Raw genomic sequence first — 57671 nt, 5'->3', positions numbered from 1 at the left:
TTTGAATTTGGACCAATAAAGGCAATGCCTTGTGATTCACATAGATCACAAAATTCAGCATTTTCAGACAAGAAACCATAACCTGGATGAATCGCTTGTGCGCCGGTTTGTTTCGCCACCTGCAGAATTTTTTCAACGTTTAAATAGCTTTGGCTGGCTGGCGCTTCACCGATATACACCGCTTCATCCGCTAGTGTCACGTGTAGCGAGTCACGGTCTGCTTCTGAATAAACAGCTACAGACTGGATGCCTAATTTTTTTAGGGTCCGAATGACACGACAAGCGATTGCACCACGGTTGGCGATGAGAACTTTGTTAAACATGGCTTATTCCTCACCTTCACGGATGATCAGTTGAATTTTGGTCGGGTTATAGGCATTACATGGGTTATTCAGTTGTGGGCAATTGGAGATCAGTACGATCAAGTCCATCTCGGCTTTGACTTCTACAAATTTACCCGGCGCAGAAATACCATCATCAAACTTCAGATGGCCATCACGGGTCACAGGTACATTCATAAAGAAGTTAATGTTTGGACCAATATGACGCACATTTAAACCATGCTTTTTCGCAATCTGATGCTGAGACAGCGCTATCATGAAATTATTACGGCAACTGTGCATCGGGAATGTGTCATGCGCATAACGCACCGTGTTGCTCTCACATGAGCAGGCACCACCTAAGGTGTCATGGCGACCACAGTTGTCATCATGGATGGTGGCAATTTTATTGCCGAAGTTGGTGTATAGCGCTGTGCCTTTTTCCAAATAAATTTGACGGTTGATTGCCAAAGTATCGGTTGCGCTATAACGCTCCTCAGGATTTGTTGCGGAGATAAATAGCGTATCGACCGCCTGGTTGCCTTCTAGGTCGACAATACGGAAATACTGTCCTTTTTTGACCTCACACATCCACGCCTCACCGGCAGGACAGACTTCACTCAGTACTGATTTTTCTAGATCTTGTTTTAAATGGACTAATGCAGACATGATGATTCCCCTTAAGCAGTCAAAGCGTAGTAGCGATTGTTGTTTTGGAAGGCACGCTGATTTTGCGGGCATGAATCACGGCAGACATCGGTCTCGTCTAAAGGCAGAGCTTTAAACAGTGAGAGTTGAATATCGGCAGGTGCATATTCAGAACTGTTGTCGAGTGCATGTGGTGCACTTGATAAAAACACCAAACAGTCCATTTCAAAGCGCAGTTCAATCACTTGATCGTTATTGTCAGATGCAATATAAGTGAGGTTGCCGTTGTCGTCAGGGGCAACTTTAGAGAATAGATTTACAGTACTGCTGAGATCAGTTGCAGATAAACCAAACTTGGTCATCTCTAATAGCAAACTGTCTTTGCCGTTACGGTACATGTCGTTACGGGCATCCTGGAAAGTTTGAGTGCCAAATTGTTTTTCGATTTGCTGTGCAGTACTCGGTGCACAGAAGGCATCATTCCAGCCATGGTCATCTTTCACAATCGACACCATGGCACGACCTAAATCAGACGCTAAAATATGGCCTGTACTTAAAAATGCAGTGTGCTGTCCTTTTAGACTGTCTGGCATGTTATAGCGTTCAAGTTTGTCCTCAGAATTCACGCAGTACAGCGACACATTGGCATTTCCCCCCAATGCTTTGAGTTGTAATACTGCACCACGCTGAATACGTGCTGACCAGTGATGCCCACCCGGTAAACGTTCAGTCCATAAGACTTGATCTTCGTGATAAGTTGTTGTGCTCATATGCATCCATCCCAATCTTTTACGGTTTACCTCCCGGGCTTTTATCCCTCCGTGTAGCTCAAAAGAGCCGTGAACTCTCGGTCTCAGACACAGCTTTTAAATATGCTGCCGGAACCCTAGATCACTTTACTAATAAGGATAGAAATGCAAATGACGTGCCAATCTAGTATTACGATTTTTCAGCTTAGTAATATTTATTTTGATCAGAAGTGAACGATTCAGGTGCAAATATCACTAATTCAGCATAAAGATGCACCAAAACAAAAAAATCCCAGACTCGTCTGGGACTAAAATATAAAGATTAGTATTGAGTTGATGCCTGTGGGCTTTCGGTTATTTGCTTAAAATTTCATGCAGCATATTGCGTAACCATTGATGACTGGTTTTATGATGACAGGACATATGCCAGTACTGTTTCACGGAATATGTTGGGAACTCAATTGGCGCATTAAAAATCTTGAGATTGCCACGTGATAATAAGACTTCACTTAAATAATAAGGCACAGTCGCAATCGCCTCGGTTTCCTGCACCACCAGTCCCACACCTAAATAACTCGGCAATCGCATCAGGATATCGCGCTTGAGTTCCAGATTCAGCAGTTCATTTTCAATATGGTAATGCCCCATGCCGGCATCAATATCAATATGGGTTTCACGCAAATAGTCTTCAGTGGTCATCGTGTCGCCAGTTAAGCGTGGATGATCTTTGGCTGCAATCACCACATAATACTGTTCAAACAGTTTCTGCTGATAAAAACCATTTTCCAGATTTGGTAAAAATCCCAAAGCCAAATCAATCTCGCCATTGGCCATCTGATAGCTGGTTTCTGAGGTAATCGGACGCACATTCAAGCGGATATGCGAGGCATGCTGCTTTAGATACTGTGAAATTTTTGGTAATAACACCAGATGCGATACATCGGTCATAGCCAGTGTAAAACGTTGCTGTGAAGTCACCTGATCAAAATTGATGGTGAAATTATTAATCACCTCAACTTTACTTAGTGCTTCGCTGACCAACGGAAACAGCTGCTTGGACAGGTCTGTTGGCAGCATTTCATTGCCAATGCGCAAAAATAAAGGATCACTATAATGCTGGCGGATTTTATTCAGCAGATTGCTCACCGCCGGCTGGCTCATGTCTAAATGGTCGGCTGCCTGTGAGACGTTCTTAAACTTGTAGACATGATAAAAAATAATGAGCAATTTACAGTCGAGTTCAAACACAGAAACACATTTCCTTTAACTTTTCATCATTTGGACAGGTCTATCATCCGTATAAATTTATTCGTGGCCAATGCCCAAATATAACACTATGCAACTATTTTCAGGGTTAAAGTCGCTTTATTTTTTCCATAAAAAATACTCATACCTAATAGATAAATCAGTTTAAAAGTATTTCTGTTGAAAATATCCAGCACTGTTTTTCTCAGCCAAGTTAAACTCTGAAGCTGCATGTTATATACTCAGCCGCACTTAATAAGTGTTAAAAATACAGAGAAATCTTATATGTTCCAGGGTAAAAAGCTGGTGTGTTTTGATCTGGATGGTACCTTGATCGATTCGGTAGGTATCTGGAATCAGGTCGATGCTACGCTGATTCAAGAGTTAGCCAATATCGATGTCGATTTAAGTCAGGTCCAGCGACACCGTGATGTTCAGCTCAAAGTCTTTAAACATATGCCTGATCCCTATCTGGAATACTGTGCTTATTTAAAAGAACTTTATGGATTTGAGCTGAATAAAGAAGAAGTGAAAGCACGCCGTTATGCTATTTCACGGTATTTTCTTGATCATGTGGTCGAGCTAAAACCACAGGCAGATCTATTAATTCAAACTTTGAAACAACAAGGGGTTCAACTGGTACTGACCACAACCACCAGTTTGTTCAATGTGCAGCGTTATCAGGACAATAATCAGAACATCAACCAAAAGCTCAGCTTTAATGATGACTTTGCCCTGCTCTTGACCCGTGAAAATGTCAAAAACATCAAGCCACATCCTGAAGTCTATTTAAATGCCCTTCAGCAATTCCAGATTCAGGCCGAAGATTGCCTGATTATTGAAGATTCGTTAATTGGTGTTGAAGCTGCCAACAATGCAGGGATTGATGTAATTGCAGTTTATGACCAATACTCTGCCCATGAAATGGATTTGATTAAAGCCAAGGCCAATTATTTTGTGGAAGATTTTTCTGAATTATTAAGCTTGATGTCATAAAAAAGATGTCATGAAGCAATCCCGTTCATGACATCTTTAACGTTATATCTGATCTACAGTTCTTGCTGACTATTGGGCTTTTTTATAGATTGAGCCTGAACCCACCAGATTTCCGGTTTTCTCATCGATTGCAAAATCCACCATACCTGCACCCGCATTCAACTGAAGTAAGCCAGTTTTGTTGACTGCAGCTGGCATCGGATTTTTCTTCTCTGTTTTACCTGTTTCCTTATCTTTGATGGTATTGGTAATCAGGTAATTTCCCCCATTTTTGGAAATCACCAGTATGTTTTCAAGTTTTGGATCTTCCACTGTATTTTTCCAGTTTCCCTGATAATCTGGTGCTTCGGTCGTACATGCGCTAATTAAAACTAATAAAGAAATGCCTGAAAAATATTGAAGATATTTCAAAACTGAGACCTTAAGTGTGAAGACGCGGCCATTATAGAAAGAACACCTTACAGATTAAGCAGGTTGTTGTAGGCAAAGCGTTTCAGCAGTACCGTATCTGTTTTGCTTTCGTGATTGTTTTGAAATAAGCCTCCATATTTCATTCATAAAACCGGGGATTTCAATTCTATTAAGTTTTATGCAAGCTAAAAAATTCCCCAATAGACCATCCAAATCTATTGAGGAGTACCAAAACGGTGAATACAAAATCTTAAAAATTACGGCATGATCTTGGATTTAAAATGGCTGAATACAGATTTAGCTGTATTGGTTTTTTCAACAATCTGTTGAGTCCAGTGATTCGGTAGAGAACATTTGGCGAGACGCACCCATACCGTAGAAAACTGCTTCATGAAGCTGGCTTCGTTATAATGAATGGAGTATTCAGCACACAGTGCTTTAACTTTTGGCGCAACCTGCGCATAGCGATTGGCTGGCATGTCCGGAAACAGATGATGCTCAATCTGATGGCTCAAATTACCACTCAGGATATGCAACCAGGTCGTCCCGCTAAAATTGCTCGAACCACGAATCTGGCGTAAATACCACTCGGCACGGGTTTCATTGTCGGTATTGTCCATCTCAAAAGTTTCAGCGTCTTCAGTGAAATGACCGTTGAAAATGACAGCAGAAGCCCACAAACTACGGATCACATTGGCCACCGCATTTCCGGTAAACACCGGAATGGCATTTGGACCGGCAATAATCGGGAAAAATACATAATCTTTTAACACCTGACGGCGCATCTTTTGACGCAAAGGTGCTGCTTCTTCCCAGACTTCTTTCCAGGTCTTGGTTTTATAGGCAATCACATCTTCCAGATGCAGGCGTTGCAGGCCGACATACCACTCAAAGAACACCATCAACTGAATGCCCAGCGGAATATTGAACAGGAAACGTGGTTCCCATTTTTGCGATTCACTAACCCGGATCAGGCCGTAACCGACATCATGATCCATCCCGACAATATTGGTATAGGTATGATGAATATAGTTGTGGGTGTATTTCCAGTCATCCCCTGTGGAAATCGTATCCCAGTCATAGGTGGTTCCGTTCAGACTCGGATCGTTCATCCAGTCAAACTGACCGTGCATAACATTATGTCCCAACTCCATATTTTCCACGATTTTGGAAATACCGAGCAGCCCCGTCCCCGCCAGCCATACTGGTGGTAACCAGCCGGCAAACATCAGCATGCCACGTGAGGCAATTTCGCTATAACGGACAAAATTACGGATTTTATAAATATATTGGGCGTCTTTTTCCCCCAGATCATCCATGACCTCGCGGCGGATCGCATCGACTTTGGCACCGAACTCTTCAAGCTGTTCAGGGCTAAGAAATTGGGATTTACTGTGTCGTTTAAAATCAATTTGCATATTCATGGGAGCACCTTCTTATTTGTTTAATATTGGCTTATAAATTAATAACAACCGGACTAATCGCTTGGGAAATACACAGTTTAATCTGGGTATTATTACCATGATCAACTTCACCGGTCAGGACATTACGCACCGAGCCACTCACTTTGGTACAGGAACAGGTATTACAGATGCCCATTCGGCAACCATGAGCGGGACGCAAGCCTGACGTTTCGGCACTTTCCAGTAAATTGGACTGGGCCTGAAACTCTTGCTGCGATCTTAAAAACTGTACTGGCTGCGCTTTAATTTTCTCATCGACCAGAATCTGGAAATATTCCGAATGAAAATTGGATTTCAAATCCAGTTTATCAACGATTCGAAGTGCAGCTTTCATCATCCCGGCAGAGCCGCAGGCATAAATTTTTCGTTCTGTGAAGTCTGGCACCAGCTTTTGCAATAGGCTCTGAGTCAGATGCTGATGATGTTCCGAGGTATTGAAATGATGATATTTCAAGTTTGGATGCATCAAAGCCAGGGTTTTTAGTTCAGCATGAAAGGCATCATCTCGAGTGAAATAAATCAGGTCGATCTGTTCCAGGGACTGGATGACTGCTTTTTGCAGCAAGGAATAAATTGCAGTAATACCACTGCCGGATGCCAGGAATAGGATCGGCTGGGCAGATGTTTGCAATGTGAACTCACCTTGCGGCTGCGAAATTTCAATCACGGCACCAATTTGCATCAGGCTTAAGGCACGCGAAACTTTGCCTTGCTGTTTAACCGCAATGATCAGATCGCCATTTTTTAATACAGTTACTACAGAATAATGTCGCTGATGACGTACACCATCGAGTCTGATGGTCACTGCAATATTCTGGCCGGCCTGAAATGACTTGGCTTTAAAATTATGATTTGGACGTAAGTGAATCTTGAAAAAGTCAGGACTGATGGCCTGAATACCCAGAATGGAAGCTTTAACTTTTTTGATTGCCCAAGTTGGATGGATTTTTTCACCAATAAAATCAATGAAGTCTTCCCGGATCCAATGCGGCTGATAGGTTGGCATGCTTGTCATTTTTATCCCCTTATCCGCAGACAGTATTATTAATGTACAACTGTCTATTTATTATATGGTTCAGCATAAAGAATTTTACACTACAGACCATATCAATACAGGTCAAATTATGTGCTTAGCAAACATAATAAGGCTTTTTGTCGGACAATATTAAGTAAAAGCATCAGTCAAAACTATAGTTCTTGAGAAAAAGATTTTTTACATCTGTTTATTCTTGTAACGATCTATAAAAAAACTGACTTCTATATAGTAGAAGTCAGTTTTCAATAATCTGCATTGATTACAAGCAAATGCTCTAGCCTGCTGCTTGTTCCAGCAGAATAGTACCATATAGTTCCCGGAGATCTTTTTTCAGCATTTTACCGGTACCACTGAGTGGAATAACATCAACAAAGACGACTCTGTCCGGAATCTGCCATTTGGCAACCTTGTCTGCATAATAATTGAGTAGATCAATCTCGCTCAGCTGGCTATCAGGCTTCTGAATGGCAATTAATACCGGGCGCTCATCCCATTTGGGATGCTGGGCGGCAATCACCGCTGCCATAGCAATTTCCGGATGTCCCATGGCAATATTTTCCAAATCCACCGATGAAATCCATTCTCCACCAGACTTGATTAAATCCTTGGAACGGTCATTGAGTTTCATAAAGCCATCTTGATTCAGCGTGGCAATATCGCCGGTATCAAACCAGCCATCATCTGTCAGTGCAGATTCTTTCTTGCCAAAATAATGATTGATGACCCAATGGCCCTTAACCTGTAAATTTCCTGTGGTAAGTCCATCACGTTCAATTTCATGCGTACCTTTTTCTGCATCGATCAAACGTAAATCAATCCCGAATGGCGGGCGACCTTGAGACAGACGAATCTGCAATTTTTCTTCATCCGACAACTGCAAATGTTTGGTTTTAAGCTGATTGGCCGTACCCAGTGGACTGATTTCCGTCATGCCCCAAGCATGGATCGTTTCGCAATTAAACTGTTCTTTGAACGCTTTGAGCATGGCCGGTGGGCAAGCCGATCCTCCCACTACATTACGTTTCAGACTTTCCAGCTTGGAACCTGACTGGTTTGCTGCAGCAATCAGCCCCTGCCAGATGGTTGGCACGCCAAGAGCTACTGAAACTTTATAGGTATCAATCAGGTTGACCAGACTTGCCCCGTCCAGACCCGGTCCCGGCAGGATCAGGGTGCATCCCACCATCGCTGCAGCATACGGTGTGCCCCAGGCATTCACATGGAACATCGGCACCACAGGCAACATGATATCGGCAGCCGAAACATTTAATGAGTCAGGTAAAATGATGGCATAGCTATGTAATACAGTGGAGCGATGGCTATATAGCACCCCTTTTGGATTGCCCGTGGTTCCAGAGGTATAACATAATGAACTTGCTGAGTTTTCATCAATCGTTGGCCACTCGAAATCTGCATTTTCCCCAGCAATCAGATCATCATAAAACTGTACTTCCGGAATCGCTTCTTTTACTGCCGGATCAGCCGCATCCAGACAGATAAAATGCTCGACTGAGGTCAATAGTGCTTTCACGGCTTTAATTAAAGGTACAAATGTTTTATCAAAGAGCACCACACGATCCGCAGCGTCATTCATAATAAAAATCAGCTGTTCCGGAAATAAGCGCGGGTTAATGGTATGACAGACCAGACCGCTGCCAGAAATGGCATACCAGGACTCTAAGTGGCGATGATTATTCCAGGCAATCGTTGCGACCCGATCTCCCTGCACCAAGCCAAGTTGTTGCAATACATTGGCAAAACATTTCGAGTTTTGATGAATTTCTCCCCAATTGGTAACTTTAATACTGCTATCAGTATTCTTGGAAATTACTTCGGTATCGGCATGATAGCGTCCTGCATGTTCAATCATGCTGCTGATCAGTAAAGGCTGAAACATCATATTTCCGAGCATTGTCCACTCCTTTGTGCTTGTTATTGGTCCGTGTGTTTATATCGTTGTTATAGTTGCATGATGGCTCGGCCTGAGACCGCGAGATAATTTTTATCCTCATGTGGACTGAATTTAGCAAGGAAATCCGAGTTTGTAAGTATCGAATTGTGACAAATTAAGAGAAGTGACTCAGGCGTATAAAATGAGAACACGATTTATATAAAAATAAAAACTTTCCATAGAAAGTCTGAGACCTGATATTCATTTTAATGATCATGCATTGATTTCATGTCGACTAGCTTAATACAACCACCCCATTTAATGGCGATGTCTACTTGGATACTGACCTTAAAAAAACAGTACAGCAGATTGATATAACGCAAGCTTGGAAATAGACTGACAACTACCCTAGGCTTAATTTGTTATATTGAACATCATTAAATATGCTATAAATCAAAATAATTAGAACAGATTTAGTTCAAGAAAGTGTATGTATAAGTCTGAAAAACTGGCGCAGAATATCCGTCAGTTGATTGAAAACGGCGTATGGAGGGTACATGAAAAATTACCGTCACTCCGCGAACAGACCCAATTATCTGGCTATAGCCTGATGACAGTACTCAACGCTTATCAGGAGCTTGAAGCGCAAGGGCTAGTCTATGCCAAAGATAAATCCGGCTATTACGTTGCAGAGCATGCTCCAGGACTACCAGATCACAAACAGCCTGTGCAGATCGGTTTAAATCCCAAAATCCAGATCAACTCGGTGGTATTTAATTATTTAAAATCGACCCAGTCAGCAGAAATTGTGCCTTTTGGTTCAGCTTTTCCTAATGCAGAGCTGTTATATAACGCCAAATTTATGCAGATTCTGGCACAACAGGCCAAAAGAAAAAGCAGTTATAATAACCAGAATCACATGCCGCCCGGCAATCAGGACTTGAGACAACTGATTGCAAAGCGTTATAAATTACAAGGGATTACATGCAATCCGGATGACATTGTCATTACATCTGGTGCGCTAGAAGCATTGAATCTGTCTTTACAGGCATTAACTCAACCGGGCGATTTTATCCTGCTACAGCAAACCATATTTTATGGTGCCTGGCAGGCAGCCGAGCGTTTGGGGTTACAGGTGATTACTATCCCTGAGCATCCACAATTTGGCTTCGATCTGGAATCGTTTGAACAGGCTTTAAAACAGTACCCGATCAAGGTGTGCTGGCTGATGCTGAATGCACATAATCCGATTGGCTTTACTGTCAGTTCGGAAATTAAACAGAGAATTGCGGAACTCTTGTATGAATATCAGGTTTATTTGATCGAAGATGATGTTTATCAGGAATTGAATTATGGTTCATCCAAACCGCTACCGGTTAAATATTTTGACCGGCATCATATGGTGCTGCACTGTGCCTCATTTTCCAAAACACTGGGCATGGGTGCACGTGTAGGCTGGGTCTATGCTGGACCATTTTCGGATGCCATTCAGCACTTGCAATTAATGAGCACTTTAACGGTCAGTCCCTTACTTCAAAATGCCCTGGTCGAGTTTATCTCACATCATCATTATGAAAAACATCTGCGGCATTTAAGGCAGCATCTGGAAAAATATAAAAAGAAGTTTTATCAGGAACTCAAAGCGCGTTTAGGAACCATCTGTGAAATTTACTATTATTCCAGTGGCTATTTTCTGTGGATTGAGTTGCCTAGAGAAGTCGATGCCGAGGAAATCTATAAACAATTGCTTCAACAGCATATTTCAATCGCCCCTGCACTGCTGTTTAAGCCGGATCATGCCAGTCAATATTATATTCGACTGAATTGTTCTTTTGAATGGACCGCCAAAATTGAAAATGCAGTCAGTCTGCTGGCAGAAACCATTCTTCAAAAGAGCAAAAGCGTGGATTAATTTATCCACGCTTCTGTTACAGATCAGACTTTCTTATGAAAGGAGTCCTAGAAGTTGTAAATAGCAACCGCATTAATTCGGTTGTCTTCACCTGTATCACTGCCGTTGGTTGCTGCAGCTAATGCTTTACGTTCACCATAAACATATTCCAGACCAAAACTTAAAGGCTTGGTTGGACTATAGAATACGTTAGCCCATGCCTGCCATAAGTCTTTATTAGCTCTAGTAGCATTTGATTGTGCTTCATTAGCGGGTGTAGAGGCAATTAGTGCGTTGACATAGCTTTGATCCTGATCAAAACTCATATAACCATAACCCAAGGTACCACGTAATTTGTCATTAAACTGTTGCGTTAAGCCCACTGAAATCGAATCAAATTCGCTTTGTAGAAGGTCACCATTAGGAGCCCTAACCACACCAGGGTTAGCATAAGAGACAAAGCTGCTATCGCCTTTGACATGATAGTAGTCAGCTTTGAGTGTTGTACCTGGTACAACATCATACTTGGCGCCTAAACCTAGACCCCATGCCGTTTTTTCATCTTCGTTGATACGTTTTTCATGGCCCATGGCACGCGCACTAACTGTAAGGTTATCAGCAAATTTATGGTTTAAACGTGCCGTTAAAGCAGGTAGACGCTGTTTGATGGAACCATCTTTCGGATCTTCTACTGCGAGCACCAGATTGGTCGCTGGGCTGAAAGTGCTGGTATGACGAACTTGTGGAGTCCGTTTAATTGAACCGCCGGCATAAACCAAGGCATCTACGGTTTCCGGGATATAGTCAGGTACCGCAAAGTTAGACCAGGTTTGACCAATCAACCAGTTAGCATAGCTCATATAAGCGTGACGAATACGTAAGTTATCAAAGCCGGCGCCGCCCAAAAAGTCCACTTCAACTTTACCGCTCAGGGCTTTATCTCCAGCACCGACAGGTGTTTTAAAATCCATACCTAAACGGGTTGCAGAAAGTGTTGACTTGAATTCATCGCTGCGCTCGCCTACTCCTTTGAGTGGAACCACATTAATCTGGTTATACATGCGTGCTGCTGAACCACCTTCAGCCTGATAAGAGGCATCGGCACGGATATTGCCATAAAGATTAAACTCGGCACCACTGGCAATTTTCATGACAGGTTTAGTTGCAGGCGTACTTACTGGTACTGGTGCTATTGCTACAGGTGCAATTACCGTCGCTGTCTGAGCTTGCTGCTGTTCAACCAGTGCGCGTAAAGCCTGAACTTCCTGACGAAGTTTTTCAATTTCCTGCTGGTTCGACTGGGCTGGGGTTTGTGCTTGGATCGATAAGCTGATGCCCCCTAAACTTATTGCCATCATGCTCATCAGAACTGTGCGCTTTAACGTGATTGTTGGTTGATTAAATAATGGTGTCGTGTTCATCCTAAACTCGCTTTTTATTATGCGTTTCGATTCTAGCAACAGATCACCACCGGTTACGATGGCGATCTATATCATTGGCAATATTATCTTTATTGATTGAAATCTAATTTAATGTATTGCTTCTTTTGTCAATATATCTGGCTTTGCGCTAGACGTTGCAAGGACTTGGCCATCTACGGAGGTTTTCAAGTTCACCAGGAAAATTGCCAGCGCAGCGATTACGCCAGGAATCGCAATTGCAAAGAAGTTCATTTGATGCGGTAAATTCATGGTTAATAAAGCGCCAGTGAGTACCGGGCCGACAATCGCACCAATACGTCCAATGCCTGATGCCCAGCCCATACCGGTAGAACGTACCGTCGATGGATAATACTGTGCCACAAAGGTATAGAGCAGAATTTGTGAGCCGATCGTTGCAGCACCTGCCACAGCAATCAAGGTATACAACACGAATTGTGGACTGTTAAAGCCAAGCAGAATTAATGCAATGGCACCGCATAAGAACATAATGGTCAGAACTTTTTTGATATGGAATTTATCCGCGAGATATCCACCACCAATCGCACCTACCATTCCACCAATATTTAGCGCGAACAGGAAGATCATACTTGCACCCAGCGAGTAACCTGCCTGAATCATCAGTTTTGGCAACCAGCTACCTAGTGCGTAGACCATCAACAGGCACATAAAGAATGCCAGCCAGAACATAAATGTACTGAAGCTACGACCTTGTTGAAACAGTGCTTTTAATGGCGCTTCATCCCCTTTTTGCACTTCATTGAGTACAAACTGGGTGTCACTGGTAATAACCTGTGTTGGAGATATTTTTTGAATAATATCGTGTGCTTTGACCGTCTGTTGCTTGTTGGTGAGATACATCAGGGATTCTGGCAAGAATTTCCAAATCACTGGCAAAAGGAGCAGTGGAATACCCGCAAGCAGGAACATGATTTTCCAGCCAAATTGTGGCACCAGCCATGCACCTAATAGTGCAGAAGTCATCCCGCCAATCGCATAACCACTAAACATCAGGGCAACCAGCGTACTGCGGATACGTTTAGGGGCATATTCGGTCATCAATGCCACCACATTAGGCATGACACCCCCAATTCCAAGGCCAGCCAGAAAACGTAAAATCCCGAATTCAACTGGAGACGTGGCAAAGGCACCTATGAAGGTAAAACCACTAAAAATGGCCACACAGATCATGATGGTTTTTTTCCGGCCTAACTTGTCAGATAAAGTTCCGAAAGTCATGGCACCGAACATCATCCCGAATAAGGCAGTACTGGCCAGCATCCCTGCTTGTACTGCACTGAGCGACCATTCCTGCATCAGCAGTGGCAATGCCACTCCATAAATAACCAGGTCATACCCATCAAAAATAATGATCAGCAAACACCAGATCAGTACCCCCCAATGAAAGGGCGTAAACTTTGCCTCATCAATCAGCGTATTTATATTAACTTTATTTGTAGACATCTCCACCTCCAAATTGTGAAGTTCAATTTATGAATGCCACAATGGAGAAAATGCGAAAGAATGTCCAAAACTGAATAGGCATGCTTCTATACCTATAAAGTCTGGCTTCAGTTAAGTTACTAAATTTATTAAAAAATATATTATAATAATCTTAATTTAGCCTGTACTTATATCGGTTTGTTCATTGTACTCGAGGGATCATTCCCGGTGAATTGAATCGTTAAAATACCGAACGATCATACTTAATTGCTTCCAGATCATAGACTTGGTAGACCGCATCAAACAAATAACGGATGTATTCACTTTCATCCATATTACGGATAGCCATGAATACTGGACTGACAGCGAACTCATCTAGAAGCGGAATAAAGTTGAGGTGGGCCAATTTAATATTTTGTGCACTTTCCGGTACGATACAAATCCCTTCTCCGGCAGCTACAAAGCCTAGTGCCAACTGTAATTCACGTACAATACGGATATTTTTGGGTTCTAAACCATACTCAGAAAATATACCGCGTACCTGGGTGGCGAAATTCGCTTTGCCACTATTCGGATATAAAAACAGTTGTTGATCAATCAATTCTGAAAGATTTAAGCCTTCTACCCGTTGCGCCATGATATGACTGGAGTGTGCAGCGACCATCAGCCGTTCCTCACGCAGCAATACCCGTTTTACTGCCGGATCTGAAATTCTTAACCGCCCAAAACCTACATCAATCCGCCCTTCTTTCAGCGCCTGAATCTGTTCATGGGTGTTCATTTCCATCATCTCGATCTTGAGATATGGATGTTGCTGTTTGAATAAAAACAGAATGCGCGACAGTAAACCAAACAATAAAGAGCCAACAAAACCAATGGTTATGGTCCGATCTGTAATGCCAATTCGCTTGGTCATCGACTTGATCTCTTCCGCATTAGACAAAAGTTTAACAGCATGCTGGTAAAAGAATTGACCGGCTTCAGTGGTTTTTAGAGGACGGCTACCACGCTCAAAGAGCTGAATATCGAGTTCTTGCTCCAGATTTTGGATCTGTCGGCTTAAAGGTGGTTGAGCAATAAACAGTTTTTCTGCCGCTTTGGTAAAACTTTGTTCTTCGACGACGGCAACGAAGTAACGTAAATGTCTGAGTTCCATGGCTCTGAATACCTTTAAAGTATAAAAAAATGCCAAATCGATCTTAGACCAATCAACATTATTCTTTTAAGGTATATCAAATCCAAGCATTAAAGCAAGAATGTGAACCCGTATTATGTATAAGTCAGTTGAAACCTTGCTGGTAGAAATTCCAACCATTCGCCCTCACAAGATGGCAGTGGCAACGATGCAAACCCAGACCCTGGTATTGGTCAAAATCACCACTGAAGATGGTTACATCGGCTGGGGTGAAGCTACGACTATTGGTGGCTTGGGTTATGGTGATGAAAGCCCGGAAAGCGTCAAAGTTAATATCGAAACTTATTTCGCGCCACTTTTAAAAACATTATCCGGTTTAAATGTTGCACAGACATTACAAACAATCAAAAAGAATATTAATGGTAACCGTTTTGCCAAATGTGCAATGCAAACTGCACTTTTGGATATACAGGCCCAACGTTTAGGTTTGCCATTAAGCGAAATCCTCGGTGGCCGCTTACGTGACAGTATCCCGGTACTTTGGGTATTGGCTTCTGGTAATACCGATAAAGATATTGCTGAAGCACAGAAAATGATAGCGGCAAAACGTCACAATATTTTCAAACTTAAGATCGGTTCCCGTCCAGTAGAAGAAGATGTTGAACATGTACTGGCAATCAAGAAAGCTTTAGGTAAAGACGTTTCGATCCGTGTCGATGTCAACCGTGCCTGGTCAGAACTCGATGCCATTAAAGGGATTCAGTTATTGCAAAACGGTGGTGTTGATCTAATAGAACAGCCATGTGCAATTGATAACCTGGATGCGATGCGCCGTCTGACCCGACGTTTTGATGTTGCGATTATGGCAGACGAATCATTAATGGGTCCGCACTCAGCTTATGAAATTGCCAAGCAAAACGGTTCATCTGTTTTCGCAGTCAAAGTTGCCCAGTCAGGTGGTCTGATTGAAGGTTGTGAAGTTGGCAAGATTGCCAGACTGGCCGGTATTGACCTGTACGGCGGCACGATGCTGGAAGGTCCGGTCGGTACGATCGCATCCGCACATGTATTTTCAACCTTTGAAACGCTTGCCTTTGGTACCGAACTGTTTGGTCCTTTGCTGCTGACTGAAGATATTTTAAAAACCCCACTCAACTATCAAAACTTTGAACTTGAGATTCCAAAAGAATCAGGTCTGGGAATTGAGTTGGATGAAAACAAGATTGACAACTTGCGTCGTCAGTAATCAGGAGAAACCCATGCTTTTCCAAGTACGTATGGATGTAAACATTCCACGTGATCTGCCTGTTGAACAGGTAAATGAAATTAAGGCTGTTGAAAAAGCCTATTCACAGGAATTACAGCATCAAGGCAAATGGCGCCATATCTGGCGCATCACGGGCCAATACTCAAACATCAGTATTTTTGATGTTGAAAGCAATGAAGAGTTGCACAACCTGTTACAGGGTTTGCCTCTCTACCCTTACATGAATATTGAAGTGATGGCATTAAATCGTCACCCTTCTTCAGTTCGTGATGACGACAGCTAATTAAAGAACATGGGAATTGGGGAATAACGTTATTCCCCTTCCCACAGCAAGACCAGAGGGTAACCCAACAAGGATTGTGGCCAGCCAGATTTAGCCAGCCAAGATGCCAGCTAAACAGCGCGCCACATAAAAAATGTAGACATACTCAGGAGTAATAGTATGAATCGCCAAGAAATTGATGCATTAGTTAAAAAAATGAATGTCGACACTGCGACAGGTCCTGTAGATGAGCGTGTACAGCAAATTACTGTACGTTTACTCGGTGATCTTTTCCAGGCGATTGAAGATCTTGATATTTCTCAGACAGAACTGTGGAAAGGCCTGGAATACTTTACTGATGCCGGTCAAGCCAACGAATTGGGTTTATTGGCTGCAGGTTTGGGTCTGGAACACTACTTAGACTTACGTGCTGATGAAGCAGATGCTAAAGCAGGTATTACCGGTGGTACACCACGTACGATCGAAGGCCCGTTATATGTAGCTGGCGCACCTGAATCAGTAAGCTTTGCCCGTATGGATGATGGTTCTGAATCAGACAAAATCCCGACCTTAATCATTGAAGGTACAGTGACGGATACTAAAGGTAATCTGATTGAAGGTGCCAAAGTTGAAGTCTGGCATGCCAACAGCCTGGGCAACTATTCATTCTTTGACAAATCACAGTCTGACTTTAACCTGCGTCGCAGCATCATTACTGCTACCGATGGTCAATATACTGCATTAACGACAATGCCAGTCGGCTATGGCTGCCCTCCAGAAGGTACAACTCAGTTTGTACTGGACAAATTAGGCCGTCATGGTAACCGTCCATCGCACGTACATTATTTCGTATCTGCACCGGGTTACCGCAAGCTGACCACTCAATTCAATATTGAGGGCGACCAGTACCTGTGGGATGACTTTGCATTCGCTACCCGTGAAGGCCTGGTTGCAACTGCGGTTGACGTAACGGATGAAGCTGAAATTGCAAAACGTGGCTTAAACGGCCCTTTCAAACACATTCAATTCAATGTTGAACTTGTGAAAGAACAAGCTGCTGCACCGACCACAGACGTTGATCGTCGCCGCGCTAGCGCTTAATACACTATAGAAGCGGGATAAGTCTTGCGATATATCCCGCTGACTTCCCCCTGGAAAGTCGGAGAAAGGACATGCCTCGTATTCCCGTAATTAACACCAGCCATTTAGACCGCATTGACGAATTACTGGTTGATGATTTTGAATCTGGTGAATTTAAACTACACCGCTCAGTATTCACAGATCAGGCTCTGTTTGACCTCGAGATGAAATATATCTTTGAAGGCAACTGGGTTTATCTCGCGCATGAAAGCCAGATTCCAAACAATAACGACTTCTATACTACTTATATTGGCCGTCAACCGATCATCATTGCACGTAACCGTCAAGGTGAACTGAATGCCATGATCAATGCCTGTTCGCATCGCGGTGCACAATTATGCCGTAACAAGAAAGGCAATAAAGCAACCTATACTTGCCCATTCCATGGCTGGACCTTCAATAACTCAGGTAAGTTATTAAAGGTTAAAGATCCGGCTGAAGCGGGTTATTCAGACTGCTTTAATCAAGACGGTTCGCACGACCTGAAAAAAGTAGCGCGCTTTGAAAACTACAAGGGTTTCCTGTTCGGCAGCCTGAATCCGGATGTTCCTTCTCTGGAAGAATACCTGGGTGAAGCGACCAAAATCATTGACATGATCGTGGGTCAGTCTGAGCAAGGTCTGGAAGTATTACGTGGTTCTTCGACTTATACCTATGAAGGCAACTGGAAGCTGACTGCTGAAAACGGTGCCGATGGTTACCACGTGTCTGCTGTGCACTGGAATTACGCTGCAACCACCCAGCAGCGTAAAGAAAAAGAAGCGGGCGACAACATTCGTGCCATGAGCGCAGGTTCATGGGGCAAACAAGGCGGTGGTTCTTACGGCTTTGAAAATGGTCACATGCTGCTATGGACGCAATGGGCAAACCCGGAAGACCGTCCTAACTTTGCCAAGAAAGACGAATATACCGAGCAATATGGCGAAGCCATGGCGAAGTGGATGATCGAACGTTCACGTAACCTGTGTATCTATCCAAACGTGTACTTCATGGATCAGTTCGGTTCACAAATTCGTGTCCTGCGTCCGATTTCTGTCGATAAGACTGAAGTGACCATTTACTGTATCGCACCTGTTGGTGAAGAGCCGGAAGCACGCACACGTCGTATCCGTCAGTATGAAGATTTCTTTAACGCATCAGGTATGGCAACGCCAGACGATCTTGAAGAATTCCGTGCCTGTCAGGCAGGTTATGCCGGTATCGCGCTGGAATGGAATGACATGTGTCGCGGTTCTAAGCACTGGATCCATGGCCCGGATGATGCTGCCAATGAAATCGGTTTAAAACCAAAACTTTCTGGTATTAAAACGGAAGACGAAGGTCTATATCTGGCTCAGCATCAGTACTGGTTAGAATTGATGAAAAAAGGTATTGCGACCGAGAAAGAAATTGCAGCAGCAACTGAAGGAGAAAACGCATGAGCGACATCACTTTAGAAAATATTGCTCAGTTCCTGTATCAGGAAGCCCGCTTTTTAGATGATGAACAATGGGATGACTGGTTAGGCTGTTATGCCCCTACTGCGTCTTTCTGGATGCCAGCTTGGGATGATGATGACAGGCTGACTACAGACCCACAGTCTGAAATCTCTTTGATTTATTACCCGGACCGTCAAGGTTTGGAAGACCGCGTGTTCCGTATCAAGACTGAACGTTCGTCTGCCACCATGCCGGACACACGTACCAGTCATAACATCAGCAATATTGAAATTGTTGAACGTGATGGCGACAAGGTCACAGTACGCTTTAACTGGAATACCTTGAGTTTCCGTTACAAAAACAGCTACAGCTACTTCGGTATGTCACGTTATGAAATCGATTTTTCAGGCGATAAACCACAGATTTTAAGCAAATACGTGGTACTGAAAAACGATTACATCAATCAGGTCATCGACATCTATCACCTCTAAGACTGTTTTATTACAGCCAGGTAAACCTTTCAGCCAGATGGGAAATTGGCTGAAAGGTCCAGTTACAAAGATTTATATAGGATATTCAGCCATGTCAAACCACAATGTTGCACTTCAATTTGAAGATGGCGTTACACGTTTTATTTCTGTTGCTCAGGGCGAGACCCTGTCTGATGCAGCTTACCGTCAAAAGATCAATATTCCTTTAGACTGCCGTGATGGTGCTTGTGGAACGTGTCGTGCGTTTTGTGAATCAGGTTCATTTGACATGCCTGAAGAAACTTATATTGAAGATGCATTAACACCTGAAGAAGCAGCTGAAGGCTTTATTCTGGCTTGTCAATGTAAGCCAACTTCAGATGCAGTGTTCCAGATTCAGGCTTCTTCAGAAGTGTGTAAAACCGAAATTCATGCCTTCCAGGGTGCGCTGGCTCGTGTAGAAAATCTGTCCGATTCAACTATTACTTTTGATATCCAGTTAGACGAAGGTCAACCAGACATTCATTTCCTGGCAGGTCAATATGTCAATGTCGGAATTCCAGGCACCACAGAAACCCGTTCTTATTCATTCAGCTCAAAACCAGGTAATCGTTTGACTGGTTTCGTGGTACGTAATGTACCGAACGGAAAAATGAGTGAATTCTTAAGCAATAATGCCAAAGCTGGCGACAAAATGACTTTTACCGGTCCATTTGGTAGCTTCTACCTGCGTCCTGTGACCCGCCCGGTATTGATGCTGGCTGGTGGTACAGGTATTGCACCATTCATGTCTATGCTGCAAGTACTGGAAGAAAAAGGTTCAGAGCATCCTGTGCGTCTCGTCTTCGGTGTGACCAATGACTTTGACCTGGTAGCGATTGAAAAACTCAACGAACTGCAAGAAAAACTCCCATGGTTCGAATACCGCACTGTAGTGGCAAACCCGGAATCTGCCCATGAGCGTAAAGGCTATGTGACCGGTCATATCGAAAACGAATGGCTAAATGGCGGTGATGTGGACATCTACCTGTGTGGTCCGGTACCAATGGTTGAAGCCGTGCGCGGTTGGCTCGATGCCGAAGGTGTAAAACCTGCAAGCTTCCTGTTTGAAAAATTCTCTGCCAACTAATTAGAGGGAATTTGTTCAATGTCTAATCGTCAAAGATTTGAAAATAAAGTTGTGATCGTGACCGGTGCCGCACAAGGCATCGGGCGCGGTGTCGCGCTGCAAGTGGCGACTGAAGGTGCTCAAGTGGTGATGGCTGACCTTTCTCCTTATGTGGAAGAAGTTCTGGCGGAAATTGAAGCCGCTGGCGGTGATGCGATTACTGTAAAAGCCAATCTGGAAACGTTTGCTGGTGCCCAGTCCGTGGTTGAAAAAGCACTGGATACCTATGGCCGTGTGGATGCACTGATTAACAACGTTGGTGGTGCGATCTGGATGAAACCTTTCGAAGAATTTTCTGAAGAGGAAATTATCAAGGAAGTGAACCGTTCATTGTTCCCCACTATGTGGTGCTGCCGTGCCATTCTTCCAGAAATGATTAAAAATCAGAAAGGTACAATTGTAAACGTATCTTCTATTGCCACACGTGGTATTAACCGTGTCCCATATTCAGCATCCAAAGGTGGTGTGAACGGTCTGACCGCTTCCCTCGCCTTTGAACATGCCAAAGATGGTATCCGTGTTAACGCAGTTGCCACTGGTGGCACTGAAGCACCACCACGTAAAGTACCGCGCAATGCCAATCCACTGACTGAATCTGAACAAGAATGGATGCAGCAAGTGGTTGATCAGACCATTGACCGTACTTTTATGGGACGCTACGGTACGATTCAGGAACAAGTGAATGCTATTGTATTCCTGGCTTCCGATGAATCATCTTATATGACGGGTACTGTAGTACCGGTCGGCGGTGGAGATCAGGGCTAGTCCTGATCATCACGATTTTTAACAGGCTCATGGTTCGACGCAAGGAGGCACCTCACCAATGAATACCCTGTTTCAGACATTAAAAAATGATTGGTCAATTTCAGCGACTGTTGCAGGATTTTTAGCAGTGCTGATTTCCTATTCAGGACCACTGATCATTTTTTTCCAGGCGGCACAGCAGGCCCAGGTTTCCCCAAACATGATGATTTCATGGATTTGGGGAATTTCTATTGGGGCTGCGCTTGCAGGTATCTTTTTATCAATTAAATACAAAATACCTGTCGTCACCGCCTGGTCTGCGCCCGGAACGGCTTTATTAGTCACGCTGTTTCCCGATATTTCACTCAATGAAGCGGTTGCTGCCTACATCACCTCTGCCGTGGTGATTTTTCTCATTGGGATCACCGGTTATTTCGACAAGTTACTGTCCTGGATTCCTCAGGAAGTCGCTGCCGGGATGATGGCGGGAATTTTACTGCAATTTGGCTTAGGGCTGTTTACCGCTACCGATACCATGCCCTACATCGTATTTGGAATGCTGGCGGTATTTTTGCTAGCCAAGCGTTTCAGTCCACGCTATGCCATGGTCTGGGTGCTGGTTGCAGGCGTGGTTTTAAGCATGCTGCTGGGCAAGATTAACCCGGTCACGGCAGATTTCAGTCTGGCGATTCCGCAATTTATTGCCCCGGAATGGACTTGGAGTTCGACCCTGAATCTGGCTCTTCCCCTTATTCTCGTCAGCCTGTCTGGCCAATTTTTACCGGGAATGGCAATCATCAAGATTAGTGGTTATGACATGCCCGCCAAGCCAATCATCACTGCGACCAGTATTGCCTCTCTTGCAGTAGCCTGTGTGGGTGGAATTACCATCGTATTGGCATCGATTACAGCTGCTTTATGTCTGGGTAAAGACGCGCATGAGCTCAAAGAAAAGCGTTATATCGCCGGGGTGGCGAATGGGCTTTTTTACATTTTAGGCGGCCTATTTGCCGGCAGCATCGTGATGCTGTTTAGCCTGATGCCTAAAGAACTAATTGCGGCTTTGGCAGGACTGGCATTACTCGGTGCGATTGCCACCAACATTTCCATGGCAATGGGCAAAGAGTCGCAACGTGATGCAGCACTCATCACTTTCTTGGCGACTGCTTCCGGCATGCACTTCCTGGGACTGAGTTCAGTCTTTTGGGGAATTTGCATTGGCCTGGTAGCACATTTTCTGCTGTCACAGAAAAACCGTAACATTGTTGCGGTCACAGCATCAGATTCAAAATGAGTTTAAAGACATCCATCAGTTTAGGATATGTAAGGACCAGATTATGATAGATAAAAGTTCATTATCATTGAAAGAAACACTCTCCCAGATCAAGGACGGTTCTACCATCATGATCGGTGGTTTCGGTACAGCGGGTCAGCCTGCTGAACTGATTGATGGTCTGATTGAATTGGGAATCAAAGACCTGATTATTGTTAACAACAATGCAGGTAATGGCGACTATGGTCTGGCAAAACTGCTTAAAGCGGGTGCTGTCCGTAAAATTATCTGTTCTTTCCCGCGTCAGTCTGATTCCTGGGTATTTGACGAACTCTACCGTGCAGGCAAGATTGAGCTAGAACTGGTCCCGCAAGGTAATTTGGCTTGCCGTATTCAGGCAGCGGGTATGGGCTTGGGCCCAATCTACACGCCAACCGGTTTTGGTACTTTGCTGGCTGAAGGCAAACCCACCATGAACTACGAAGGCAAAGATTTTGTGCTGGAAAATCCAATTAAAGCCGACTTTGCTTTAATTAAAGCCCATCAAGGCGATCGTTGGGGAAATCTGGTCTACCACAAATCTGCCCGTAACTTTGGCCCGATCATGGCGATGGCTGCGGACGTGACCATTGCTCAGGTGTCTGAAATGGTTGAACTCGGTGCATTAGATCCAGAGCACATCATCACCCCGGGAATTTTTGTTCAACACGTTGTACAAGTTAAACCTGCACAATAATTGGCATCGGAGAGAAATAATGAGCTATAGCAAACTGACCCGTGACCAGATCGCTGAACGTGTGGCACAAGACATTCCTGATGGCGCTTATGTAAACCTCGGTATCGGTTTACCGACCAAGATTTCAAGCTACTTGCCAAGCGATAAAGATGTATTCCTGCATTCTGAAAATGGCCTGCTGGCTTTCGGTCCTCCTCCTGCAGAAGAAGACCGCGATCCTGAGCTGATCAATGCCGGTAAAGAATTCGTGACCTTACTTGAAGGTGGTTCTTTCTTCCATCACGGCGATTCTTTCGCCATGATGCGTGGCGGTCATTTAGACATCGCGGTATTGGGTGCGTTCCAGGTCGCTGAAAATGGTGACCTAGCCAACTGGCATACCGGTGCACCAGATGCGATTCCTGCAGTTGGCGGTGCGATGGACCTGGCCGTGGGTGCAAAAAAAGTCTTTATTACCACTGATCATGTGACCAAAAAAGGCGAGCCAAAAATCGTGGCTGAGCTGTCTTATCCGGCAACAGGCTTGAAATGTGTCGACCGTATCTATACCGATCTCTGCGTGATTGATGTGACGCCTGAAGGCATGAAAGTGATTGAGAAAGTTGAAGGTCTGTCATTTGAAGAATTGCAGTCATTGACTGGTGCCAAACTGATTGATGCGACTCAGGGTTAATTAATACGCTTTAAAGAAATTTTAAATCTCCCCTCATCCCCCTGCGTATCGACTTAAGCATTGCTTTAAGTCGATACGCAGGAAAGAGAGACTTTAACCGAAGCTATATCTTTAATAGAAGCAGGACAAGTCTCCCTCCTTTCGGGAGGGATTAAGGGAGGTAAAAGGAAACGATATGAAAAACGCATATATTATCGATGCAATCCGTACCCCATTCGGCCGTTATGCTGGTGGTCTGGCAACTGTCCGTACGGATGACCTCGGTGCTGTGCCAATTAAAGCACTCATGCAACGTAACCCAAGTATTAATTGGGAACAGGTCGATGACGTGATTTACGGCTGTGCCAACCAGGCTGGTGAAGATAACCGTAACGTCGGTCGCATGTCTTCCCTGCTTGCAGGCTTGCCTTATCAGGTTCCAGCTACGACCGTGAACCGCCTGTGTGGTTCATCGATGGATGCAGTTGCGATGGCAGCGCGTGCAATTAAAGCGGGTGAAGCAAATCTGATTATTGCGGGTGGCGTAGAAAGCATGTCACGTGCCCCATTCGTGATGGGTAAACCTGAAACAGCCTACGGCCGTAGCCAGAAGCTTGAAGACACCACCATGGGCTGGCGTTTCATCAATCCGAAACTCAAAGAAATGTACGGTGTAGAAACGATGCCGCAAACGGCTGAAAACCTTGCGGAACAGTTCAACATCAACCGTGAAGACCAGGACAAGTTTGCCCTGATCAGTCAGCAACGTACAGCTGCTGCACAAGCGCGTGGTTTTTTTGATAAAGAAATTATTGCGGTGGAAATTCCACAACGTAAAGGCGAACCTGTCGTAGTTGATAAAGATGAACATCCGCGTGCATCGACTACCGCAGAAGCTTTGGCAAAACTGAAACCTGTGGTGAAAGCAGATGGTACGGTAACGGCAGGTAATGCTTCTGGTATTAACGATGGTGCGGCTGCTCTTTTAATCGCATCTGATGAAGCAATTGCTCAACATGGCTTGAAACCACGTGCCAAAATTATTGGTTCAACCGTCGTGGGTGTTGAACCACGCATCATGGGCTTTGGTCCTGCGCCTGCTATCAAAAAACTGCTGGCACAAACTGGTCTGACTTTAGAGCAGATGGATGTGATCGAGCTGAATGAAGCCTTCGCAGCACAAGCATTGGCATGTACTCGTGATCTGGGCATTGAAGATGGTTCGGAAAAAGTCAATCCGAATGGTGGTGCGATTGCCTTGGGTCATCCCCTTGGTGCTTCGGGTGCACGTCTGGTGACCACTGCCCTGAACCAGCTGGAACAAACCGGTGGTAAATACGGTCTATGTTCAATGTGTATCGGTGTCGGTCAAGGTATTGCTTTGATTATTGAACGTGTTTAATTATTAAATGCTCGCTCGATCCTCCTTTCCTATAGGAGGGATCGAGCGAGCATTAAGGATTTAAAAAAATGCCAACATTTACATCTAACGATGCCCACATTAATTACCAGACCTTTGGTGATGCCAGCAAGCCTGCTTTGGTTTTTTCCAATTCATTGGGCACCAAATTCAGCATGTGGCAGCCACAAATTGATTTTTTCCAGCAAGACTATTTTGTTGTGTGTTATGACACCCGTGGTCATGGCGGCTCGAGCGCACCACAAGGTCCGTATAGCCTAGATCAGCTTGCTCAGGATGTAATCCATCTGCTGGATCACCTGCATATCCAGAAAGCGGCTTTCTGTGGCATTTCCATGGGTGGTTTAACCGGTCAATGGTTAGCGGTGAACAAACCCGAACGTTTTAGCCACGTGATTGTTTGCAATACTGCGCCCAAGATTGGTCAGGAACAGGCCTGGCTGGAACGTGCCGCACTGGTACGTGAACAAGGTCTGGCACCGATTGCATCGACTGCAGCATCACGCTGGTTTACCGATCCCTTTATCCAGAGCAACGCAGCGATTGTTGCTGAGCTTTCAAACGACCTTGGAGCTGGCAGCCCGGAAGGTTATGCAAGTTGCTGTGAAGCTTTGGCTAAGGCGGATTTACGTGAACAGATTAAAACCATTTCAGTACCAGTACTGATTGTGGCGGGTCAGCAAGACCCAGTGACAACGGTTGCAGATGGTCAAGCCATGCAAGCCAGTATTGCCAATAGCCAGCTGTTTGAAATCAATGCCTCGCATATTTCTAATGTAGAGCAACCTGAAGCCTTTAATCAGGCAGTTCAGAAATTTATTGCAGCTTAAAACAGCTAAAAAAAACCACTGTTGATCAGTGGTTTTTTTTATTCTTAATTTTAAAACCTGGCTTAGTATCAGGCCCAAATCACTAAAATTGCAGCAATCACTACCAGTCCCAAACCCCAATGCTCGGTACGCGCCAGTTTTTCTTTAAAGAAATACGCAGAAATCAGCATACTAAACAGAATTTCAATTTGGCCCAAGGTTTTCACGACCGGCACACTCACCATGCTCATGGCAGTAAACCAGCCCAGTGACGCCATAAAGCTGCATACACTCACCTTAAAAGTTAAGCCAAGACGCTGCCACATGGCCACTAAAGTCTGGCGACTAAAGATAGTCAGATAAATCAGCATGCTCAGGCACTGAAAACTGATCACCATTAATAATATCCAGGCCGCACGATGCAGGGTTGGCAAAGTGGTTAATTCTAAACTGGCTTCCCGTACCAAGAGTGAGGTAATGGCAAAGCTTAAACCGCTGCCTATCCCGATGGCCAATGTTCTGGCTGAAAAACCAGTAACTTGCCCGCCTCTGCTGAGTAAAAATACGGCGTATCCGCCCAGCGCCACACCTAACCAAGCCAGAAAGGACAAATGATCCACTAAAAAGGTCACGCCAATAATGGCGGCTAAAATGGCTTCACTTTTAGCCAGTCCGACACCAACTGCATAATTTTTTTGCTTAAACAGCTGTACCATCAGCGCCGTAGCTAAAATCTGGCTGCAACCCGCGATCACCACATAGATCCAGAACTTTGGGGTGAACTGAACCATACTTTCAACTGGCTTGTAATAATACAGACAGCTCAAGTAAAGCGCAGCAAATGGCAAGCCAAAAATAAATCGTGCCAGGGTGACTCCCCAGACATCGACCGTGGTGCTCAGCTGTTTTTGAAAGGCATTACGCCATGCCTGCATAAATGCAGCCATTAAAGTGAAGAAAATCCAGCTGAATGCCATCTGCCTATCGCCATTACAACAAAAGTAAATTAATTCTATGCATTAGTAAAAGCGCTGACTAATTAAAAATAGGATGCTGGCCAATAGCAGAAAGTTTGGCTTAATCGAAAATACAGCTTACTGAAAAATGCAATAGGATCTACCAGGTATTTTAAAACATGAAAATGATACTAATTTTGCTTATTCAATCTTCGCCAGACTGATGTGTGCAGTGTGTATTTACTCTCTATACGTTTAAAGTATGTAATGAGACCTGAAGTGTAATTAAACTCTTTTGTACTTTGAGCCACTATGAAATGCAATAACAACAAATATTCATCAGTGAAGAAGAATACCCCCTGCACCAGATCGCCGGATGCTATCTCAGTTAAGGAATGAGAATGACCAGTTAAATTATTATCAAACCATCTTTGCCAAGGCTGGTGATGCCATTTTTGTGCATGAGATCGGCAGTGTCGAATTCATGGATGTCAATGAAGCAGCAAAACTGTGCCTCATGGCTTTTCATTATTCTTTCAAGAATCCGGATAATCCTTTTGCATCGGGATAAACCGTATTCCATGTTCTTCCGTGTATTTTCCTGTTTCTACAAAACCAAACTGTTTGTAAATATCTCGGGCATAGAGACTGGATTTTACAGTGATACTTGAATGACCTTGATGGCGGATCTCATGCTCTAAAAAATCCCACATTTTCCGGCCATAACCTTTGCCGTGATAAGCCTGGTTCAGGAAAAAATGCATAAAGTGTGCGGGTTCCACATAAGCCACCACTCCTATCACCTGATACTCAATTTCTGCCACAAAATAATGAATGTCTGGACGCTCAAAAATGGTCTGGATCATCTCGGGCTGAAAACGCTGGCGACCTTGTTCCGAACTGATCACGGCATCTACAAATGGTGCAATCACATTGACAATGGCAGCTGTATCCTGAATATTGGCTTTTCTAATTTTCATGTTATTTATAATCCCTATTAACGTGGCTACATAAATCAAAAAATTATCGTTCTAAAAATGCTAGTTCTTCTTAAACCTGTTTCATCCTGATCAAAACATTCGGCAATATTCTTTAGATAATCCCTATCTTCAGCACAAGACTTAACTTATTTTATTAAAAATAATCCAACCATTTGAGAGCTTGTTTAACTAAAATTTTTCTATTAAATCAAAGATTCAATTCATGTTTCATTTAATATCAAGCAGCCTGAATTTACAATTCAGCCATATAGAATTTTCAATGAAATTTTTATGATATTTCTTTAGCAGGAAGAAATTTAGGCAGGCATTCTGAACTTTTTTTAGTGTTCATCACCGATAAACATTTTAGGTCGTTCGCTTCCCTGCAGGGAGTTTAATGAAACATTTTGAATGTGCCGTCTGCAAGCAACAGCTGTTTTTTTACAAATCAGTTTGTGATCATTGTCTTTCACCGATCGGTTATGTCGCTTCGGAAAAAGATCTGTGTGCATTCGAAAAACAGAGTGCTGAACGATGGGTGCCAATTGCCAAGAACTATCAGCATACCAGTTATAAACCCTGTCATAATTACGTTCAATATCAAGTATGTAACTGGATGATACCCATCGATGAAGATGAGGAGTTTTGTGAATCCTGTCAGCTCACCCATGTCATTCCTGATCTGGAAAATTCCGAGAACCTGATTTACTGGTTTCGGCTGGAAGAAGCCAAACGCCGTTTCCTGTATTTGGCCCAGCGCATGAACATGATGCCACGGCCTAAAAAGTCTGCAGATGATACATTTGGTTTGCGGTTTGATTTTCTACTGCCCAAAGAAGACCAGCCTGTTTTAATTGGCCATGCCAATGGGGTCATAACCTTAAATGCTTTTGAAGCTGATGTGGTCTATCGGGAAACTACACGCGTAAATATGGGTGAAAATTATCGGACTTTATTAGGTCATTTTCGTCATGAAAGCGGACATTATTATTTTACGGTCATGCAACACTTGCATCCGGAATTGCTGGATGAATTCCGGCAGTATTTTGGGGATGAGCGGCAAAATTATAGCAAGGCCCTTGAACGCTATTATGATGAAGGCGCGCCAATCAACTGGCAGGAAAACTATATTAGTGCTTATGCTACTGCACATCCTTGGGAAGACTGGGCAGAAACCTGGGCGCATTATCTGCATATGATGGAAACACTGGAAACCGCTTATTATGCTGGTCTCCGTGTTGTTGGTAATGGCAGTTATCTGGCCAGCATGGATTTTAAAGAATGTCCAATTGGTGGACAGGACTTTGAACATATTCTGGCAAACTGGGTCACCTTAACCTTTAATTTAAATGCCTTGAATCGCTGTATGGGGCTGGAGGATGCCTACCCATTCAAGCTGACTGAAGCGGTAAAAGACAAGCTACGATTTATTCATCGGCATGTGCTGGAAAAAGCTTTTAAATAATCCCAATGATGTCTAAATAACAAAAAAATGACTGAAATAAAATAAAGCCCGTATACAACGGGCCTTATTTTATGATCAATACGATTAAAAGTATCAAGCGATTTTCATTGAACCGGTTTCTTCAAATTGAGCATGCCAAGATAAGGCCTCATTCAATAAATGCGGTGTTTGACCACCACGCGCACAGGCACGCTCAAAATAATGATTTAAGCTTTCACGGTAATCCGGATGAGCACAGATATCAATGATCTTGCGGGCACGTTCACGCGGTGCCAAACCACGCAGATCTGCCAAGCCTTGCTCAGTCACCAGAATATCAACGTCATGATCGGTATGGTCAGTATGGCTCACCAGAGGAACGACTGAAGAAATCGCACCACCTTTGGCATAGGATTTGGTCACAAAGATGGCAATATGCGCATGACGGGTAAAATCTCCCGAGCCTCCAATGCCGTTCATCATCTTGGTACCAGTCACATGGGTTGAATTCACATTTCCGTAAATATCAAACTCAAGTGCCGTATTAATCGCAATAATACCGAGACGCCGAATCAGTTCGGGATTATTGGAAATTTCCTGTGGACGCAAGACAATTTTATCTTTGTACTGATCAAAATTGTTCATCACCCGTGCGGCACATTCATCGCTCAGAGTCATGGAACAGCCGGAAGCAAAGGTCATCTTGCCTGAATCGATAAGCTGAAAAGTGCAGTCCTGCAAGACTTCAGAATACATTTCCAGATTATTGAAATTGGAATGTTCAAAGCCGGCAAATACCGCATTGGCCACTGAGCCCACACCGGATTGCAGCGGCCCCAGATTTTCAGGTAAACGCCCTGCTGCCACTTCCTGTTCAAAGAAATGAATCAGGTGACTGGCAATTGCTAGCGTTTCTTCATCTGGTTCGTCCATCCCAAAGGAAGTGTCTGGAATCTCGTTGATAACAATCGCAGCAATTTTTTCAGGTGCAACATGAATCCCGATCGTTCCAATCTTGTCACTGACTTGCGTCAGCGGAATTGGCCCACGGTTTGGACGAGCTTGTGGCAAATAAATATCGTGAACGCCTTCAAGCACAGGATTAATCGTCGTGTCGATTTCAATAATGACCCGGTCTGCCATTTCGATGAAATTTGCAGAATTTCCGCAAGAGCCTGTCGGAATAATCTGACCGTCTTCAGTGATGGCCGTTGCGGCAATTATAGCTACATTAATTGCCGGCAGGTTTTTATGACGGATATTATCGGCCAGTTCAGAGAGATGTTGATCGACATACATCACTTCGCCTGCATTAATCGCTTTACGTAAAGAAGGGTCTGCCTGATAAGGATAACGGCGGGTTATGACGTTTGCTTCATTGAGTTTTCCATCAATCCGGTTCCCCAGACTGGCACCTGTCGCCAAGGTAATATGGATTGGATGCTTCTGTGCATATTCAGCCAATGCCAAAGGCACAGTTTTCGCTTCACCTGCACCGCCAAAGCCGCTTAAACCAATTACATCGCCGTCTTGAATCAGTTGTAGTGCTTTTTCTACAGATACTACTTTATCTTGTAATGGGAGCAAACGAATGCGCTCTAAACCGTTCATAAAAAATCTCAAAAATATAAAATAAAGAGACGTTTGCTCCTGGCGAACCAGGAGCATGAGCGTCTGAATCAATAATTAATTTTGCTGCCCGAGCATGGGCGAATGACTAAACTTAGAGCAGTTCTACTGCAATTGCGGTTGCTTCACCGCCACCGATGCATAGCGCGGCAATACCTTTCTTGCCTCCGGTACGCTTTAAGGCATGAATTAAAGTCACAATAATACGGGAACCCGAAGAACCGAGTGGATGACCTAAAGCACAGGCACCACCATTGATGTTTACTTTTGCTGGATCGAGTTTAAAGGCATCAATGGCTAACATAGTGACCATAGCAAAAGCTTCGTTAATTTCCCAAAGATCAACGTCCTGAGCATCCCAGCCAGTTTTTTTCAGGACTTTTTCAATCGCACCGATAGGTGCAATAGTGAATTCCGAAGGATGCTGCGAATGGCTGGCATAAGCCAGAATATTAGCCAGTGGCTTTAAGTTACGCTGTGCAGCAATTTCACTAGAGGTCACTACCAGTGCTGAAGCACCGTCTGAAATTGAACTGGCATTTGCTGCGGTAATGGTCCCGTCTTTTTTGAAGGCTGGACGCAAGGTTGGAATCTTGTCAGCTTTGGCATTTAGAGGCTGTTCATCCTGCTCAACCACCACATCGCCCTTACGGCTACTGACGGTGACTGGCACGATTTCATCTTTAAAGAAACCTTGCTGAACAGCCGTTACCGCTTTGTTTAATGAACCAATCGCATAATCGTCCTGCTGTTCTCGTGTATAGCCTTTTTTATCAGCCATTTCCTGGGCAAGAATACCCATCGACAGACCTGTTTCTGCATCTTCCAGACCTTCCTGGAACATGTGGTCGATGACTTTGCCATGCCCCATGCGGAAACCGGCACGTGCCTTGTCCATTAAATACGGCGCATTTGACATGGACTCCATACCACCAGCAACCACAATCTCTGCCGAACCGGCCTTGATTGCATCTGCTGCCTGCATCACCGCTTTCATGCCTGAACCACAAATTTTATTGATCGTGGTCGCCCCGGTTGAATCCGGTAGACCTGCCTGACGCATGGCCTGACGTGCCGGCCCCTGTTTTAAACCTGCCGGCAGTACACAGCCCATGATCACTTCATCAATATCACTAGGCGCCAGACCTGCACGAGCTACAGCGTCCTTGATCGCTACAGCACCCAAATCAGGCGCCGTACAGCTTGAAAGAGAGCCTTGAAAACCGCCCATTGCGGTACGTACAGCTTCTACAATTACAATCATTCTAATCTCATCCTTTTCATCATTGTTATTTAACACTGCACAGCAGAAGCTCTGCAGTGTTTATCCTTCGCAATACTTGCGGGTTTATGCCTGTGCAGTGAAATAGTCTTCAGGTAGTTGCATGACCAGTTCTGCACCTGCTTGAATACGCTGGATTCGAGTACTCAAATCCGGGAGAACTTTGGCGACATAGTAGTTCGCCAGTACCAGTTTGTTCTGGAAGTAGCTATCGTCTTTCGCTGCAGCAGCTTTGCTGATACGCGCATACATATAGACAAAGCTGAGCAGACCCACTGCATGCAGATAATCGACAGCAATCGAGTTGGCAAAGTCCGGATTCAGTTGAGACTGCTCCACGATATAAGTAGTGATGTCTTCCAGCTGCTGACAGGTCTCTAATGTGGCAGCTTTAATCGCTAATGCATCATCCAGACCTTGGGCAAACTCACGAATTTCCGCGATATACTCTGCGATATAAGCCCCTTTACATTTCGTGGTTTTACGGCCAATCAGGTCAATCGCCTGCACGCCGTTGGTGCCCTCATAAATCTGTGAAATGCGCAGGTCACGAATACACTGTTCCATACCCCATTCACGGATATAGCCATGACCGCCGAAGCACATTTGCGCTTCCAGTGCAGAATCCAGCGCTTTGTCCGTTAAGTAAGCTTTGGCAATTGGGGTTAACAGGGCCACACGGTCTGTGGCTTTACGCACAGCTTCAGCATCGGTCGAGTATTTGGTAATGTCTAGCTGTTGACCGACATATACTGCAAAGGCACGCGAAGCTTCATTGTTGGCACGCACATTCAGCAACATACGGCGTACGTCGCCATGCACCAGAATCGAATCGGCTGGTTTTTCTGGTGATTTCGCTCCTGTTGAGGCGCGCCCCTGTAAACGATCCGTCGCATATTGTGCCGCATTCTGATAAGCAAATTCTGCTGCGCCAAGGCCTTGAATTCCCATCGACAGACGTTCGTAGTTCATCATCACGAACATGCCGGCCAGACCTTCATTTTCGTTACCGACCATATAGCCTTTGGCACCATCAAAGTTCATGACACAAGTCGCTGAGCCTTTAATTCCCATTTTATGTTCGATTGAACCGGCAGATACTGCATTACGCTCACCCAGTGAACCATCTGCATTCACCAGAAATTTCGGCACAATAAACAGGGAAATACCGCGGGAACCGGCTGGTGCATTTGGTGTTTTCGCCAGAACCAGATGAATGATATTTTCACTCAGGTCATGTTCACCGCTGGTAATGAAAATTTTGGTACCGCTAATGTTATAGCTGCCGTCTTCATTGGGTTCGGCTTTGGTCTTGATAATGCCAAGATCAGTACCGGCATGCGGCTCAGTCAGACACATGGTGCCAGACCATTCGCCCGTATAGAATTTTGGTAAATAGGTTTCTTTCTGTTCCGGTGAAGCACGATCATTGATCGCCATACCTGCACCCACGGTTAATAGCGGGTAAAGTATAAACGATGGATTGGTACTCCAGATCATTTCATCAGCCAGAACGGTGAGCATTTTGGGCATGTTTTGCCCGCCCCATTCTTCACTGGCACCTAAACCTACCCAGCCACCTTCAGCAAACTGTTTAAAGGCAGCTTTAAAGCCTGCCGGTGTGGTCACTTCACCATTTTTAAACTGAGCACCACCTTCTTCATCTGCAGAGCGATTCAGGTCAAGAATGACATTCTTGGAAAATTTGGCCATCTCTTCCAGAATTGCATTTGCAGTTGCCATATCTAAATGTGCAAGATTTTCATTACCTTGCCAAAATTGTTCAGCCTGGAACACATCATTTAAAATAAATTCCATGTCTTTTAGCGGCGCATTATAAATCGGCATTTTCTAATTCCTTAAAGGGTGGGACTCAATCCTGTGAACAGGTATTTTCTAATTTTCATTAGAATCGAAACAGATAACTACAAAATCTTGATATCAAATTCATTCAGCAGTGAATCTATATAAACAGATTCAAAAAGTGCATTCAAAATTAAGCTGGCATGTTCAGTATGATTGACTGAATATGCCAGCTTAATATTGATCTACTTTCTGTATTAAACCATGATGAACATGAGCTTAAAACAGTCAAGTGATTTCGCATGATGCGCTGAAACAATAAAATAATTATGCTGAAAATGGAATTTTATTTAGTAAAGTTGATCTCTAGGGTTCAGTTTTCTTGACAATATTTTCAGCCTCCCACTCTATATATTTTTCTTTGTCATTAGTTGCTGCATAAATATACAAAATGAGATAAATATCACGACCTTAGTTTTATAGCTATCGCATGCAAAATTGAATATTCTTGAGGGGTTCTTTTTCGAAAAGCATGGACCAAGAAGATGACGACTGTAAGACAACAGAACTTCCTTCTTCGTAAAGAGAAGATCCTGAGCATGGCAGAAAGCCTGCTATTGGATAATAATCAGGACATTACCCTGAGTGAGCTTGCCAGTGAACTGGACATCGCGAAAGGAACCATTTACAAACATTTTAAAAGCAAGAACCAGTTATATTTAGAACTGATTATTCTGAATGAGAAAAGAATTTTAGAAATATCAAAAAAGCATAATAACGATATTAAAAATTATGTTTCGCAATATATGCTCTATCACATGCTCAATTCAAATCGCACCATCCTGCTGCATGTGATTGAAGAGCGTTTAACCAATAATGAAAAGAATCTGAAAGATTTATTTCAGGAGCTTTATCGGATTCGTGAAGAACGGATTATCCGGATTAAAGACATCACCCATGATTATCTGGTTGCTCTAGAAAGTGCCATGTCGATTCGGGATTATTTGTCTTATATCTGGACAGTAACCTATGGTGCTTCGCTATTATTAAATTCGACCAATTATCAAAAGGCAATTGGGTCGCGCGAACGCCTGATTAAACTGTATATTAATCAGGCGCTGATGACCCCGGATAAAATCTCATCAGTATCATCCCTATAATAAGAAATGCCTGATTCAATCAGGCATTTTTATCTATTTCTATGATTTCATACCATCATTTTGTGCTGCCTTAATAGAATAAGATCAGGCTGCAACAGGCGGGAAACCATCTTCGGTCAAAGCCGAGACAATCTCGGACTCACTGGCTGTCGATTCAACGTCGACCAGCTTGGTGGCTACATCAATATTCACAATGGCATTTTCATCCAGATCTTTAATCGTCGCAGTAACACTGCGTGCACAGCCACCGCAGGTCATGTTTTCAATACGGAATTTCATATTTAGCTCCATAGGATCGCTTCAAAAATTAATGTGATTTGGCAGACTGTATTTAGTCTGACTTTAATTACACATGATGTCAGTGCTGCTCAGGTACGACACCCTGTTCAATCTGTTTTAAAATCTGGCAATCAGACTGTTGATTGCCGGCACACTGCTCAACCGATTGCTCTAATATCATCAGCATATGCTGCATATCGGCAATTTTCTGTTGTAAAAACTGGATATGTTTTTGTGCCAGCTGTTTAACTTCACTGCTCTGACGTGAGCTGTTCAGCCACAGACCGAGTAGTTCTTTCATCTGCTCTGAAGAAAAGCCGAGTTCGCGTGCATGCTGAATAAAACTTAAGGTTTTAATATCCGCCTCAGTATAAACCCGATAGCCTGCATCACTGCGTTTCGGAGCGGACAACAAACCAATATCTTCATAATAACGTATCATTTTTGCAGAGATGCCGGAACGTTTGGCCGCCTGACCAATATTCATTGAACTGACTCCTTAAACTGTACCGGTTGATAGGCTTTTAACCTTAAGGCATTGCTGACGACAAACACGGAGGACAATGCCATCGCGCCTGCGGCAAACATCGGCGACAACAAGATGCCCCAGAATGGATAGAGCACACCGGCGGCAATCGGAATTAAAGCAATATTATAGACAAAGGCCCAGAACAGGTTCTGCCGGATATTGTGCATGGTGGCCTGACTCAAGCCAATACCGATGGCTACATGCTGTAAGTTACCTGACATCAACACCACATCGGCTGCCTCAATCGCGACATCGGTGCCAGTCCCAATCGCCATACCAACATCGGCCTGTGCCAGTGCCGGAGCATCATTAATCCCGTCCCCGACAAAAGTAAGTACGCCATATTGCTGCTGCAGTTGACGTACTGCATCCACTTTTTCATGCGGCAAAACTTCCGCAATCACCTGATCAATTTTCAGCTGTCTGGCAATGGCCTGCGCGGTATGCTGGTTATCTCCCGTAATCATCGCCACTTTAAGACCCTGCTCATGCAAGGCCTGAATCGCACTATAGGTGCTTGGCTTAATCGGGTCCGCTACTGCAATAATCGCAGCCAGATTTTGATTAATCGCCACATATAGGGGACTGCGACCCTGATCACCGAGTTTTTGTGCAGTAAACCTAAACAGATCGACATTTAAACCCAAGTCCCGCATCAGACGTTCTGCACCAATATGCAGCTGGTGGCCAGATACCTGTGCTTTGACCCCTGCGCCGGTGATCGAGTCAAAATCGGTGACTTCACTCAGTTCCAGTTGTTGCTCATGAGCCGCCTGAACAATGGCATGGGCAATCGGATGTTCTGACTTGGCTTCTACCGAAGCGACCAGCTGCAATACAGTCTGCTGATTAAAATCTGCTGTGACCTCAAAGTCCGTCAGCAGTGGTTTTCCTTCAGTCAAGGTTCCGGTTTTATCCAGCGCGACGACTTTGGTTTGTTGCAATAACTGTAAAGCCTCGCCCTTACGGAACAGCACGCCAAGTTCAGCGGCTCGGCCTGTTCCAACCATAATCGAGGTAGGAGTCGCCAGTCCCATGGCACATGGGCAGGCAATAATCAGCACTGCCACGGCGTTGACCAATGCATAGGTCAAATTGGGCTCAGGTCCGAACAGGAACCAGACGATAAAGGTCAAGACCGCCAGTGCTATAACAGCCGGCACAAACCATAAAGTCACTTTATCGACCACGGCCTGAATCGGTAGTTTCGAGCCTTGTGCCTGTTCCACCATCTGAATAATCTGCGCCAGCACCGAATCCTGTCCGACTGCAGTGGCCTTGATTTGCAAGGTTCCATTCTGGTTCACGGTACCACCAACGACCAAATCCCCGGCCTGTTTGGCAACAGGTACGGGCTCACCGCTAATCATCGCTTCATCAATATAACTTTGCCCGGCAACCACTTCACCATCGACAGCAACTTTTTCACCCGGGCGGATTTCTATCAGCATACCTTGCTGCACATCAGCAATCGCCAGATCAACCCAGTTGCCATTCTGTTGTACCCGTGCTGTTTTTGGCTGCAAACCAACCAGATACTGAATCGCTTCCGAAGTTTTACCTTTAGCTTTGGCTTCCAGATAACGTCCCAATAAGATCAGCGTAACAATGACGGCTGCCGCTTCAAAATACACATGTACGGTGGACTGGGGTAACAGCTGCGGGAAAAAGGTCGCAATACAGGAAAAACCGTAAGCTGCGATCGTTCCAACTGCGACCAAAGAGTTCATATCCGGTGCCAAACGTAATAAAGCCGGAATACCATGCTGATAAAAACGCCGGCCCGGAATAATCAGCACCAAGGTGGTCAGCACAAACTGCAGATACCAGCTGTTCTGGGTTCCGAGCGTATGCGCAATAAAATGATGAAAAGCCGGAATCAGATGTGAACCCATTTCCAGAATAAACACAGGAACTGCCAGAATAAGAGCAAGCCACAGATCCCGTTTCAGTTGCGCGGTTTCAGAAGCTTTCTTTTCCTGGAAAGCCTCATGGCTATCTGCCGCCAACTGCATATTTGATTTTACTGTGGCCTGATAACCGGCTTTCTCCACAGCAGCAATCAATGCCGGAATCTGGGAATAGGAGGCTTTTACCCAAGCAGTTTCAGTGGCCAGATTGACCTGCGCTTCGCTGACACCCTCTACTTTCAATAAGGCTTTTTCAACCCGTGCCACACATGAAGCACAAGTCATGCCTTCAATTGCAAGTTCAATCCGGTCAGTCTGAATATCAAAACCGGCTTTCTGTACCGCCTGAGTCAGCCGGTACAATGGCACAGAGTTGATCGCGCTCACATGCGCCTTTTCAGTGGCCAGATTCACCTGTGCATCCAGTACACCCTCTACTTTCTTTAGGGCTTTTTCCACGCGAGCCACACAAGATGCACAGGTCATGCCTTCAACATTCAAGTCAAACTGTTGAGTTGGTACTGCAAAACCGGTTTTTTCGATTGCTTGCACCAGTGTAGCGGCAGCAATCGGCTGCTGGCTTTTGATAAACGCTTTTTCAGTTGACAGGTTGACAGATGCCTCGACCACGCCCTCAATTTTTTTCAAGGCTTTTTCGACCCGAGCCACACAGGATGCACAGGTCATACCGTCAATCTGCACCTGCTGTTCATATAACTGGATGCTGTCTTGTTCTGCCACGCCCATCTCCATACATCAACTCACTGCCGATGCTATAGCTTAAACATTCCCATCATAGTAAGGTCAAGTCTTTCATTTGAATATTTTAGGGAACATAAAGTGGAATTGCGATTAAATAAAACCAAATAAAAGCCCGAAGATGACTTCGGGCTTTTATAGCAGTGTTTAAAATCTTGAATAAATCAATTTTATTCGGCAGAAATATCTTCAAACAGAACCGAAGACAGGTAGCGTTCCCCGCCATCTGGCAAAATCACCACAATATTTTTACCGGCATTTTCAGGGCGCGCAGCCATTTGTGCCGCAGCCGCCATGGCCGCACCACTTGAAATACCGACCAAGATACCTTCCTGAGCTGCAGTTTTACGTGCCCACTCGATTGCCTCTGCACTATTAATGGCAATGACTTCATCAACCAGATCCAGATCCAGATTGCCCGGAATAAAGTTAGCACCAATCCCCTGAATTTTGTGGGGTCCAGGCGTTAGCGTTTCACCGCGTTTTGCCTGGCCAATAATTGCAGATTCAGCAGGCTCTACTGCAACAGAATATAAAGGCTTATTTTTAACTTGCTCAAAGTAGCGCGAAACACCTGTTATAGTTCCACCGGTTCCGACACCTGCCACCAGAATATCGACATTGCCCGCAGTTGCTTCCCAGATTTCTGGACCTGTCGTTTCTTCATGAATTTTAGGGTTGGCCGGATTTTCAAACTGTTGTGGCAGGAAATACTTTTCAGGGTTCTCGTTCAGCAACCGCTCGGCTTCTTCAATCGCACCTTTCATGCCTTTGGCCGGATCGGTCAAGACCAGATTAGCGCCCAATGCTTTTACAACCTTACGGCGTTCCATACTCATACTCGAAGGCATGGTCAAGGTAATATCATAACCCTTGGCTGCCGCGACAAAAGCCAATGCAATACCGGTATTGCCACTGGTGGGTTCCACGATGTGCATACCCGGTTTAAGTTTTCCTGATTTCTCCGCATCATTAATCATTGCTGCACCAATACGACACTTGACAGAAAATGCCGGATTACGGCTTTCAATTTTCGCAAGTACAGTGGCCGGACCGGAAATCACACGATTAATACGAACTAGCGGTGTATTTCCAATCGCGTCTGCATTATTACTATAAACCGCTATACCTAGATTATTCGGAACTGGAAAAGCTGAATCTGTACTCATGAGGATATCCCTGATGTTATTGGTTCAAGTCATTTAAACATCATACAAGCATTTTTGAGCTTTGTAGATACTTGATGAAACTTGCACTTCATTGAATGAATGTGAACTAAAATACGGTCTGCACTATGCAATAAATTTATCTTATCTATCAATATTTAAAATATAATTTTAATTGATAATTCAATTCATTAAAAACCATAAAACTTAATTGTTTTTAGCAATGTATTACGGGCTGAGACCCGTATAATTAGCGGGCTGTAACTTTATAATGGACATATTGAATGAAAACCGATTTTGAAATCACGACTATGCGCGATTCAGCAGAACAGGTCGTCGGAATTTTAAAATCTCTGGCCAATACCGATCGTCTTCTCATTTTATGTCATCTGTCTCAAGCAGAACTGAATGTTTCACAAATTGAAGAAATGACTGAGATTAAACAGCCCACGCTTTCGCAACAGCTGATGATGCTGCGCAAAAGTGATGTGGTAAATACCCGACGCGATGGCAAACAGATTTATTATTCAATTAAAGATCAAAACTTGGTTGTGGTCTTAAATACCCTATATCAATTGTATTGCGGGAATCCGACTAAATAACGGATATTTAATTGCTTCAGTTATTAAAATTAGCTTGTTCGAACGCTTATGGAGATCGATCTCCACACCGCTAAGATCACGATCATGAATTTTTAAAATGACACGTGACTTGCCCAGATGATTTATTTTAAACATGAATCATCACAAATTCTGATCAGCTAAGATTTCTTAGCAGAATTTGTGCATAATATATCTATATTTGTGATTTAGACCTTTTTATGCCAAATTCCAAGTCTAAACTTCTGCATAGACTGCCTGCCTGGGCATGGTTAAGCCACTATACGCCGGTCAAATTTAAATCTGACGTGCTTGCTGCCCTGATTGTCGTGGCGATGCTGGTGCCTCAAGGGATGGCCTATGCCATGCTGGCAGGATTGCCGCCGATCATGGGTTTATATGCCAGCATCCTGCCGATGATCATTTATGCCCTGCTTGGTGGCAGTTCGACTTTATCGATTGGTCCGGTAGCCATTATTTCCATGATGACTTTTGCTACGCTCAATCCATTGTTTGAAGTCGGCTCACCTGTCTATATAGAAGCGGCGACCTTATTGGCACTCATGGTCGGCATTATTTCCCTGTTTTTAGGATTATTCCGTTTTGGTTTTCTGATCCAGTTAATCAGTCATCCGGTAATCCAAAGCTTTATTATTGCTTCAGCATTATTAATTGCTTTTGGTCAATTCAAGTTCTTGGTTGACCTCCCCTTAAAAGCCAATAACATTCCGGAGTTTGCCAGCAGTTTGTTGCAATACTTCCCGCTACTGCACTTGCCTAGCCTGATTTTTGGCCTGCTCTCTATGGGTCTGCTGATCTATCTGCCCAAGCTGTTAAAATCTCAGGCGGTGCAAAGCCGGATCGGACCTACAGATTTTCTGGTACGGGCTGTGCCCCTCATTCTGGTGTGTCTCGGTATTGCGGCGATTGTATTTCTGAATTTAAAGGGTCAAGGCATTAAAACGGTCGGTGCAATTCCGTCCGGTTTTCCGCCCTTGTCTTTTCCACACTGGAACTGGGAACTGGTCATGACCTTGTTACCCGGTGCCAGCATGATCGCCATGATCAGTTTTGTTGAATCACTTTCGATTGCTCAAGCTACAGCCTTGCAGCAACGCAGTCATTTAAACAGTAATCAGGAACTGATCGCACTCGGCTTGGCCAATATCAGTGCAGGCGTGAGTTCAGCTTTTCCGGTAACGGGCAGCCTGTCGCGAACAGTGGTCAATGCTGATGCCGGTGCCAAATCACCCATGGCCGGTGTTTTATCTTCGATTCTGATTATTTTCGTCAGCCTGTTCTTTACCGGATTTTTTGAAGATCTGCCGTTGACGATTCTGGCCGCCACAATTATTGTCTCCATTTGGAAACTGGTTAATTTCCAGCCATTTTTTGATGCCTGGCGTTATTCCAAGGCAGATGGCCTTGCCATGTGGATTACCTTTCTGGGCGTGGTACTGATTGATATTTCGACCGGTTTGCTTATTGGAATCGTGTCGACCTTTGTGCTGATGTTATGGCGGATCAGCCGGCCCCACATTGCGGTCGTGGGTCTGGTCGAAGGCACCCAGCATTTTCGGAATATTCAGCGTCATCAGGTCAGCACCTCCGATCGGGTACTGTCACTACGGATTGATGAGAATCTGACCTTTCTCAATGCCAATAGCTTCAAAGGCTATCTGATCAATCAGATCAGCCTGAATGACAAGCTGCAACATGTGATTATAAACTGTTCCAGCATCAGCGCGATTGATCTCAGTGCCCTGGAAATGCTGGAAGATTTAAATGCGGAACTGGCCAAACTGGATATTCGCCTGCATTTTGCAGAAGTCAAAGGTCCGGTGATGGACAAGCTACAAGCCTCCAGATTGATGACGCATCTCAGCGGTCGCATTTATCTGACTCATTTTCAGGCGATTCGGGACTTGGCGCCAGAGATCTTTGAGGAACATAAAGATTATAGGATTTAGAACTGGATTGACTCAAACTCATGCCCGGCAATGCAAAGCGGTCATGAGTTCAATCTTTTCTAAATTTTCAAATATAATTTGAATTTATCTGTTTAACCTTGATATTTATTTCATGAATGTAATTTTTAAAGAGATGTTTTATTCATCGGTTTAAGAAGTTTTTCTTAAATAAAAGCATTCATTTAATTTGGTTAATGTGGGAATAAGTCAATAATATCAATAATTTGGTTTTTATATAAAAATATATTTTAAGCCGTGTTTAAATTAAGTATAAAATAGCGCAACTTTTTCCCAAATTTAGCCCTCGTAATTTTCACAAGGCAACCTTATGTTTTCTGCCCTTACGCGCATGAGCTTAGTCTCTCGAATCATCATCGCCATTATTTTAGGTGTGGGTGTGGCTGTGGTATTTCCCGAAGCTACTCCCTCATTAAGCCTATTGGGCGACCTGTTTATTAAAGCCTTGAAATCTGTTGCACCGATTCTGGTTTTCGTTTTAGTTTTAGCTTCTATCGCGAATTTTAAAGTGGGTCAATCTAACGCAGCCATCAAACCGATTATGATGATGTATGCAATAGGTATGTTCCTGGCTGCACTGAGTGCTGTGGTTGCAAGTATTTTATTTCCGAGTACGTTGTTCCTGGATGCTGCTGCACAAGCTGACTTGCAGCCACCAGGCAGTCTGTTAGAAATTCTGAAAAATTTGCTACTTAGCTTTGTCTCTAACCCGGTTGTTGCGATTGCTGAAGCAAACTTTATTGGCATCCTGGCTTGGTCTGTGGCATTAGGTATCGCCTTCCGTCATGCATCGGATACCACCAAAACGCTTTTGAATGATGCAGCCTTTGCGGTGAATTATGTGATTCGTTTAGTGATCAGTTTTGCACCTCTGGGTATTTTTGGTCTGGTTGCGGTGACTTTTGCTGAGGCTGGTCTAGACACACTGACCAGTTATGTGCATTTACTTACCGTGTTGCTCGGAACGATGGCTTTTGTCGCACTGGTGATTAATCCGCTCCTCGTTGCCTTAATCACGCGAAACAACCCATATCCACTAGTCTTCACCTGCTTGCGCGAAAGTGGTATTACCGCCTTCTTTACCCGTAGTTCGGCAGCTAACATTCCAGTAAACTTGGATCTGGCAAAACGTTTAGGGGTCAAAGAATCGACTGCAAGTATTGCGATTCCTCTCGGTGCTGCAATCAATATGGCCGGTGCTTCTGTCACGATTACCGTATTGTCATTGGCTGCCGTGAATACCTTGGGAATTAACGTAGATTTCACCACCATGCTCATTCTTTCGGTAGTGGCAACAATCTCGGCATGTGGTGCTTCTGGTGTTGCCGGTGGCTCATTGTTATTGATTCCAGTCGCATGTGGCCTGTTTGGTATTTCTTCAGATATCGCCATGCAAGTGGTGGCTATTGGTATGGTAATCAGTGTGTTGCAGGATTCTACTGAAACCGCGCTAAACTCATCGACTGATGTTTTATTTACTACAGCAGTAGACCGCGCATCAAAATGATTTTATATTGAATAATCAGTATGTTTAGCCAATGATGTTGTTATGCCATTACATCGTTTACCTACCTGGGTGCAATTAGGGGCGTTTTTTCTTGCCGTCAATGCCGGTATGATTAACGTCCTTGGACTGGTAACGGTACTGCACCAGTCTGTTTCACATATGACCGGCAACGTCAGTATGCTGGCCATGGCGCTGCTGGACTGGCACCCCGAGCAGATCCTTTATCTCTTTCTGGTCACACTCTGCTATGTCATTGGCTCCTTATATAGCGGGCTGATTCTTGGAAATAGCCACTTTAGCCTGGGGCGGCTTTATGGTTATCCTTTAAGCCTGGTGGCTTTTTTTATTCTGATCTGCTGGTTATTATTACCCTATTTTCCGCGTTATGCCCTGCTTTGGGCCTGTGTCGCCATGGGCGTGCAAAATGCCATGGTGAGCCATTATAAAGGTGCAATTATTCGCACCACGCATTTATCTGGCGTACTGACGGACCTTGGCTTGGCAATGGGCTACCGTTTGCGTGGCTTGGAAGTAGAATCACGACGCGTGGTTCTGCATCTGCTCATTTTGTTTGGTTTTTTTAGCGGTGGTATTCTTGCCAGCTGGGTTTATCCTTATTTAAAATTAAACTCATTCCTGATCCCGGCAGTGCTGAGCCTGATTCTCAGTCTCACGTATTGGGTGATTTATTTACGTTATCGACATCTACACGACTAATATCTGGACATTCTCATGGTTAAAAATGCATTGCAGGCACAATTGTTAAAGGCAGGTTTGGTCGATAATAAAAAAGCCAAAAAACTGTCTAAACAGGCTGTGCACGAAAAACGCACCGGTGACAGCACGGAAGCTGAAATCAAGGCAAAAATTGAGCAAGACAAACAGCAAAAAATGGCCAGAGATCAGGCGCTAGAGCTTGAAAAAAAAGCGGCATTACAGGAAAAAGAGCTGAAAGCAGCAATCATCCAGATGATTGATCAGCACAAAATCCGCGATACGGATGGCGATGCGGTATACCAGTTTATTGATGACAGCAAAATCAAAAAAATCTATCTGAACCAGCAGATCTATAATGCACTGGTAGCAGGCAGTCTGGTAATTGCACGTGAAAATGACAGCTATGCATTTTTGCCTAAAGCCTTGGGAGATCGTATTAATGCCAAGATGCAAGGCTTTATCATTGTGAATAATTCAGAGAAAAATGAAGAAATCACTGATGAAGAAGATCCGTATGCAGCTTATGTCATTCCAGATGATTTGATGTGGTAATCGCATTCTTGTATCGAATACAAAAAACCGGCTCAGGCCGGTTTTTTAAACTTTACGCTAAAGACCTCAATTTAAATCAGTCAAAATTGACTTATAAAATTTGCAAATACCATCCATTCCATCTGTTGTAACGAGATTAAAGCTGTTTTTAGAATAAACAGGTGCAGCTTAAAACAGTTCAACTACACCTTCATTTTTAACCTGAAATCAGATTGCTTCTACAGGAACATATACTGGCCACCAAGCAGCCTGACGAACCACCTCAACATCAGATTCTTTTGATTTAAGATCAGAAATCCCTTGATCACGTGCGGTACGAAGTACTTCTAAGGCAACCACACTGGAAGTCACTCTTAGATCCGCATTGGATGGTAATAATGAGGCACCTTCAGAACCTAAACTTGCCTGACTGGCGACAGCCTGGGCGGCAGCAAAAATCATTTCATCAGTAATTTTTTGCGCTTTGGCAACAATTGCACCAAAACCCAGACCTGGATAAAGTGCTGCATTATTGGCCTGGCCAATTTTATAGCGCACATTGTTATAAATAACATCATCAAATGGTGCTCCGGTTGCCACAAATACTTTCCCATTCGTCCATTCGATCAGCTGATGTGGTGTGGCTTCATGTAACAAGGTCGGATTAGACAATGGAAAGATAATAGGACGCTCAACATGACTGGCCAAGTTTTTTACAATCTGTTCTGTAAATTGACCCGGCGTAGTAGAAGTACCTATTAAAATTGTTGGTTTTACATGTGCAACAGTTTCCGCAAGATCAATGATCCCTTTATTTTTATTGGCTTTTGCCTGTAATGCTGCCATATGGGGCCAACGTGTTCTTGCTTCTACCGCAGTATGATTAACAACACGGCTAAAACTGGAAACTTCAGCATTTTTACGCATATAGATTTTTTGGAAATCTAAAAGACCGTCTTGCATATCTTCAGTTAATAACCCGGGCAAGTCGATCAACCAGATTCGTGAAATTGCTTCTTCTTTCGTCAGACCGCTACGAATCATTTGGGAACAGATTTGATCAGCAATACCACAACCTGCAGTTCCTGCGCCAAAGATCACTACCCGCTGCTCAGTCCACGGTGTTCGACTTAATTTAACTCCATTTAACAGACCCGACATTACAATAGCGCCGGTACCCTGAATATCATCATTAAATGTTGGAAGAGTTTCACGGTAACGGTCTAAAATCCGGCGGGCATTGGTCGAACCAAAATCTTCCCAATGTAAAACAGCTTGCGGAAATAACTTTCTTGCAGCTTTTATATAAGCATCTATAAAATTATCATATACTTTTCCCTGAATACGTTCATGCCGGTTCCCCACATAGGACGGATCATTCAGTAATTTTTCATTATTGGTGCCTACATCCAGAATAACTGGGATGACTCGGTGTGGATCTATTCCCGCTGCTGCGGTATAAACCGCCAGCTTACCGATGGAAATATCGACACCATTTGAACCCCAGTCCCCGATTCCCAGAATTTCCTCAGCATCGGAAGCGACTATCAGGTCAATATCTCCCGACTCAGCACCATACGACCGAAGCTTTTCTTCGATACTTTCAGGTTCATTGATACTCAAGAAAACACCACGTGGGCGTGTCATGATTTCACTATAATTTTCAATTGCCTCCCCCACAACTGGGTCATAAACTACGGGTAACATTTCCAGCATATGACGTTGTAATAATGCATAAAACAAAGTTACGTTATTATCATGCAGACGCCACATATAAATATGCTTATCTAAATCACTCTTACATTCTTGATAAGCCAGATAGGTACGATTTAATTGTACTTCCATATCAATAGTAACCACGGGTGGTAAAATACCGGTTAAATCCAAAGCTTTTCTTTCTTCTAAGCTAAATGAAGTACCTTTATTTAAGGCAGGATCACGCAAAACTTCATAGCCGCGTGCAGTAGTTTGAAATTTGCGCTGGTTATTTTCAATAACCACTTTAGCTTGGCGAGTATACATATTCATACCTTTTAAAATAATTATAGGATTTTTTAGAAATTATTGTGATTAAGCATCAGCTGATCGATGGCCAATCACATTTTTTGAATTTATATTTATCAGAATCTTCCTCTCTTATTTTCCTCACACAACTGGAGAATTTTTGAATGAAATATTTTTTGTCATTGCATTTTAAACAATATATTCATAATTTCAAAAAACTGATGATAAGAAAAATTATCTTCAACCCAATTAGGGTGTTTAAAATACCTTTATTATTTCAGTTATTTATATATATGATTCTGTTAATTCATGACAATCTCTTACAATAATCCAGATAGAGTGAGGAAGTTATGCATAATGACTGATTGCCTTGCACTATTTCCTGCCACTTGAACACCTAGCATGATATTGAATTCATAAGAATTAAGATTTTCTTGAGCTGGTATAATAGTTGGGTCAGCTCATTTGATACCAGAACCCATATTAAATAGTATGGTCTTGATATTAAATCCTGCATATCATTTTCAGTTTTTGTTAAATTAAATAAGATAGCGAATTGAAGATTTTCAGCATATACACATACCAAAGCATCCACTTCACACTTACCTATCTAAAATTTAATTTTCAATTCTTATCAATAAATTAAAAAGCAAATTAAATTATTTTTCCAGCATAATTAAAATAATATTACTCTTTATATTTATGAAGATATAAATAGATAGTGGAATTAATCATATTAATTATTAACAAAAATACAAATATGTATTTTGTAACCCAAAATATTATATATTTAAAAAATAAAAACTTATGACAGATAAAAATATTTAGTATCAAATCTCTAGGATATAAAGCTGGAAATGAAGCAAGTTCTGTATTTTAGAATCATTTTTCCTGAGAGTTTTTAGCCTTTTTATGGTAAACAGCGTATGAGGATATGTATTAAAAGTTTATTTAAAATTTAAAAACTCCTGCTAAGGCTATAAACTCTATAACTATTTTGAATTGCATGAGAAAAGATAACTTGGAACAGTTTAAGGTGATCGAGAATATACAAGTCTGGGCAGATCAGTATCCCTGGCTAGAAATGTTCACTTCATTGAGCATTGTGATTGTACTGGCCATTATGGCGAACCTGTTTGCCAAACAGGTCGTCGTTCGCGGAATTCGCAAATTGATTTCCAAAATGCCTTTTGCCCATAATGAAATTATTGCCGAGCATAGCGTCATTCGTCGCATAGCCAATATTGTGCCCGCAATTGTAATTATGAACGGGATTACCACCGTTCCGCATTTATCTGACAAGGTTGAAACCTTTATCCAGATGGGTGCGCAAGCCTTCATCTTCCTGACCATTGCCTTGGCGATTGGTGAACTGCTGAATATTTTCAACCTGATTTATCAGCGCAATCCGAAGTCACGTAACAAGCCGATTAAAGGCTATTTACAACTGGTCAAATTGATCATCTTCATCGTCTGTGGTCTGATGATTCTGGGGACTTTCCTAAAGAAAGATGTCTTTACCCTGCTGGCCGGTTTTGGTGCCATGGCCGCGGTACTGATGCTGGTATTCCAAAATACCATTTTATCACTGGTGGCTTCGGTACAGATTTCATCTTATGACATGGTGCGTATTGGTGACTGGATTGAAATGCCATCTTTAAATGCGGACGGCGATGTCATTGATATGTCATTACATACTATTACGGTACAAAATTTCGATAAAACAGTGACAACGATTCCTACCAACAAACTGGTCACCGATACTTTTAAAAACTGGCGTGGCATGCAGGAAGCCGGTGCTCGCCGGATTAAGCGTTCCATTCAGATTGATCAAAGCAGCGTGCATTTCATGACGATAGAAGAACAGGACAAGCTGAAAGAGTTCCTTCTGCTGGATCAATATCTCAATAGCAAGGCAGAAGAACTGGAACAGTTTAACCTGCAACTGAGCCATCATTCTCAGTATAACCAGCGCCGTTTAACCAATCTCGGCACCTTCCGTGCTTATGTAGAGTTTTATCTACAACAACATTCGGGCATTAGTAAAAATCACTCTCTGATGGTGCGTCAGTTACAACCGACCAGTGAAGGCTTACCCTTAGAGATTTATGCCTTTACCAATACCACAGCTTGGGCAGATTATGAAAATATCCAGTCCGATATTATGGATCACTTGCTGGCGATTATTCCAGAATTTGGGTTAAAGGTGTACCAAGCACCTTCAGGCTTCGACATCAAGGAATCATTCAGCGTTTCTTAACTATTCAGAAAAGCTAATCCATCAATAACAGCCTGAAATCTGAGTCATTTCAGGCTGTTATTTATTGGTCTGTGTATGCATAAAAGAATAAAAATCTAAAATCTAAACAAATATTAGATCCGATATTTAGATGGTCACGCTGAAATTGTAGACGACCGCTGCTCCATAAGCTCTTGTAGCATTTTGTAAAAATCATGTTCTGATTCGAATTGCTCTTTACCGATACTTTCACCATTTAATAATAAATTCTGATAGCTTCGATGCTCATAAATGACTGTATTCAGAAACTGGGTACCTGAAATATTCTTGAGCAGGTTCTGTGTCTGTTTCATTTCCGCAAGTTGCAGCTGTTCAGGTATCTTATTCAGTACAGTATAAACTTTTAATTGAGTATTATATTGGGCGATTCCAATCGCTAATTGCACCAGTTCGGTTTCAAGTTGAATATCTTCTGGATCGATAGAGCTGGGAATAATGAGTTTATCTGCATGTTTCAGGACTGAACGTAAGGCAGGTGTATCCTGGCCATCAATATCAACAATAATATAGGTGAACTGCTGTTTCAGCATCTCCAAACGGTGATCCAGACTATGGCTATCCTGTTTTAAGATATCCAGATGCTCGAAAGAAAATTGTTTATTTTTCAGATTCGCCCATTCATAACCATTTGGTTCCAGATTGGCATCAATGAGTAACGTCGAGCCTTGTCCTCGTAATAACTCGGTTATATGCATAGCAATCGTGGTTTTTCCTGAGCCTCGTTTACGGCTGGCCACTACCCAAATACTCATATCTAATTTCTCTCGTTTGTGATGCTTTTCATTATGAAAAAATGGTTTAAACCTTAATATAATTATGGATTTAGAGTTGCGTATCTATCATGAAATTAAAGTCTGTTTTTGATAATAATTTTGTGGCTATTTCATCTAATCATAGGCTTAAAAAAATTCAATCCTTTATAATCACTACAAAGCAAAATGCATGATAAGAGTACGCTAATGTTTCGATGGCTTGAAAGACTGGTTGATCCCTATCCCACCAAAAATCTGAATCAACCTTTACCGACCAAGTTTTTTCCATTTGTCTGGCAGGCAGCCTACGGTGTACGCCGTTATTTACTGATTCTGGTGCTGTGTACGGCCGGTGCTGCCAGCTTTGAAGCCTTACTCTACTCAAAAATCGGGGATCTGGTAAATTGGCTCAGTAAAAGCCAGCCAGATACTTTTCTGGAGCAACATGCCAGTAATCTGACTTTGCTGAGTATTATTCTGCTGGCCAATATTTTCTTCGCTAGCGCACAATCCCTGATCAAACACCAGATCCTGTATAGCAACTTTCCGATGCGTTTACGCTGGCGCTTTCATAATTTACTGATGAAACAGAGTCTGGATTTTTTCCATAATGATTTTGCCGGACGTCTATCGGCCAAGGTCATGCAAACGGCGCTGGCAATCCGTGAATTCTGGGTCATTCTGGGAGACATGCTGGCTTATGTGCTGATTTACTTTATCACCATCAATATTGTTTTGGGCAATATTTCTCCCTATTTAGTTATTCCTCTCATGGTATGGTTACTGCTGTTTATGTGTGCGGCTTATTATTTTATTCCGCGTTTGAGCAAAATTTCCAATGCCCAGGCAGATGCCCGTGCCGTCATGACCGGTCGGATCACAGATGCCTACACCAATATCCAGACGGTCAAACTGTTTGCCCATGCTGGCCGCGAAAGCGAGTATGCCAAAACGTCCATGCAGGAATTTATGCTAACAGTGCATAAACAGATGCGTCTGGGTGCCCAATACGAAATCAGTATTTTACTCCTGAGTGTGGTGTTGTACGGTGGCGTCCTGGGTACCGCGATCTGGCTGTGGATGGAAGGACAGGCCGAACTGGGTATTATTGCAGCAACCACGGCCATGGTACTCAAACTAAACAGTATTGCTGAATTCATGATGTGGCAGACTTCTGCCCTGTTTGAAAATGTCGGTACCATTCAGGATGGTATGAAAACTTTGGGTCGCAAGATTGCCATTGAAGATAAACCGGGTGCCAAAGAGCTACAACTTCAGCATGGTGAAATTAAATTCGAAAATGTCAGCTTTGCCTATAATGATAAAAATGTAATTGACCAGTTCAATCTGACCATTCGACCAGGTGAGAAAATTGGTATTGTCGGTCGTTCGGGTGCCGGAAAATCTACCCTGATTCAGCTATTACTACACTTTTATCGTCTTGACCAGGGCCGAATCTTGATCGATGGTCAGGATATTGACGATGTCACTCAGGACAGTTTGCGCAAGAATATTGCTTTAGTGACTCAAGACACTTCGCTGCTGCATCGTACTGTCGCGGAAAACATCAAATATGGTCGTCCTGATGCGACTGATGAAGAAATGTTTGAAGCAGTGCGTAAGGCCAAAGCAGAAGAGTTTATTCCGAATCTGACTGATTTACGCGGTAAAAAAGGCTATGAAGCCTATGTGGGTGAACGTGGCGTGAAACTTTCTGGTGGTCAGCGTCAGCGGATTGCAATTGCACGGGTATTCTTAAAAGATGCCCCGATTCTGATTCTGGATGAGGCGACCAGTGCGCTGGATTCTGAAGTTGAAGCCGCCATTCAGAACAGCCTGGACGATTTGATGCAAGGTAAAACCGTGATTGCAATTGCGCATCGACTCTCTACCATTGCCCAAATGGATCGTCTGATTGTACTGGATCAAGGTCGAATTGCCGAGCAAGGTACCCATGATGAACTGGTGGCATTAAATGGAATCTATGCCCAGCTTTGGCAACGTCAAACTGGCGGTATGCTACTTCAGCAACAGGCTAAAGCATCAAATGCTCATGAATAATACGGTGTCGGGAAGATTTGAAAGTTTCTGACAATCTGATGGTCTTCAATGCTGAACAGGTCTGACACAAAGGATATTTTGTCCAGGCCTGTCATTTTAAAATTGTCCCTACCGATAAACAGGCGCTTACAGCACTCTGATAAAGTGCTGTCTATTCACTTCTATCAAGGCAAGCCCCATCATAGCGTTTAAGCGACCAGCTGCCGGGATAACACTTGTTCATTAAAATATTTTTTGATTTCATCAATAAAATTATGTGGTTTAAATTGATTTTAATGCCGAATTCAGGCTAATCTGCCATTGGCTCAGTAACAATCGCCAAAATTTTGTCCAACAATTTTAATGAAAAATCTGGCGGTGTCGTGCCAATATCCATCCATGAATAAAAAATTTGAGTGAGTGCAACGGATCGCGCATGAAAACAATTGCTCCACGCCAAGATCAAGGAATTCCAGGTGTTTACGGTCTCTTGCTTCTCGATGTCATTTCCCGCTGGGGTTATAATAATGAGTCGCTTTTTAAACCTTTCGGCCTGAGCAGTGAACAGTTGGCTGATCCTGATTTTCGTATTCCGCCCCATGTAGCCAATGAAATGGTCAAATATGCCCTGAAACTGACCGGTGAACCCACCCTGGGCTACCATCTCGGCACACAGATGCGGATCTCGATTCATGGCTTCATTGGTTATGCCATCATGACGGCGAATAATATTACCGATGCGCTGGTACTGGCGAATCGATTTATTCAGCTCCGTTTACCCTTCCTGCAACTATTTTTTTCGACCTTTGGTGCGAAGGCAACGGTACAGTTGCAAACCGATATCCAGCTAGAACCCCTGCGTACCGAAATTTCAATTGCATTGATGATCGGTCTGATCAGTATGGCCAAAGCCATTACAGGGGTTAACGATGCGACTGGAGAAATCGACTTTGACTTTAAAAAGCCGGAAGGTTTCGAACGCTTTAGCACCAAATTTCCAACACATCAGTTCCGTTTTGAACAGCCGCATTTAATTCTGAGCTTTGATAAAAATTATTTGATGAACAAGTTGGTGCATGCCGATCCGATTGCCAGCCAGATTGCGATTAACCAGTGTGAAACGGAACTTTCTGCCTTGGGGGAACGGCACCGGATTGCGATGCGGGTTCGAGATATCTTGACCCATGCCGAACAGCATTATCTGAGTATTGAAAGTGTGGCAGATCGACTACATATGTCTGACCGCACCTTAAAACGGCAACTGGCGGCTGAAGGTACCTCTTTTTCTACCCTGGTCGATGAAGTACGTTACCGGCATGCCACTTCGTTATTGTCCCGGACAGACTTTACCCTGGAACAGATTGCAGATGAACTCGGTTATAGTGATGTCGCCAATTTTAGCCGTGCATTTAAACGCTGGAGTGGTCGCAGCCCGAGCAACTGGCGCAAAGATCCTTATTTATAAAGGGTCATAAGCCTTTTGTTTTGACCAAAAAGAATGTATAAAACATGTCAAAAATGATCTTAAGATTTTTAAGGAGTTATCAATGAATCATCCTGCAGAATTAAAGTACGCAAGTACACATGAATGGGTGCGCATTGAGGGTGATCTTGTTGTGACCGGCATTTCCGACCATGCACAGGATGCATTAGGTGATTTAGTCTATGTTGAAGCCCCCGATCTTGATTCACACATCACTGCGGGTAAACAAGCCGGTGTGGTTGAATCGGTCAAAACTGCATCTGATATTCATGCGCCGGTGTCTGGCGTAGTAGTTGAAATCAATCCTGATCTTGAAGATGATCCTGATTTCATTAATGACGACCCATATGGCAAGGGCTGGATCTACAAAATAAAACCAGACAATATGGCAGATGTCGAAAAACTGCTTTCAAATACAGAATATGAAGCTGGCCTATAAACCCGCTTAAATTTAGAAAATCAGCCTCTGGGCTGATTTTTTTATGGTAGTTAAATGCTTTAGATTTCCAATCTAAATTAAATTCCGTGTACTTCTATCAGAATATTATTGTATTTTTCACATATTTTTCTTAAAGTTTGCTACGACACTCGCTTCACTCCCTGATTGGTCACGCTTATTTATAACAATAAACTCTCGTGCTAGGCCCTGCGTCACACAGCATATAATTCCCAGAAGATCATGAACACCATTGCAGCGCCACTATGGACCAGGTCATTTGTACTTTGTCTGGCCAACAACCTGTTTTTATTTATTTCCTATTTTGCACAAACCACAATTCTGCCGATTTACATCTTAAAAGAGTTAGGCGGTAATCTAACCCAGGTTGGTCTAGCCATGACCTTATTTATAGTCTCCGCCATTACAGTGCGTCCTTTTATTGGCTTAATTATCGATAAATTCGGCATACGTCAAACTTTAATTGTCTCAGAAATATTTTTCAGTCTTTTTTCATTAGCTTACCTGCTCGCTGATCAGCTCACGATTCTGTTTATCATCCGTTTCTTGCATGGCATCTGGTTTAGTATCTTGACTACAGTTTGTGTGCCTGTCGTAAACCAGTTTATTCCAGAACAGCGTAAAGGCGAAGGCATGGGCTATTTTGTCATGTCTGTAAATCTGGGAAGTGTCTTGGGTCCTTTAATTGGTCTGAGTCTGATTGAATACTGGTCTTATTTTCAGGTTAGCACCCTGTTGATCGCTATGGTATTTATCGGATTTGTCTTCTGTTTTCTGATTCCGTTTAAAGGGCCTGTAAAAATCGTCAAAAAGTCCGACATGAAAATATCACTTGGCCTGACTGATTTTGTGGAAAAGAAAGTGCTGCCCGTTGCGGTATTAGCCATGCTGGTTTCTTTTTCTTATGCCAGCATTATGTCTTTTATCGCACCATTTGTAGCCAGCAAGGATTTAATGGCCTATGCCGGTTTATTCTTTGTAGTATTTGCGATTTCCATGATGAGCCTACGTCCGATCACTGGAAAAATTTATGATCGTAAAGGTCCGCAATATGTGATTTATCCAGCACTGCTGGCTTTTAGTCGGGGGCTGTTTTTACTGAGCCAGATTCAGACCTTATGGGGATTTATGCTGGCTGCGGTCATGGTTGGAGTGGGTTTTGGCAGTGTACAACCGTGTATGCAAACCTTAGCGATTCAACGTGCATCCAAGCATCGAATTCGCTATGCAACCTCAACTTTTTATACGTTCTATGATTTGGGTATTGCCATTGGTTCACTGTTTATTGGTGCCATCATTGCAGTTTATAGTTATCAGTTTACTTTTATACTGTGCGGTATTTTAACCCTCAGCAGCATTATTTATTTTAAGCTGGTGGTACAAGCTAAACCCGCCTAGTTCATATTTAATGGCTTATAAATAAGTTAAATAAAACAGGCAGAGCTTAAGGAACTCCCCCCAAAAAGCCCGCCTGTTTTATCAGAAAATTTTTATTCAGTTACTGGTTGGCCTTCTGCTGTTTTTTCCTCAACTTTTGAGTCTTGCATCATTGAAAACTGAGTCGGTTCTGTGACTGCGGCAGTGTCCTGGCGGTTACTTTTCAGCTTGATCTGCAAACGTAACTCATTGGTGGAGTCGGCATTGCGCAAAGCTTCTTCATAAGAAATTTCACCCTGGTTATACAGCTCAAATAAAGCTTGGTCAAAAGTCTGCATACCCAGTTCACGTGATTTCGCCATAATCGCTTTCAGCTCATGGAACTCCCCTTTCAAGATCAGGTCAGAAATAAGTGGTGTATTTAACAGGATTTCAATCGCTGCACGACGGCCTTTTCCATCCTGGGTGCGGATTAAACGCTGTGAAATAATGGCCTTCATATTTGAAGACAGATCCATCAATAACTGATTCCGGCGTTCTTCCGGGAAAAAGTTGATAATCCGGTCTAAAGTCTGGTTGGCATTGTTGGAGTGCAGTGTTCCCAGACAAAGATGCCCGGTTTCCGCAAAGGCAATCGCGTGTTCCATGGTTTCTGTATCACGGATTTCCCCAATCAGAATCACATCCGGAGCCTGACGTAAGGTATTTTTCAGTGCATTGTGCCAAGAGTGACAGTCCACGCCGACCTCACGATGGGTAATCATGGATTTTTTATGTTTATGTACATATTCCACCGGATCTTCCACGGTAATGATATGTCCCGCTGAATTTTCATTCCGGTAGTCAATCATTGCCGCCAGAGAAGTCGATTTACCTGAACCCGTTCCTCCAACCACCAGTACCAGTCCACGTTTTTCCATAATCACATGTTTAAGTGAGTCAGGCAGTTTAAGCTTCTGGAAGTTTGGAATTTCTGCGGTAATGGTACGAATTACCATGCCAACATTAAGCTGCTGCTGGAAGACATTGACCCGGAAACGGGAAATACCCGGCACAGTGATCGCAAAGTTGCACTCAAGTTGAGCTTCAAATTCTTTACGCTGTTTATCATTCATCAGGCTATAGGCAAACAGTTTGGTTTTTTCAGCTGTGAGTTCTTGCTGTCCAAAAGGTTTCATTAAGCCTTGATGTTTAATACTCGGTGGAAAATCAGCCGTAATAAATAAATCTGAGCCGCCATATTCCACCACTTTGGTCAGCATGTGATGCATGAATTTTTTTGCTTCGTCCAACAGTTCTGCCGTGAACATTTTCTTCCCCCGGAAATGCAAAACTGCACAAATCTTGATCTTAGATTTATGCCAATATATTTTATTTCATTGTGCAGCGTTTTATGAATAGGCTCAAATTCATTTGATTTATAAAGAAATATTTTTTTGATACTTATGTGACGCACTTCAATAAAAATTAAATTAAATAGAGGTAGTCATACTTTTTAAAACCTCTGCCAAAAAAATAAGGTTGTAATTTTAAAGATAAAATTCTGTCAGACGATTCATTATTTGTCATTTGCGATGCATAAAATGTGATTGAACGGCATATTTAACATTTACGAAAGTCATAACACATTTTTCCTTCCTTATAATTAACCAACTCTCCTGTTTTATGAATTAATTTGAGTTCCAGCATATGAAATAATGACTCATCAAAAATCCGGATAATTATTTATTAAAATTGAACAAAACCGTGGAACATTGCTTATTTATTGATCGTGGAACATAAAAAAAAGATAAAAAAAGCCCGAACAGTGATGTTCGGGCTATAAACTTTGAAATAAGTATTTGAATTTCAAATAAAATTGTAGCATTGTTATTCCCAAGTAGAAATGTCCTACCTAATAACCAAATAGAAATGTCCTATATGGACATTTCCAAGTCAAGCACAGGATTCAGATTTCGTTCTTTGATTGCTGTTTTCTGTGCACGTCTGCTTGG

At 43.3% G+C, this 57671-nt stretch carries 50 protein-coding genes and 1 riboswitch (1 of these 51 running past the window's edge); of the genes, 27 read left to right on the top strand and 23 right to left on the bottom strand.

What is annotated here, in order from left to right; translation table 11 throughout:
* The 4 genes from uca to KUG37_RS08430 form a co-directional block, all read right to left on the bottom strand.
* On the bottom strand, positions 1–323 hold the beginning of the coding sequence (gene uca / locus KUG37_RS08445; protein WP_216935443.1) for an urea carboxylase. Its footprint begins 3283 nt before the window's first position; only the first 323 of its 3606 coding nucleotides appear in the window; the start codon lies at positions 321–323; the stop codon falls past the left edge of the window.
* Between the two features lie 3 nt (positions 324–326).
* Positions 327–989, bottom strand: a complete 663-nt coding sequence (locus KUG37_RS08440; RefSeq protein WP_216935445.1) for an urea amidolyase associated protein UAAP2 — start codon at positions 987–989, stop codon at positions 327–329.
* Positions 990–1000: 11 nt separating this feature from the next.
* Positions 1001–1738: an urea amidolyase associated protein UAAP1 gene (locus tag KUG37_RS08435; protein ID WP_216935446.1), complete on the bottom strand. Its 738-nt coding sequence runs from the start codon at positions 1736–1738 to the stop codon at positions 1001–1003.
* A 28-nt stretch (positions 1739–1766) separates the two neighbouring features.
* A riboswitch (guanidine-I (ykkC/yxkD leader) is annotated at positions 1767–1869 on the bottom strand.
* A 202-nt stretch (positions 1870–2071) separates the two neighbouring features.
* A complete protein-coding gene (locus tag KUG37_RS08430) occupies positions 2072–2965 on the bottom strand; it encodes a LysR family transcriptional regulator (RefSeq protein ID WP_216935447.1) in 894 nt (297 codons plus the stop codon).
* Between the two features lie 282 nt (positions 2966–3247).
* Here KUG37_RS08430 and KUG37_RS08425 point away from each other — a divergent pair, with 282 nt between their 5' ends.
* Positions 3248–3958 carry an HAD family phosphatase gene (locus KUG37_RS08425; RefSeq protein WP_216935448.1) on the top strand — a complete coding sequence of 237 codons (711 nt, stop codon included), beginning with the start codon at positions 3248–3250 and terminating at the stop codon, positions 3956–3958.
* A gap of 69 nt (positions 3959–4027) precedes the next feature.
* On the opposite strand, the gene KUG37_RS08420 is transcribed toward KUG37_RS08425, so the two are convergent.
* The 4 genes from KUG37_RS08420 to KUG37_RS08405 form a co-directional block, all read right to left on the bottom strand.
* Positions 4028–4369 carry a hypothetical protein gene (locus KUG37_RS08420; protein ID WP_216935449.1) on the bottom strand — a complete coding sequence of 114 codons (342 nt, stop codon included), beginning with the start codon at positions 4367–4369 and terminating at the stop codon, positions 4028–4030.
* A gap of 257 nt (positions 4370–4626) precedes the next feature.
* Positions 4627–5787, bottom strand: coding sequence for an acyl-CoA desaturase (locus tag KUG37_RS08415; protein WP_216935503.1), 1161 nt, complete (start codon positions 5785–5787; stop codon positions 4627–4629).
* Positions 5788–5824: 37 nt separating this feature from the next.
* Positions 5825–6847, bottom strand: coding sequence for a flavin reductase family protein (locus tag KUG37_RS08410; RefSeq protein ID WP_216935450.1), 1023 nt, complete (start codon positions 6845–6847; stop codon positions 5825–5827).
* A gap of 295 nt (positions 6848–7142) precedes the next feature.
* On the bottom strand, positions 7143–8780 hold the full coding sequence (locus tag KUG37_RS08405; protein ID WP_216940364.1) for a long-chain-fatty-acid--CoA ligase: 1638 nt from the start codon (positions 8778–8780) through the stop codon (positions 7143–7145).
* A gap of 469 nt (positions 8781–9249) precedes the next feature.
* Between KUG37_RS08405 and KUG37_RS08400 the strand changes: the two genes are divergently transcribed.
* Positions 9250–10671, top strand: coding sequence for a PLP-dependent aminotransferase family protein (locus tag KUG37_RS08400; RefSeq protein WP_216935452.1), 1422 nt, complete (start codon positions 9250–9252; stop codon positions 10669–10671).
* 47 nt (positions 10672–10718) lie between these two features.
* Here the strand turns inward: KUG37_RS08400 and KUG37_RS08395 are convergent, their stop codons facing one another.
* From KUG37_RS08395 to KUG37_RS08385, 3 genes are all read right to left on the bottom strand, one after another.
* On the bottom strand, positions 10719–12071 hold the full coding sequence (locus KUG37_RS08395) for a DcaP family trimeric outer membrane transporter (RefSeq protein ID WP_216935454.1): 1353 nt from the start codon (positions 12069–12071) through the stop codon (positions 10719–10721).
* A gap of 108 nt (positions 12072–12179) precedes the next feature.
* On the bottom strand, positions 12180–13553 hold the full coding sequence (locus tag KUG37_RS08390) for an aromatic acid/H+ symport family MFS transporter (protein ID WP_216935456.1): 1374 nt from the start codon (positions 13551–13553) through the stop codon (positions 12180–12182).
* Between the two features lie 220 nt (positions 13554–13773).
* Positions 13774–14688, bottom strand: coding sequence for a LysR family transcriptional regulator (locus KUG37_RS08385; protein ID WP_216935458.1), 915 nt, complete (start codon positions 14686–14688; stop codon positions 13774–13776).
* A 115-nt stretch (positions 14689–14803) separates the two neighbouring features.
* Here KUG37_RS08385 and KUG37_RS08380 point away from each other — a divergent pair, with 115 nt between their 5' ends.
* The 12 genes from KUG37_RS08380 (at position 14804) to pcaD (ending at position 26047) form a co-directional block, all read left to right on the top strand.
* Complete coding sequence (locus KUG37_RS08380; RefSeq protein WP_216935460.1) at positions 14804–15913, top strand: muconate/chloromuconate family cycloisomerase; 1110 nt, start codon at positions 14804–14806, stop codon at positions 15911–15913.
* Positions 15914–15926: 13 nt separating this feature from the next.
* The gene (gene catC / locus KUG37_RS08375; RefSeq protein ID WP_216940362.1) at positions 15927–16217 is read left to right on the top strand and encodes a muconolactone Delta-isomerase; all 291 of its coding nucleotides are present in this window, start codon (positions 15927–15929) and stop codon (positions 16215–16217) included.
* Between the two features lie 159 nt (positions 16218–16376).
* On the top strand, positions 16377–17297 hold the full coding sequence (catA, locus tag KUG37_RS08370) for a catechol 1,2-dioxygenase (RefSeq protein ID WP_216935464.1): 921 nt from the start codon (positions 16377–16379) through the stop codon (positions 17295–17297).
* Between the two features lie 71 nt (positions 17298–17368).
* Complete coding sequence (gene benA / locus KUG37_RS08365; protein WP_216935466.1) at positions 17369–18757, top strand: benzoate 1,2-dioxygenase large subunit; 1389 nt, start codon at positions 17369–17371, stop codon at positions 18755–18757.
* Complete coding sequence (gene benB / locus KUG37_RS08360) at positions 18754–19245, top strand: benzoate 1,2-dioxygenase small subunit (RefSeq protein WP_216935467.1); 492 nt, start codon at positions 18754–18756, stop codon at positions 19243–19245. Before benA ends, benB begins: the two co-directional genes overlap by 4 nt.
* Positions 19246–19336: 91 nt before the next feature.
* Entirely contained in the window at positions 19337–20353 is a 1017-nt protein-coding gene (gene benC / locus KUG37_RS08355; protein ID WP_216935468.1) for a benzoate 1,2-dioxygenase electron transfer component BenC, read from the top strand.
* Positions 20354–20371: 18 nt separating this feature from the next.
* Positions 20372–21157: a benzoate diol dehydrogenase BenD gene (gene benD / locus KUG37_RS08350; protein ID WP_216935469.1), complete on the top strand. Its 786-nt coding sequence runs from the start codon at positions 20372–20374 to the stop codon at positions 21155–21157.
* Between the two features lie 58 nt (positions 21158–21215).
* Positions 21216–22430 carry a benzoate/H(+) symporter BenE family transporter gene (benE, locus tag KUG37_RS08345; protein ID WP_216935470.1) on the top strand — a complete coding sequence of 405 codons (1215 nt, stop codon included), beginning with the start codon at positions 21216–21218 and terminating at the stop codon, positions 22428–22430.
* A gap of 43 nt (positions 22431–22473) precedes the next feature.
* The gene (locus KUG37_RS08340) at positions 22474–23145 is read left to right on the top strand and encodes a 3-oxoacid CoA-transferase subunit A (protein WP_216935471.1); all 672 of its coding nucleotides are present in this window, start codon (positions 22474–22476) and stop codon (positions 23143–23145) included.
* Between the two features lie 19 nt (positions 23146–23164).
* Entirely contained in the window at positions 23165–23818 is a 654-nt protein-coding gene (locus KUG37_RS08335) for a 3-oxoacid CoA-transferase subunit B (protein WP_004809456.1), read from the top strand.
* Between the two features lie 175 nt (positions 23819–23993).
* A complete protein-coding gene (gene pcaF / locus KUG37_RS08330; RefSeq protein WP_216935472.1) occupies positions 23994–25199 on the top strand; it encodes a 3-oxoadipyl-CoA thiolase in 1206 nt (401 codons plus the stop codon).
* A gap of 68 nt (positions 25200–25267) precedes the next feature.
* A complete protein-coding gene (pcaD, locus tag KUG37_RS08325) occupies positions 25268–26047 on the top strand; it encodes a 3-oxoadipate enol-lactonase (RefSeq protein ID WP_216935473.1) in 780 nt (259 codons plus the stop codon).
* 68 nt (positions 26048–26115) lie between these two features.
* Here pcaD and KUG37_RS08320 read toward each other — a convergent pair whose 3' ends face one another.
* Positions 26116–27003 (bottom strand): DMT family transporter, encoded by an 888-nt coding sequence (locus KUG37_RS08320; RefSeq protein WP_216940360.1) that lies wholly within the window; start codon positions 27001–27003, stop codon positions 26116–26118.
* A gap of 355 nt (positions 27004–27358) precedes the next feature.
* On the opposite strand from KUG37_RS08320, the gene KUG37_RS08315 reads away from it, so the two are divergent.
* Entirely contained in the window at positions 27359–27553 is a 195-nt protein-coding gene (locus KUG37_RS08315; RefSeq protein WP_216935511.1) for a hypothetical protein, read from the top strand.
* Here the strand turns inward: KUG37_RS08315 and KUG37_RS08310 are convergent.
* Complete coding sequence (locus tag KUG37_RS08310; protein ID WP_216935476.1) at positions 27519–27962, bottom strand: GNAT family N-acetyltransferase; 444 nt, start codon at positions 27960–27962, stop codon at positions 27519–27521. The two genes, KUG37_RS08315 and KUG37_RS08310, sit on opposite strands and share 35 nt — an antisense overlap.
* Before the next feature lie 397 nt (positions 27963–28359).
* Here KUG37_RS08310 and KUG37_RS08305 point away from each other — a divergent pair, with 397 nt between their 5' ends.
* Positions 28360–29427, top strand: coding sequence for a putative zinc-binding metallopeptidase (locus KUG37_RS08305; protein WP_216940358.1), 1068 nt, complete (start codon positions 28360–28362; stop codon positions 29425–29427).
* Between the two features lie 93 nt (positions 29428–29520).
* On the opposite strand, the gene KUG37_RS08300 is transcribed toward KUG37_RS08305, so the two are convergent.
* From KUG37_RS08300 to KUG37_RS08290, 3 genes are all read right to left on the bottom strand, one after another.
* Positions 29521–31017, bottom strand: a complete 1497-nt coding sequence (locus KUG37_RS08300; protein ID WP_216935478.1) for a succinate CoA transferase — start codon at positions 31015–31017, stop codon at positions 29521–29523.
* Between the two features lie 112 nt (positions 31018–31129).
* Positions 31130–32305, bottom strand: a complete 1176-nt coding sequence (locus KUG37_RS08295) for a thiolase family protein (RefSeq protein WP_216935505.1) — start codon at positions 32303–32305, stop codon at positions 31130–31132.
* 78 nt (positions 32306–32383) lie between these two features.
* On the bottom strand, positions 32384–34165 hold the full coding sequence (locus KUG37_RS08290; protein WP_216935479.1) for an acyl-CoA dehydrogenase C-terminal domain-containing protein: 1782 nt from the start codon (positions 34163–34165) through the stop codon (positions 32384–32386).
* Positions 34166–34665: 500 nt separating this feature from the next.
* On the opposite strand from KUG37_RS08290, the gene KUG37_RS08285 reads away from it, so the two are divergent.
* Positions 34666–35280 carry a TetR/AcrR family transcriptional regulator gene (locus KUG37_RS08285; RefSeq protein ID WP_216935480.1) on the top strand — a complete coding sequence of 205 codons (615 nt, stop codon included), beginning with the start codon at positions 34666–34668 and terminating at the stop codon, positions 35278–35280.
* Positions 35281–35364: 84 nt separating this feature from the next.
* Here the strand turns inward: KUG37_RS08285 and KUG37_RS08280 are convergent, their stop codons facing one another.
* From KUG37_RS08280 to cysK, 4 genes are all read right to left on the bottom strand, one after another.
* Complete coding sequence (locus KUG37_RS08280; protein ID WP_216935481.1) at positions 35365–35559, bottom strand: heavy-metal-associated domain-containing protein; 195 nt, start codon at positions 35557–35559, stop codon at positions 35365–35367.
* A 79-nt stretch (positions 35560–35638) separates the two neighbouring features.
* Positions 35639–36046 carry a Cu(I)-responsive transcriptional regulator gene (gene cueR, locus KUG37_RS08275; protein WP_216935482.1) on the bottom strand — a complete coding sequence of 136 codons (408 nt, stop codon included), beginning with the start codon at positions 36044–36046 and terminating at the stop codon, positions 35639–35641.
* Positions 36043–38745: a heavy metal translocating P-type ATPase gene (locus tag KUG37_RS08270; RefSeq protein ID WP_216935507.1), complete on the bottom strand. Its 2703-nt coding sequence runs from the start codon at positions 38743–38745 to the stop codon at positions 36043–36045. The genes cueR and KUG37_RS08270 overlap by 4 nt, the downstream gene beginning before the upstream one ends.
* Positions 38746–38927: 182 nt before the next feature.
* Positions 38928–39926 (bottom strand): cysteine synthase A, encoded by a 999-nt coding sequence (cysK, locus tag KUG37_RS08265; protein WP_216935483.1) that lies wholly within the window; start codon positions 39924–39926, stop codon positions 38928–38930.
* Between the two features lie 281 nt (positions 39927–40207).
* Here cysK and KUG37_RS08260 point away from each other — a divergent pair, with 281 nt between their 5' ends.
* The 5 genes from KUG37_RS08260 (at position 40208) to KUG37_RS08240 (ending at position 45286) form a co-directional block, all read left to right on the top strand.
* The gene (locus KUG37_RS08260) at positions 40208–40525 is read left to right on the top strand and encodes a helix-turn-helix transcriptional regulator (RefSeq protein ID WP_216935485.1); all 318 of its coding nucleotides are present in this window, start codon (positions 40208–40210) and stop codon (positions 40523–40525) included.
* Between the two features lie 218 nt (positions 40526–40743).
* On the top strand, positions 40744–42492 hold the full coding sequence (locus KUG37_RS08255; protein ID WP_216935486.1) for a SulP family inorganic anion transporter: 1749 nt from the start codon (positions 40744–40746) through the stop codon (positions 42490–42492).
* 328 nt (positions 42493–42820) lie between these two features.
* Positions 42821–44017: a serine/threonine transporter SstT gene (sstT, locus tag KUG37_RS08250; protein WP_216935487.1), complete on the top strand. Its 1197-nt coding sequence runs from the start codon at positions 42821–42823 to the stop codon at positions 44015–44017.
* A 42-nt stretch (positions 44018–44059) separates the two neighbouring features.
* The gene (locus tag KUG37_RS08245) at positions 44060–44734 is read left to right on the top strand and encodes a YoaK family protein (protein WP_216935488.1); all 675 of its coding nucleotides are present in this window, start codon (positions 44060–44062) and stop codon (positions 44732–44734) included.
* Positions 44735–44749: 15 nt separating this feature from the next.
* Positions 44750–45286: a DUF2058 domain-containing protein gene (locus KUG37_RS08240; RefSeq protein ID WP_216935489.1), complete on the top strand. Its 537-nt coding sequence runs from the start codon at positions 44750–44752 to the stop codon at positions 45284–45286.
* 207 nt (positions 45287–45493) lie between these two features.
* Here the strand turns inward: KUG37_RS08240 and KUG37_RS08235 are convergent, their stop codons facing one another.
* Complete coding sequence (locus KUG37_RS08235; RefSeq protein ID WP_254202654.1) at positions 45494–47287, bottom strand: NAD-dependent malic enzyme; 1794 nt, start codon at positions 47285–47287, stop codon at positions 45494–45496.
* Positions 47288–48290: 1003 nt separating this feature from the next.
* On the opposite strand from KUG37_RS08235, the gene KUG37_RS08230 reads away from it, so the two are divergent.
* Complete coding sequence (locus KUG37_RS08230; protein WP_216935509.1) at positions 48291–49529, top strand: mechanosensitive ion channel family protein; 1239 nt, start codon at positions 48291–48293, stop codon at positions 49527–49529.
* A gap of 134 nt (positions 49530–49663) precedes the next feature.
* On the opposite strand, the gene KUG37_RS08225 is transcribed toward KUG37_RS08230, so the two are convergent.
* Complete coding sequence (locus KUG37_RS08225) at positions 49664–50320, bottom strand: hypothetical protein (protein WP_216935491.1); 657 nt, start codon at positions 50318–50320, stop codon at positions 49664–49666.
* A gap of 207 nt (positions 50321–50527) precedes the next feature.
* Between KUG37_RS08225 and KUG37_RS08220 the strand changes: the two genes are divergently transcribed.
* The 4 genes from KUG37_RS08220 (at position 50528) to KUG37_RS08205 (ending at position 55698) form a co-directional block, all read left to right on the top strand.
* Positions 50528–52381, top strand: coding sequence for an ABC transporter ATP-binding protein (locus KUG37_RS08220; RefSeq protein ID WP_216940355.1), 1854 nt, complete (start codon positions 50528–50530; stop codon positions 52379–52381).
* A gap of 415 nt (positions 52382–52796) precedes the next feature.
* Complete coding sequence (locus KUG37_RS08215; protein WP_216940353.1) at positions 52797–53825, top strand: AraC family transcriptional regulator; 1029 nt, start codon at positions 52797–52799, stop codon at positions 53823–53825.
* Between the two features lie 82 nt (positions 53826–53907).
* Positions 53908–54282, top strand: a complete 375-nt coding sequence (gcvH, locus tag KUG37_RS08210; protein WP_216935497.1) for a glycine cleavage system protein GcvH — start codon at positions 53908–53910, stop codon at positions 54280–54282.
* Positions 54283–54522: 240 nt separating this feature from the next.
* Entirely contained in the window at positions 54523–55698 is a 1176-nt protein-coding gene (locus KUG37_RS08205; protein WP_216935499.1) for an MFS transporter, read from the top strand.
* Positions 55699–55790: 92 nt separating this feature from the next.
* Here KUG37_RS08205 and KUG37_RS08200 read toward each other — a convergent pair whose 3' ends face one another.
* Positions 55791–56987 (bottom strand): PilT/PilU family type 4a pilus ATPase, encoded by a 1197-nt coding sequence (locus KUG37_RS08200; protein ID WP_216935501.1) that lies wholly within the window; start codon positions 56985–56987, stop codon positions 55791–55793.
* Between the last annotated feature and the right edge of the window lie 684 nt (positions 56988–57671).

Origin of the sequence: Acinetobacter sp. BY419 (assembly GCF_019038395.1) — a bacterium.
In the GTDB taxonomy this organism is placed as follows: domain Bacteria; phylum Pseudomonadota; class Gammaproteobacteria; order Pseudomonadales; family Moraxellaceae; genus Acinetobacter.
This window is presented reverse-complemented; position numbering and strand designations above follow the sequence as displayed.

What these genes read in the sequence shown, in the direction of transcription:
- cysK (WP_216935483.1), bottom strand. Translation starts at nt 39,926, where the DNA reads ATGAGTACAGATTCAGCTTTTCCAGTTCCGAATAATCTAGGTATAGCG.
- KUG37_RS08400 (WP_216935452.1), top strand. Translation starts at nt 9,250, where the DNA reads ATGTATAAGTCTGAAAAACTGGCGCAGAATATCCGTCAGTTGATTGAA.
- benC (WP_216935468.1), top strand. Translation starts at nt 19,337, where the DNA reads ATGTCAAACCACAATGTTGCACTTCAATTTGAAGATGGCGTTACACGT.
- benD (WP_216935469.1), top strand. Translation starts at nt 20,372, where the DNA reads ATGTCTAATCGTCAAAGATTTGAAAATAAAGTTGTGATCGTGACCGGT.
- KUG37_RS08305 (WP_216940358.1), top strand. Translation starts at nt 28,360, where the DNA reads ATGAAACATTTTGAATGTGCCGTCTGCAAGCAACAGCTGTTTTTTTAC.
- cueR (WP_216935482.1), bottom strand. Translation starts at nt 36,046, where the DNA reads ATGAATATTGGTCAGGCGGCCAAACGTTCCGGCATCTCTGCAAAAATG.
- KUG37_RS08435 (WP_216935446.1), bottom strand. Translation starts at nt 1,738, where the DNA reads ATGAGCACAACAACTTATCACGAAGATCAAGTCTTATGGACTGAACGT.
- benB (WP_216935467.1), top strand. Translation starts at nt 18,754, where the DNA reads ATGAGCGACATCACTTTAGAAAATATTGCTCAGTTCCTGTATCAGGAA.
- gcvH (WP_216935497.1), top strand. Translation starts at nt 53,908, where the DNA reads ATGAATCATCCTGCAGAATTAAAGTACGCAAGTACACATGAATGGGTG.
- KUG37_RS08335 (WP_004809456.1), top strand. Translation starts at nt 23,165, where the DNA reads ATGAGCTATAGCAAACTGACCCGTGACCAGATCGCTGAACGTGTGGCA.
- KUG37_RS08200 (WP_216935501.1), bottom strand. Translation starts at nt 56,987, where the DNA reads ATGTTCACGGCAGAACTGTTGGACGAAGCAAAAAAATTCATGCATCAC.
- KUG37_RS08425 (WP_216935448.1), top strand. Translation starts at nt 3,248, where the DNA reads ATGTTCCAGGGTAAAAAGCTGGTGTGTTTTGATCTGGATGGTACCTTG.
- KUG37_RS08285 (WP_216935480.1), top strand. Translation starts at nt 34,666, where the DNA reads ATGACGACTGTAAGACAACAGAACTTCCTTCTTCGTAAAGAGAAGATC.
- KUG37_RS08395 (WP_216935454.1), bottom strand. Translation starts at nt 12,071, where the DNA reads ATGAACACGACACCATTATTTAATCAACCAACAATCACGTTAAAGCGC.
- KUG37_RS08260 (WP_216935485.1), top strand. Translation starts at nt 40,208, where the DNA reads ATGAAAACCGATTTTGAAATCACGACTATGCGCGATTCAGCAGAACAG.
- KUG37_RS08255 (WP_216935486.1), top strand. Translation starts at nt 40,744, where the DNA reads ATGCCAAATTCCAAGTCTAAACTTCTGCATAGACTGCCTGCCTGGGCA.
- catA (WP_216935464.1), top strand. Translation starts at nt 16,377, where the DNA reads ATGAATCGCCAAGAAATTGATGCATTAGTTAAAAAAATGAATGTCGAC.
- KUG37_RS08245 (WP_216935488.1), top strand. Translation starts at nt 44,060, where the DNA reads ATGCCATTACATCGTTTACCTACCTGGGTGCAATTAGGGGCGTTTTTT.
- KUG37_RS08310 (WP_216935476.1), bottom strand. Translation starts at nt 27,962, where the DNA reads ATGAAAATTAGAAAAGCCAATATTCAGGATACAGCTGCCATTGTCAAT.
- KUG37_RS08320 (WP_216940360.1), bottom strand. Translation starts at nt 27,003, where the DNA reads ATGGCATTCAGCTGGATTTTCTTCACTTTAATGGCTGCATTTATGCAG.
- pcaF (WP_216935472.1), top strand. Translation starts at nt 23,994, where the DNA reads ATGAAAAACGCATATATTATCGATGCAATCCGTACCCCATTCGGCCGT.
- benA (WP_216935466.1), top strand. Translation starts at nt 17,369, where the DNA reads ATGCCTCGTATTCCCGTAATTAACACCAGCCATTTAGACCGCATTGAC.
- KUG37_RS08290 (WP_216935479.1), bottom strand. Translation starts at nt 34,165, where the DNA reads ATGCCGATTTATAATGCGCCGCTAAAAGACATGGAATTTATTTTAAAT.
- KUG37_RS08205 (WP_216935499.1), top strand. Translation starts at nt 54,523, where the DNA reads ATGAACACCATTGCAGCGCCACTATGGACCAGGTCATTTGTACTTTGT.
- KUG37_RS08220 (WP_216940355.1), top strand. Translation starts at nt 50,528, where the DNA reads ATGTTTCGATGGCTTGAAAGACTGGTTGATCCCTATCCCACCAAAAAT.
- KUG37_RS08415 (WP_216935503.1), bottom strand. Translation starts at nt 5,787, where the DNA reads ATGCAAATTGATTTTAAACGACACAGTAAATCCCAATTTCTTAGCCCT.
- KUG37_RS08315 (WP_216935511.1), top strand. Translation starts at nt 27,359, where the DNA reads ATGCTATCTCAGTTAAGGAATGAGAATGACCAGTTAAATTATTATCAA.
- benE (WP_216935470.1), top strand. Translation starts at nt 21,216, where the DNA reads ATGAATACCCTGTTTCAGACATTAAAAAATGATTGGTCAATTTCAGCG.
- KUG37_RS08380 (WP_216935460.1), top strand. Translation starts at nt 14,804, where the DNA reads ATGTATAAGTCAGTTGAAACCTTGCTGGTAGAAATTCCAACCATTCGC.
- KUG37_RS08390 (WP_216935456.1), bottom strand. Translation starts at nt 13,553, where the DNA reads ATGTCTACAAATAAAGTTAATATAAATACGCTGATTGATGAGGCAAAG.
- KUG37_RS08270 (WP_216935507.1), bottom strand. Translation starts at nt 38,745, where the DNA reads ATGGGCGTGGCAGAACAAGACAGCATCCAGTTATATGAACAGCAGGTG.
- KUG37_RS08240 (WP_216935489.1), top strand. Translation starts at nt 44,750, where the DNA reads ATGGTTAAAAATGCATTGCAGGCACAATTGTTAAAGGCAGGTTTGGTC.
- KUG37_RS08385 (WP_216935458.1), bottom strand. Translation starts at nt 14,688, where the DNA reads ATGGAACTCAGACATTTACGTTACTTCGTTGCCGTCGTCGAAGAACAA.
- KUG37_RS08280 (WP_216935481.1), bottom strand. Translation starts at nt 35,559, where the DNA reads ATGAAATTCCGTATTGAAAACATGACCTGCGGTGGCTGTGCACGCAGT.
- KUG37_RS08225 (WP_216935491.1), bottom strand. Translation starts at nt 50,320, where the DNA reads ATGAGTATTTGGGTAGTGGCCAGCCGTAAACGAGGCTCAGGAAAAACC.
- KUG37_RS08410 (WP_216935450.1), bottom strand. Translation starts at nt 6,847, where the DNA reads ATGACAAGCATGCCAACCTATCAGCCGCATTGGATCCGGGAAGACTTC.
- KUG37_RS08405 (WP_216940364.1), bottom strand. Translation starts at nt 8,780, where the DNA reads ATGCTCGGAAATATGATGTTTCAGCCTTTACTGATCAGCAGCATGATT.
- catC (WP_216940362.1), top strand. Translation starts at nt 15,927, where the DNA reads ATGCTTTTCCAAGTACGTATGGATGTAAACATTCCACGTGATCTGCCT.
- KUG37_RS08340 (WP_216935471.1), top strand. Translation starts at nt 22,474, where the DNA reads ATGATAGATAAAAGTTCATTATCATTGAAAGAAACACTCTCCCAGATC.
- KUG37_RS08300 (WP_216935478.1), bottom strand. Translation starts at nt 31,017, where the DNA reads ATGAACGGTTTAGAGCGCATTCGTTTGCTCCCATTACAAGATAAAGTA.
- sstT (WP_216935487.1), top strand. Translation starts at nt 42,821, where the DNA reads ATGTTTTCTGCCCTTACGCGCATGAGCTTAGTCTCTCGAATCATCATC.
- KUG37_RS08215 (WP_216940353.1), top strand. Translation starts at nt 52,797, where the DNA reads ATGAAAACAATTGCTCCACGCCAAGATCAAGGAATTCCAGGTGTTTAC.
- pcaD (WP_216935473.1), top strand. Translation starts at nt 25,268, where the DNA reads ATGCCAACATTTACATCTAACGATGCCCACATTAATTACCAGACCTTT.
- KUG37_RS08235 (WP_254202654.1), bottom strand. Translation starts at nt 47,287, where the DNA reads ATGTATACTCGCCAAGCTAAAGTGGTTATTGAAAATAACCAGCGCAAA.
- KUG37_RS08440 (WP_216935445.1), bottom strand. Translation starts at nt 989, where the DNA reads ATGTCTGCATTAGTCCATTTAAAACAAGATCTAGAAAAATCAGTACTG.